The sequence below is a fragment of the Brucella sp. TWI559 genome, assembly GCF_039674265.1.
Taxonomy (GTDB): domain Bacteria; phylum Pseudomonadota; class Alphaproteobacteria; order Rhizobiales; family Rhizobiaceae; genus Brucella; species Brucella chromiisoli.
Genome location: NZ_JBDJNE010000004.1, coordinates 115,344 through 173,014, shown reverse-complemented (window position 1 = coordinate 173,014; position 57,671 = coordinate 115,344). Strand labels below are relative to the sequence as shown.

The window sequence follows — 57,671 nt, the reverse complement described above, 5'->3', positions numbered from 1 at the left end:
TGTTTTTCGATGTCAGTTGCAACGAAATGGTTCGCCGCTTCTGGCGACAGCATCAGATGATCGATGCGAATGCCGTTGTTTTTCTGCCATGCACCAGCCTGATAGTCCCAGAATGTATAGAGCCCCACATCATCGGTTGCCGCACGCACGGCTTCAGTAAAGCCCAGATTTTCAAGTCTGCGCAAAGCCTGGCGTGATTGCGGCTGAAACAGCGCGTCGCCTAACCATTGTTGCGGGTTTTGGGCGTCATAGGGTTCAGGGATCACGTTATAGTCGCCTGCAAGAATCAGCGGCTCTTCCAGCTCAAGCCTGCTCTTCGCCCAGTTTTCGAGGCGCTCCATCCATGAAAGCTTATAGGAAAATTTTTCCGTATCGATCGGATTGCCGTTGGGTAGATACAGCGAAACGACACGAAGAACGCCTTTATCAGTCGAAAAGACGGCTTCGATAAAGCGGGCCTGTTCGTCGCTTTCATCGCCGGGAAGGCCGCGATTGACCTCGTCAGGTGATTTTTTGGAAAGAATGGCAACGCCATTAAAGCCTTTCTGGCCATGCGTCTCGACATGATAGCCAAGCGCTTCAATCTCCAGTCGGGGAAACAGATCGTCCACCGACTTGATCTCCTGAAGACAGGCAATGTCAGGTGATGATTCCTTCAGCCAATGCTGGAGGTTTTCGATGCGCGCTTTGACGCCGTTAATGTTCCATGTCGCGATTTTCATGATCAAATGATTAGGCGCAAGAGACGGCGAGGGCAAGCGCTGCTCCCTCTCCATCACAGAATTTCGCCTTGGCTCGATAATTATTCAAATGCCATTTGTATTGCTGCTTTCGCGTTCCTATCTCCATAAAACCGTAGCTAAACAGGAGATTTGAATGTTCGACGCCAAAAAGCTTCTTGACCAATTTCTGGGGTCGCAAATACCGGGTACGTCAGGAAGTGTTCGTGACAAGGCAGGGCAGGTCACTGATCTCGCAAAGAAAAACCCCTTGGCTACGGGGGCAATTGCCGCGGCAATTTTGGGCACAAAAACCGGGCGCAAGCTTGCCGGTAATGTAGCGACTGCTGGCGGCATTGCAGCGATCGCCGGTCTTGGCTATCTCGCTTACAAAAATTATAAGTCAGGTCAGCAGCCGCAGGCAGCCGGGCAACCAGTGGCAAAAGAACCGGAATTACTTCCGCCACCGCCAGCCGATTCTCCGTTTCATCCGCAATCTCCCACAATGAGCAATAGTTTTGCACTCACACTCATTCAGGCGATGATTGCAGCCGCGAAGGCTGACGGTCATATCAATGATGCAGAGCGTGCCCGCATTATGGAAAAGGTGCAGATTTCTGGGCTCGACAACGAAGCGGAAGCTTTCTTTGAGAAAGAACTTGCCCAACCAGTCGATATTGATGCGCTGGTTGCAGCCGCACAGACCGAAGAACAGAAGGTTGAGCTTTACACCGCTTCCCGCTTGACCATTGATCCCGATAGCCGTGCAGAACGGGGATATCTGGACATGCTTGCCGGGCGCCTTGGTCTGCCGGATGCGCTGGTCGATCACATCGATGCGACCGTTTCATCCGTCAAAGCCTGATAAAGAAAAACCGGCTGCATAGAGCGGCCGGTTTCCCTTTTCAAATTATAGACCTGATCAGATCGCAAAGCTTGTTCCGCAGCCGCAGGATGCGGTGGCATTCGGATTGCGGATCTGAAACGATTGTCCCATCAGATCATCAACAAAGTCGATTTCCGATCCATCCATGTAAGGCACGGAAATGGAATCGATGAGCACCTTGGCACCAAGCTTTTCAATAACGATGTCATCGTCGGATTGATCATCTACAAGATCATATTTGTACGAGAAGCCGGAGCAGCCGCCGCCTTCGACCGAAACGCGAAGCGCAGTCTTGCCCGGTTCAGAACCGATAATTTTTGCGATCCGCTTGGCTGCGGATTCAGAAACGGTAATATCTGTCATCTGCCTTGTTCCGCTTGCAATTGCACTTGCCCAGTTGGAATTTTCGAAATTCACGACCAACGCATACTTGCCTTCATGTTTAGCTGATAGCTATGAACGCGAGGTGTGGAAGTCAATGTCTACCTGAATTTAGCGTAATCATATTACAGTGAGGAATGCATCGCAATGTCCCCGGAAGGAATTGGGTCACTTGACGGAATAGGCTTCGGTTATCGTGAACGAGCACCCTATGCCAGCAATCCGATTTTGAGCCGTGGACGCCTGGTGCCGGAGCCGGAAAGCGCCACACGAACGCCGTTTCAGCGCGATCGTGACCGAATCATACACTCAACCGCATTTCGCCGTCTCAAGCATAAAACGCAGGTCTTTATCGCGCATGAAGGCGATCATTACCGAACCCGCCTGACCCACACAATTGAAGTGGCGCAGATCGCGCGCGCGCTGGCACGTGCTTTGCGGCTGGATGAAGATCTCGCCGAAGCCGTAGCGCTCGTGCATGATTTTGGCCACACGCCTTTTGGACATACCGGCGAAGATGCCCTGAATGAGCGCATGAAGCCCTATAGCGGCTTTGATCACAATGCGCAGTCTTTGCGTATCGTGACCAAGCTTGAGCATCGTTATGCGGATTTTGACGGTTTGAACCTCTCATGGGAAACGCTGGAAGGGCTTGTCAAACACAATGGTCCGCTGATTGGTCCTTTTGCGAGCCATTCGGATGAACCGGTTCCGCTGCCAATTCTTGATTTCAATGCACGATATGATCTTGAATTGTCGCGCTTTGCGAGCCTTGAAGCACAATGCGCGGCAATCGCCGATGATATAGCCTATAATGCGCATGATATTGACGACGGTCTCCGCTCCGGTTTGCTGACGCTTTCAGGTTTAGACGAGGTGCCCCTGACCAGAAGGCTTCTGGATATCGTGAGAACCCGCTATCCGGGGCTTGATCCGGTACGCACAGGCCATGAGCTCGTGCGTCGGCAAATCACCGTCATGGTTGAGGATGTGATCGCTGAGTCGCAGCGCCGCATCGCAAGCGCCAATCCGCAGACGCTTGAAGATGTGCATGCCCAGCCATGTGCCCTTGTTGGCTTCTCGGAGACGATGCGGGATGAAGAAAAAGTCCTCAAGCGCTTCCTGTTCAAAAATCTGTATTTTCATGAAAGCGTCGTGGTGCGCAGACATGCAGCAGATAAAATCGTGCAGGATCTGTTTGATATTTGCTTCAATGATCCATCCATCATGCCTGCCGAGTGGCAATCGGGCTGTGAAACGCTTGATGAGGCGGGCAAGGCACGCCGTATTGCCGACTATCTCGCCGGCATGACTGACAATTATGCCGTGCGCGAACACCGACGATTGTTTGACCATACACCCGATTTAGCTTAATCGGGTCCTCACGAAGTGGGTTGTGGCGCTTAGATGCGTCAAAGTCTCCGCTATTTTTATGACGAGCCAACGCCGGAAACCGCAACAATTGCCGGACGGAAGCCTGACAGGACGAACCATGAATATCTTTGCAGATTTCGACGCACGTATCCAAAAAACGTTGCAAGATATTGATCTGAAAGCGAAAGATGGCGGCGAGCTTGATTTGTCGCGTATCAGCGTTGAACCTCCACGAGATGCGACGCATGGTGATATTGCAACCAATGCGGCCATGGTGCTTTCCAAGGCTGTCGGCCAGAATCCGCGCGAGCTTGCAACTGCAATCGCCGAAGCGCTGAAAGGTGACCCGGACGTTGCGACCGTCGATGTGGCGGGTCCAGGCTTTATCAATCTTCGCCTGAAAGATGTCTATTGGCAGCGCGAATTGGCCGCGATGCTGAATGAAGGAACGGACTTTGGACGTTCGAAGCTCGGCAATGGCACCAAGGTCAATGTCGAATATGTTTCGGCCAACCCGACAGGTCCGATGCATGTTGGCCATTGCCGTGGCGCGGTCGTCGGTGATGTGCTTGCAAATCTGCTTAAATTTGCAGGCTTCGACGTCACCAAGGAATACTACATCAACGATGCGGGCGCGCAGATCGATGTGTTGGCCAATTCTGCAATGCTGCGTTACCGCGAAGCGCTCGGTGAGACGATTGGCGAGATTCCAGCCGGTCTTTATCCGGGTGACTATCTGGTGCCGGTTGGCGAGGCGCTTGCCAAGGAATTTGGCAAGAAACTTCTGGAGATGCCCGAAGAAGAAGCGCTTGTGCTGGTGAAAGAGCGCACGATCAACGCGATGATGGCGATGATCCGTGCCGATCTTGAGGCGCTCAATGTTCATCACGATGTTTTCTATTCGGAACGCAAGCTTCACGCCGATCATGCACGTATTATTCGCGCCGCGATCAATGATCTGACGTTGAAGGGCCATGTCTATAAGGGCAAACTGCCGCCGCCAAAAGGCCAGCTGCCGGAAGAATGGGAAGATCGCGAACAAACCTTGTTCCGCTCGACGGAAGTCGGCGATGATATTGACCGTCCGCTGATGAAGTCCGACGGCTCCTTCACGTATTTTGCGGCTGACGTTGCTTACTTTAAAGACAAATATGATCGTGGTTTCAATGAGATGATCTATGTGCTGGGCGCAGATCATGGCGGCTATGTCAAGCGTCTCGAAGCCGTTGCTCGCGCTGTTTCCGATGGCAAGGCGAAGCTCACTGTGCTGCTTTGTCAGCTTGTAAAGCTGTTCCGCGACGGTGAGCCGGTCCGCATGTCGAAGCGTTCGGGTGAATTCATCACACTGCGCGAGGTGGTGGATGAGGTGGGGCGCGATCCTGTGCGCTTCATGATGCTTTATCGGAAGAACGATGCGCCGCTGGATTTTGATTTTGCGAAGGTGACTGAGCAGTCTAAGGACAACCCGGTCTTTTATGTGCAGTATGCTTCGGCGCGTTGTTATTCGGTTTTCCGGCAGGCCATTGACCAGCTCGGGCTCGCGGATCTGGATCGCGTTTCGCTTGGTGCACATCTTCACAAGCTGACCGATGAGAGCGAAATTGCACTTATCCGCAAGCTTGCAGAATATCCGCGTCTGATCGAATCTGCCGCGACCCATCAGGAGCCGCATCGTCTGGCTTTTTACCTTTATGATCTTGCGAGCGCACTTCATTCGCAATGGAATAAAGGCACAGAAAACTCAGACTTACGTTTTATTAAGGTTAACGATCCAGAATTGTCTCTAGCAAGGCTAGGGTTGGTACAGGTGGTTTCCGATGTGCTGACGTCCGGTTTGACAATAATCGGTGCAGATGCTCCGACGGAAATGCGCTAAGACGGTTTCGTTACCCGCAAGATCAACAAAGGTTTTGTGCGGGGGTGGATAAGTCAAAAAGATGGAAGATCAGCGAATGTACAAGTCGTCGATCTTCCTTCAGGTGCAGAAAACTTCCGTCAACTTTTGCCCACATTGCCTCGCTACAATTTAGTGTATCGAGACGTCTTGTGACGTCCAGGGTTTGAGTTAGGAACACACCATGACGGACAGCAGTGCTAATTCCCGTAATTACGGCGAGCGTCCGCTGCACGAAGACGATCCGCTAATGGAGCTTTCGCGGATCATGGATTTCGGCGCGCCTGCTGATAACAACATTGCGCGAAACAACGATGCGCGCGAGCCGAACTTTGATTCTGATGATGATGCGCTTTCCTTTGATCTCGAACGCGAGTTGTTGGGGGATTTCGGCGACGTTTCAGAGCCTGAAGAATACGCAATACCATTTTCGCAATCGCCATCTTACGACACGCCTCCCTATAAGAGTGCCGAGCCTCAGCGTGCCGAAGACGATCTCGCATTGGCGCTGGATGAAGAGCTTGATCTTGGTCTCGATGCAAACGAGCAGCTTTCACCTGGCGAATCTTATGAGTTCGTGGAGCCCGTTCGTTCAGACGCCAGCGTGGCTTACGTTTCGCAACATGTGGCGCAGGACGATGTGGATTATCGCCCCGCTGCCGATCAACAGTCCGAAGCACCTTATGGCGATGCATATTTGAACGAACCGGAATTGAATGCAGCGTTTGGCGATAATTGGGAAATCCCGTCAGCCGAACCGTTTGAACGCATTGCTGCTGGCGAGCCTGTTCATCAGTCTTTGTCGCTTGAGGACGAGCTTGAAAATTTGCTTTTCAGTGACGAACCACGTTCTACCTTCGAAAACCAGTCAACCTATGGGAATCAGCCAGAGCAGGCTGCATCTTTTGCGCCGCGCTATGAAGACAGCGTTGCAGAAGCACCGTCTTATGCAGAGCCTGCCCGATATACAGAGGCTGAGCCTGTTTTCGATAACTCTCAGCTTGAAGACCCGCAAGCCTATGAGCCTGTAGAACAGGCAACAAGCTTCGCGCCTGAATCTTATGATGCACCGCAAAGCACATCGCAGGAACCTGTCTATCCGCATTACACCCTGAGCAATTTCGCACCGGGTGGCGCAACGGCAGGCGTGCTTTCAGCCGAACCTGTTCGCGCAGCTCATGCTGGCTATGAAGATGAGCCAATTGAACTGGCTGATGACTTCTCATTCGACGAAGATTTCTCACTGGAAAGCGAACAAGGTTTCACGTCTGTTGCTGCCGAAGCAACTGAGGATGAACTGTCTGGCCTTGATGACATTTCGTTCAATGAAGATGATTTTGGATTTGAAGCTTCCGGTGATGTTTCGTCACCGCCTGTGGTCGAAGACGAGAATATCTTCACTGAAGAAGATTTTTTCATCGAAGACGACCTCGATTTGGCGCCGGAAATTGCCGACGAGCCTGTTTATGCGCATGCGACCTATAATGAACAGGAACAGACGACAGCTCCTTCCTTTACCAATTATGCCGATCCGCGTTCCACTTTTGCCGCACCTGCTCCTGAAATCGAAACTTTGAGCGTGGCTGACAGCAAGGTTGAGCAAACCCATTCGCTTGATTTGCCTGACGTGAATTACGGCGAAGAAGATCCAGCCGCTTCACTGACCGATCTTGAAGCCGAGTTCGCCGAAGTGTTCAGCACAATCGATGTTGATGACACTGCGGCAAAAACAGAAGTCCAAAGCGAAGCTGATCGGGCTTTTGAAGATATTTTCCGTGAAAGCGCTTCGTCCTACCTGCCAAATGCCGGCGTAGCGGCTGGGGCCGCCTTGGGTGCCGGAGCAGCGGCCGCGGCTTACGGCCGTTATTCCGCGCCACAGGACACTGTGTCTGAAACAAGCGCAAGCCAGGATGATTTCTATAATCATTGGGCCGCACAGGGCGCGCAGACAATCAAAAGCGAAGATTTGGGCACGCGTGCATCCATGCAGCCTGAAGATGATCTGGGCCGAGCATCTGAAGCTTATCTCAACCGTCCGGTGCGTGGGCGTCGTGGCCTCATTCTTGCAAGTGTTGCCGGCATTGCCGTGCTCATTGGCGGTATTGGCTATCATTTCATTGGTGGCAGTGGATCGGGTGAGCCTGTTGTGATTCGCGCCGATAACCAGCCGATCAAGGTTCAGCCGGAAAATCCGGGCGGTGCGACGGTGCCTAATCAGGATAAGGCCGTTTATGATCGCGTTGCAGGCACATTGCCGAATAGTCCTGAACAGCAGACTTTGATTTCTTCGGGCGAGGAGCCCGTTGATCTCGGCGCGCAGGATAATGATGTTGGCACGAACGATTCTCCAGAGCCAAATCAAAGCGCTGAGGCGCCTGCCAGTTCCGGTCAGGATGCGCCGCTGATCAAGACGCGTGAAGTTCAGACCATGATCGTTCGTCCAGATGGCACGATTGTCCAGCCACAGGAACAAGAACCCGCACCGAAACAGGCTACAGCAACAAATGATTCGTCGCCGATTGCGCCGCCTGCTGAAACGGATGAGATCGCTGCAATTGCAGCAGGCAGCCAGCCACCGCAATCAACGGTGAACACGCCAGCAGCCCAACCGGCACCGACTGTGCAAACACCAGCTGCCCCAGCAGTACGTGCACCCGTTGTGCCGTCCCGTCCGGCTGCACAACCAACGACGATTGTCGGCAATGTTCCTCAGCGTACACCGGCTGCTGCACCTGCTGCGGCGCAGGTCGCGTCTGCTGCGGGCGGGGGCTATTTCATCCAGATCGCCTCACAACCTTCTGCGGAACTTGCACAGAAGTCTTATGCCAATATGGCGCAGCGTTATGGCAGCGTCATCGGTGGTCGTGCAGTGGACATCAAGCGTGCCGACATTCCGAACAAAGGGACGTATTACCGCGTGCGCGTTCAGGCTGGCTCCAAAGAAGAAGCAAATGCACTGTGCGCCCGTTTCAAGAGTGCGGGCGGTAGCTGCTTTGTGACGCAATAAGTGTTGCAAAACATGATTTTTGAAGAGGGCGGCATTGGCCGCCCTTTTTCATATGCTACCATAGAGTAGTTTTTTGGTCTAAATCTCCCCAGACCCCAAGCGCAAACAGATCGAAGGAATGTTGCATGAAAGAGTGCAAGGCGTGGATCGCCGGTGTAGCGGGAACGAAGCTTACGCCCGACGAGGTGGCCTTTTTCCGCAATGAAAGGCCTTGGGGTTTTATTCTCTTTGCACGCAATGTGGAAAGTCTGGAGCAAGTCGCGGACTTAACTGCGCAATTGCGCGATGTGACAGACCGCCCGCAAACACCGATATTTGTCGATCAGGAAGGTGGCCGCGTCCAGCGCCTTCGACCACCGCTTGTTCCGAATTATCCTGCGGCAGCAGAAATTGGTGCGATTTATGATCGCGATGCCGATGCTGGCCTTCGCGCCGCATGGCTGCATGCGCGCCTTCATGCTTTCGATCTTTTGAAAGTCGGCATCAATGCTGATTGTTTGCCGGTTCTCGATGTTCCGATTGAAGGAGCACATGATGTCATCGGGGCACGGGCCTATTCCAAAAACGCGTATAATGTTGCTGCGATGGGCCGCGCTGCTGCCGAAGGATTGCTGGCTGGCGGTGTCTTGCCGGTCATCAAACATATGCCGGGCCATGGCCGCGCCTTCAGCGATACCCATAAGGAACTGGCGCGCGTGGGGGCGCCGCTTTCCGAATTGGTCGCACATGATTTTGTACCGTTCAAGGCGCTGAATGATCTGCCAATGGCTATGACAGCGCATGTGATCTTCGACTGTATCGATCCAAAGTGGCCATCCACTTTGTCGCCAACGGTGATCAATACGATCATTCGCGATGTCATTCAGTTCGACGGACTGGTCATCAGCGACGACATTTCCATGAAAGCTCTGTCGGGCGATCTGGGCGATATTGCCGAAGGCATTACCAATGCGGGCTGTGACATTGTTCTTTATTGTGCGGGTGTGATGGAAGAGCTGGTGAAAGTTGCAGCGCGCGTGCCGGTGCTTGAAGGCAAATCCCGCAATCGTGCCGACCTCGCAGAGGTTTATGCTGGCGACCCCGATCTTTCGGATGAGGAAGAATTGCGCGAAGAGTTTGGGCAAATGTTCGGCGTGGTCGCTTAAACAATGAAGCTTGGTCGATCAGCTTAAGAACAATAGCAGTCAGGAAAAACGGGTGGCTCAATCGGTAACCAACACAAGTGGCAAAGACGGTACCAACGTGCCGATGGATACACTGTGGCAGGGCGAAACCGACCGCGCTGAGAACGAGCCTTCACTGCTGATTGATGTGCAGGGCTTTGAAGGCCCGCTTGACCTGCTGTTGCATCTTGCGCGCAATCAACGGGTTGATCTGTCACGCATTTCCATCTTGGCGCTTGCTGAACAATATCTGCACTTTGTTGAGCAGGTGCAGGCGCTTCAGCTTGAGCTTGCCGCCGATTATCTCGTAATGGCGGCGTGGCTTGCTTATTTGAAATCCAAGTTGCTGATCCCGAAGCAACACGATGACGATGAAGCGACTGGAGAGGAACTGATTGCGTCGCTGCAATTCCGCCTCAAGCGGCTTGAAGCCATGCGGGATGCTGCCGCAAAGCTCGTAAACCGAAATCGTCTGGGCCGCGATGTGTTCGCCCGTGGCATGCCCGAATTGGTCGTGGTTGATCGCTCCAGCCAGTTTTCGGCTTCATTATATGAATTGTTGACAGCCTATGCCTCGCAACGGCAGCGGCAGGCCGTCTCCCATGTCCAGATTGAAAAGCGTACTGTATGGTCTTTGAAGGAAGCGCGGGGTGCGCTCGTGCGTCTGATGGGGGCAAGTGCAGACTGGGTCGCTCTTGATCATTTTCTGATCCATTATGCGCTGACGCCGCAGGAGAGGGCTTCCGCTCTCGCGAGTTCTTTTGCCGCAAGCCTGGAACTGGTGCGTGAAGGCAAACTGGAAGTACGGCAGAATGCACCTTTTGAGCCAATCTATATGCGCGCAGCACATGGATTGCGCGAACTGGATGAGGACGACAATGTCTGAAGCGGAAATCTCAAGGGATGGTGATGACGATAGTCAACATCCGGCTGATACTACAGCGCTTGCGGAAAATGCCCGTGTGGTGGAAGCCATAATCTTTGCATCAGCAGAGCCTGTTTCCGAACGGGCTCTTGCGGAGCGCCTGCCTGCCAATGCCGATATTCCCGCGATCGTGTTGCATCTTCAGAAAATCTATGAAGGGCGTGGTGTTCATCTGGTTCAGGTGGGGGCAGCATGGGCTTTTCGCACGGCACCCGATCTTCGATTTCTTCTGAGCCGGGAGACTGTGCAGCAGCGCAAGCTTTCGCGTGCGGCAATGGAAGTGCTTGCAATCATTGCCTATCATCAGCCGGTAACACGCGCAGAACTTGAAGATATTCGCGGTGTTGAAACCTCCAAGGGCACGCTTGATGTGCTAATGGAAACAGGCTGGATCAAACTCCGTGGTCGTCGCCGGACGCCGGGACGCCCGGTGACTTATGGCACGACCGACGCCTTTCTCGACCAGTTCGGCTTGCCGGAGATTCGGGATTTGCCGGGTTTGGAAGAATTGCGTGGCGCGGGGCTTTTGTCAGCGCGCATACCATCAGGATTTAGTGTTTCCGTTCCCAATATTGACCCGGATGAACTAACCGATGATGAAGAGCCACTCGAAGATATTGATCTTGAAGGGCTGGGATTGCTTGCGCCGCGTGCAGAGTGAAAAGCGCGTTTCCCGAAAGTGGGAACAGGGCATGCATAAAACAAAGATGAAGGCGGTTTGCTTGATTTGAATAAGATACGGCACACTTTCGAAAGTCGAGATTGAGCAAATAAAATCAATCTAACAGCGCTCACCGCCATACTTCCGTTTGAAAGATTTGTTGAAAGCGCTTAAATCATAGTCAGCAATACAGGAATAAGCCGTGATTTCACGGCAATGAGAGGAATAAAATGGGTAGCTTTTCTATCTGGCACTGGCTGATCGTTCTTGCAGTTGTGCTGCTTCTGTTTGGCCGTGGCAAGATTCCTGAACTGATGGGCGACGTTGCCAAGGGTATCAAGAATTTTAAGCAGGGCATGTCTGAAGAAGACGCTGCTAAGGAAGACGCCAAGACCGATACACGTACAATTGATGCCAAGGCGGAAGAAACCGTCAGCGATGTCAAAAAGACGACAAAGTCCTGATCTGTCGTGAAATTGTGCTGTGATTATTCAAATCGCGGCATATTTTCCATAATAATGTGCGGTTTTCCGCCGAAAGACGGGACGCGCGCGATCAAAGCGCGGAGTAGCAAAATATGTTGGATATCGGTTGGTCTGAACTGCTGATTATCGCGATCGTCATGATCGTGGTGGTTGGGCCAAAAGATTTGCCGAAGATGCTCAGAGCTTTTGGCAAAGCGACGGCGCGTATGCGTTCGACAGCGAATGAATTCAAACATCAATTCAATGAGGCTTTGAAAGAAGCTGAACTGGAGGATGTGAAGACTATCGTTGATGAGGCGCGTAAGCTCAATCCACGTTCCAAACTGACGGAAGTGTTTGACCCGATTCGCAGTGCTGGCGAAGATATTCGCGCTGGCCTTCAGTCCACAACATCCATGTCTCCGCCTGAACCTGCAAAAGTGGCCGAGGTTGCAATGCCGGTCGAAGCCACCGGTGCTACGGTTCCCGTTGATGCGCCTGTTGAGGCGGCTGTGATCAAGCCAAAGGCAACGCGTAAGAAGGCTTCGCCTGCAGTTTTGGCTGATAAGCCAGCTAAGACGAAAGCGACAGCGGCAAAGCCTAAGACTAGCACCAAAGCAGAACCCGTTGCAAAGCCTGCTGCGCCGAAGAAGGTATCTGCGGCCAAGCCTGCAGCAAGCAAGCCCACGAAAAAGACGACTGAAAAGACAGGAACCAAAGCGTGAAACGGGATGAGGCCGAAATTGAACAGAGCGCCGCACCTCTGCTCGAACACCTGATTGAACTGCGTCGTCGCCTGATTTGGGCGATTTTGGCGTTCTTTATTGCTTTTATTTTCTGTTTTGCTTTCGCAAAACATCTCTTCAATCTGCTCGTCGTGCCGTATCAGTGGGCAATTGACTGGGCGGGTATGGATCGTTCAAAGGCTGAACTGATCTACACCGCTCCGCAGGAATTCTTCTTTACGCAGGTCAAGGTTGCCATGTTTGGCGGCGTTGTTCTGGCATTCCCGATTATTGCTGCGCAGATTTACAAATTCGTTGCGCCTGGCCTCTACAAGCATGAGCGTATGGCGTTCCTGCCTTTCCTGATTGCTTCGCCGATTCTGTTCCTCATTGGCGGCGCGCTTGTTTATTTCTTCTTCACTCCGATGGTGATGTGGTTCTTCCTGGCGATGCAGCAGACCGGCGGTAACGGGGAAGTGCAAATTTCGCTTCTGCCGAAAGTGTCTGAATATTTGAGCCTCATCATGACGCTCATTTTTGCTTTTGGTCTCGTGTTCCAGTTGCCTGTTATAACCAGCCTTCTGACACGTGCGGGTTTGCTGACTTCGGAAGGGCTAAAAGACAAACGAAAATACGCAATTGTTATCGCCTTTGTGGTTGCTGCGGTGCTCACACCTCCCGATCCTGCCAGCCAGATCGGTCTTGCCATTCCGACGATCCTTCTCTACGAGATTTCCATCATATTGGCCCGGATGATTGAGAAGCAGCGGAGAGAGGCGAAAGAAGACGCTGAGGACAGCGCTTCCTGATCCGGACATATGCTAAACAGAGGCTGCAACCCGGCAGCCTCTCTTGTTGTTAAATTTCAAGAAACGGCTTTTCCCATGCTCGATATCAAATGGATTCGCGAAAACCCTGAAGCTTTCGATGCAGCGCTTGCAAAGCGCGGAGCAGGGGCAGTCTCGTCCGAACTGATCGCGCTGGATGAAAAGCGTCGTGAGCATGTTGGCAAGGTTCAGGCCGCTCAGGAGCGCCGCAATGCTGCTTCCAAGGAAATCGGCAAGGCTATGGCCGAGAAGGATGCAGCAAGGGCTGATAAGCTCAAGGCCGAGGTGGGTGAGCTGAAGGCGTTCCTCACGGAAGCTGAGGAAACAGAACGTCGTTTGGTGAAAGAACTCAATGACGCGCTCTCAAGCCTTCCAAATGTGCCGGCAGATGATGTGCCACTCGGCAAGGATGAGGCGGATAACGTTGAAATCCGCCGTATTGGCAATCAACGCAATTTCTCGTTCACACCAAAAGAGCATTATGAGTTGGGCGAGGCGCTCGGTTACATGGATTTTGAGCGCGCGGCCAAAATTGCCGGTGCCCGTTTTACCGTTTTGAAAGGTCCACTTGCGCGTCTTGAACGTGCTTTGGGCCAGTTTATGCTTGATCTGCACACCACAGAGCACGGCTATCTGGAAACCATGCCGCCACTGATGGTGCGCGACGAGGCTGTTTATGGCACGGGGCAGTTGCCGAAGTTTTCGGAAGACCTGTTTCGCACGACCGATGGCCGCTGGCTTATTCCAACCGCCGAAGTGCCGCTGACCAATCTGGTTGCGGACGAAATTGTTGATCTCAAGTCGCTGCCACAGCGCTATACAGCCTTAACGCCTTGCTTCCGTTCGGAAGCCGGTTCTGCCGGTCGTGATACGCGCGGTATGTTGCGTCAACACCAGTTTCTTAAAGTGGAAATGGTGTCGATCACCGATGCAGAAAGTTCGGCCGCCGAACATGAACGCATGACAGCTTGTGCGGAAGAAGTGTTAAAACGCCTCGGTCTGCCATTCCGCACCGTGGTTCTGTGCACGGGCGATATGGGCTTTGGTGCGCAGAAGACTTACGACATTGAAGTCTGGATGCCGGGCCAGAATGCCTATCGCGAAATCTCCAGCTGCTCGGTATGCGGCGATTTTCAGGGCCGCCGCATGAATGCACGTTATCGGCCGGAAGGGGAGAAGACCACGCGCTTTGTTCATACGCTTAATGGTTCGGGTGTCGCTGTTGGCCGTGCATTGATTGCTGTTATGGAAAATTATCAGCAGGAAGATGGCAGCGTTCATATTCCTGAAGCATTGCAGCCCTATATGGGCGGCCTCACGCGCATCGAAAAAGCCGCGTGAATTTAAACAGTTAATGACCTGAATGAAGGAGAGACGACGTGCGAATTCTGCTGACGAACGATGATGGTATCCATGCTGAAGGCCTCGCAGTTCTGGAGCGTATCGCACGCCAGCTCTCTGATGATGTCTGGGTTGTGGCACCGGAGACTGACCAGAGCGGTCTCGCACACTCGTTGACGCTTTCGGAGCCGCTTCGCCTGCGCCAGATCGATGACCGCCATTTCGCACTGCGTGGCACGCCCACTGATTGCGTGATCATGGGTGTGCGTCATGTTCTCCCGGAAGCACCGGACCTCATCCTGTCCGGTGTCAATTCGGGTGCCAACATGGCCGACGATGTGACTTATTCGGGCACGGTCGCGGGAGCCATGGAAGGCACGCTTCTTGGCGTTAAATCGATAGCACTCTCGCAGGAGTATGAATACGAAGCCGACCGCCGGATTGTTCCGTGGGAAACAGCAGAGGCCCATGCGCCTGCTCTTATCAAAAAGTTGATTGAGGCCGGCTGGCCGGAGGGCGTGCTGCTCAATATTAACTTCCCGAATTGCGATCCCGACGACGTGAAAGGCACATGCGTGACCGGGCAGGGCAAACTCAGCCATGACGCCCGTCTTGATGAGCGCCGAGACGGTCGTGGCTTTCCTTATTTCTGGCTGCAGTTTCGCCGCGCCAAATCTGAAGTTGCTGTCGACAGCGATATAGCTGCTATTCGCAATGATCATATATCTGTAACACCGCTTCAGCTTGATCTGACAGCGCATAAGGTTCGGGCTGATCTGAGCAAGGCACTTGGGGTTGAAGCATGAATCAGGCTGTGTCTGAACGCCCGCAGCTTTCGGACAGGGAAGGATTTGCATCCTTCGTCATGCGTATGCGAGCGCGGGGAATCAATGATCCCCGCCTCTTTGCAGCCATTGAATTAACGCCGCGACAGAGCTTTATGGGGTCGGCGTGGGGACATATGGCATTCAGCCAGCGGACTGTGCCGCTTGATTGCGGAGAGTATATCGAAGGCATCGATGATCAGGCTCGCGTGATTGCGGCTTTGCAACTCGAGTCGGGCCATCGTGTTTTGGAAATCGGCACCGGCTCCGGTTTTACAGCGGCAGTCATGGCGACGCTTTCGGGCCGTGTCACGACTGTTGAGCGTTATCGAAAATTATGTGACCGCGCCTTGCAGCAATTTGTAACGCTCAAGCGTGAAAATATCATGGTTAAACACGCCGATGGACGCCATGGCATGCCCGGCGGGCCGTTTGATCGCATCGTGATATGGCTTGCCTGCGAAGATATTCCGCGTCATTTCGTTGAGCTTCTGGCAACGCACGGTGTGCTTATCGCACCGACCGGGCCTGGCGACGGCCAGCAGGTTATGACGCGCATCGCAAAGGTTGGAAGCCGCTTTGAGCAGGAAAATATTATGCCTGTGCGCTATCAGCCATTTATTGAAGGCCTTTCCTCGGTTTTATGACGACTGCGAAGCTCTGGCGATTTCGCGTCGGAATGGTTTTTCGCGCTTATGGTATTTAATTGGTGAATATTTTTTCGAAGAAAGAGGCCTTCTTAACCAGCGAGTAACATTAACGCGTTTTAATGAGTCCAAGTGAGTTTTAGAGTATGGGCGAGTTGAACATGCGTTTTCCGATATTGCAGCATACGTCCGAACGTCTTCTGCGGAATGCAGCGATCGTTCTGATTGCCGGTTTTGGTGCAGGGTGCAGCGCCGATACAATGCGCTTCACGGATGGTCTTTATACCGGCTCCACGCCTAACCAGCGCGTCGTGCAACAGTCAGCCAGCGATAATTATGCGCCGGTGGCGGCTGCGCAACCTGTTTCAAGCGGGTCGGTTCAGCGCAACAGTTTGCCGCCGGTTTCTTCTGCACCTGTGGCCGCGGCGACAGCACAGACAAAGAATCAGATTAATCAGGCGCAAAATGTTGCTGCCAATAAGGTAAACAGTGCTGGAACGCAGATGGCGAGTGCCGCGGGCACTGCAATCAACACAAATTCCAAAGTTCTTGGGCAGTTGCCGGCCACAGCAAACGGTGTTCCGCTTCCGGCTGCTAACCATGTCACGACGCCTACGGCGCAAGCTCCGGTCGCAGCAGCGAAGACTGTTGCAGCGGGTGGCTATACGGTCAAGTCAGGCGATTCGCTTTATTCGATTGCGCAAAAGCACAATGTTCCGGTCGAGACGCTCAAGCAGGCGAATGGTCTTACCAATGGTGCAATCCGTGTCGGTCAGTCTCTGACAATTCCATCGGCAGCGGGTGGCACAACACAGGTTGCAGCAGTTGCACCCCAGCCGGTAAAATCAGCTACAGAAGCACCTGTGAAAACAGCTTCGATTGCACCGAATGAAGCATCCAATGTGAAGCCTTATACGCCGCCGCAAGCGAGCAATAAGGTGATCGAAGACGCTGAAAAGGATCAGTCAGCAGCACCATCTTCGACGGGCATCTCTCAGATGCGTTGGCCAGTTCGCGGTCGCGTTCTTGCAAGCTTTGGCCAGCGTGAAGGGACGTCTGTCAATGACGGCATCGACATTATGGTGCCGGAAGGCACTGCCGTTAAGGCCGCCGAAAATGGCGTCGTTATCTATGCGGGCGATGGCTTGAAGGAGTTTGGTCAGACGGTTCTGATTCGCCACGACAATGGTCTGGTGACGGTTTATGGCCACAACAGCCAAATTCTCGTGCAGCGCGGACAGAAGGTTCGCCGCGGTGAAGACATTGCAAAATCCGGCATGAGCGGCAACGCGAAATCGCCAAAGCTGCACTTTGAAGTGCGCAAGAATTCTTCGCCGGTCAATCCATCCAAGTATCTGGAATCCTGATAGGAATTTCATTAAAAAGCAACAAAGGCGGGTTTCAAACCCGCCTTTTTTGGGTGTTTAAATTGCTTGACCCAGGCGGCCAGCGAGATCCTGAATATATTGCCACGCAACACGGCCAGATCGGTTGCCGCGTGTGGTTGACCAGGTCAGTGCTTCTGCATGCATCGCCTGCGGATCGTAATCCAGCTTGTAATGTGCGGCATAACCGTCGACCATCGCCAGATAGTCATCCTGACTGCACTTATGGAAACCGAGCCAGAGACCAAATCGGTCCGACAGCGAAACCTTTTCTTCGATCGCTTCCGATGGATTAACGGCAGTCGAGCGCTCATTATCAATCATATCGCGCGGCATCAGATGGCGGCGATTGGACGTTGCATAGAAAATTACATTGTCCGGGCGGCCTTCAACGCCACCTTCAAGCGCTGCTTTCAACGACTTATAGGACGTGTCGTCGTGATCGAACGACAGATCATCGCAAAACAGAATGAAGCGATAGGGCGCTTCCTTGATGATGTTCATCAGGGCAGGGAGACTGTCGATATCTTCGCGGTGAATTTCAACGAGCTTGAGTGGTGGTTTGCCAACCATTTCCGCATTGACGCTGGCTTGCGCTGCTTTGACGAGCGATGACTTGCCCATCCCGCGTGCGCCCCAAAGCAGAACATTGTTCGCAGGGTAACCTTTGGCAAAGCGGCGGGTATTATCGACAAGCTGATCGCGGACAAGATCAACGCCGCGGATGAGCGCGATATCAACGCGGTTGACGCGCTTGACCGGATCAAGGGTCAGCCGCTCCGGTGCCCAGACGAAGCAGTCGGCGACTTCAAGGTCCGGGACGCCCGGCTGTGGCGGTGCTATGCGTTCCAGAGCAGCGATCAGGCGATCGAGTTTCTGGCTGAGTATATTTTCCGTCGTCATTCCATACCCTCAGATGATGAGGCTCAGGGCTTAACATGCCACAGCATGCAGGAAAAGTGTTAGACCTTGACTGAGTAAAGTCATCGTCGGTTGCAATTGGCGCACTAACCATTGTAATGCCATTAAGAATTTGTCTTCGAGACTTCAGAGGAGTTCCTAATGTTCGTAACCCCGGCTTTTGCACAAGCCTCCGGCGGCGCCGCTGGACCAGATATGCTCATGAGCATTCTGCCATTCGTTTTGATCTTCGTGATCATGTATTTCCTCATCATCCGCCCACAGCGTACGCAGATGAAAAAGCGTCAGGAAATGCTGGCTGCTGTTCGTCGCGGTGATACGGTTGTCACCGGTGGTGGTATCGTCGGAAAGGTCCTGAAGGTTCATGACGACGGCGAACTCGACGTTGAAATCGCTGAAGGCGTTAAGATCCGCGTTCTGCGCAGCGCTCTTTCGGAAGTGCGCGTTAAGGGCGAACCAGTCGCCGACAACAAAAACAAATAATTTTATTAGACTGATGGAGTCCCGGTAAGGTTTCCATAACCGGGGCTCTATCATTATCGTGCATGTCCCGGCAGCTGCCGTGGTGCTTTCACATGGCTGGAGAGCAGTTCGCGAAATGCGCTCTGGCACGATCTATACAAGCCGAAACGGATTTGTTGCCCGATGCTTTATTTTTCACGTTGGAAATCGGCTTTGATCTGGTTGGCAATCATTGCCAGCTTCATCATAGCGTCGCCTAATTTTTTCTCGCGTGAAACACTGGCCAATCTGCCCGGATTTTTGCCAACAAAGCAGGTGGCGCTTGGGCTCGACCTTTCTGGTGGTTCTCGCCTCATTCTTCAGGTGCAGAATCCTGGCAGCGGCGATCTTGATCGCACCAAAAACATTATGCGGCAGCGCCTTGAAGAATTGGGCTACGGGAGCCCGGTCGTTGAGGAAGAGGGCCGCAACCGTATTCGCGTAGAAGTTCCGGGCCTTTATGACGCTCAGCTTCTAAAAGATATTCTCAGTATCCGGGGTAATCTTTCGTTTCGTGCGGTTGATGACAGCATGTCACCCGACGATGCGATCCGCGGAGCCCCCCCAGCCGACAGCAAGATTATTTATTCCTATGATGATCCGCCGGTTGGTTATCTTGTAAAAAATGAGCCTGTTTTTACCGGTGAAGATGTCACCGATGCAAAAGCCACGCTTTCCGAAGATGATAATGAGCCCGTCATCACATTGACGCTTGATGAGAAGGGGCGCCGCAATCTCGCAGCTGCGACCGCTCATGCTATCGGTAAAAGCTTCGCAATCGTTGTCGACAATCAGGTTGTTTCTGCACCTGTTGTCAGCGAGCCGCTTGATACGGATGAATTGCAGATATCAGGCGCATTCGATCTGCAATCTGCCAATAATATGTCGGTGGTTTTGCGCTCCGGTGCGTTGCCTAAGCCTGTAACGGTTCTCGAAGAACGCACAATTGCATCTGCGCTTGGCGATGATTATGCGAGCGCCGCTGTTTCCGCAGCGCTTCTTGCAGCGTTTCTTGTCGGCCTGTTCATGATCCTGTCCTATGGCGTGCTTGGCGTGATCGCCATGGTCGCGCTCGCCGTCAATGTGATTATCCTTGTGGCAATCATGTCCTTGATCGGCGCATCGATTTCACTGGCCAGTGTGGCCGGTATCGTGCTGATCATTGGCATGGCGGTTGATGCCAATATTCTGATTTATGAGCGTGTGCGCGAAGATCGCCGCAAAGGCTATTCAGTCGTTCAGGCAATGGAATCTGGTTTTTATCGCGCGCTTTCAACCATTGTTGACGCCAATCTTACGACTATGATTGCGGCTCTGGTGCTGTTCTTGATGGGGTCTGGACCGGTTCATGGCTTTGCACTCACCGTCACAATCGGTATTCTCACGACGCTGTTTACGACGCTGACCTTTACGCGTCTGCTGATCGCCCAGTGGGTTCGGACCGCAAAGCCGAAAGAAATTCCGAAGCGCCGTTTGAAGCTCGTTCCAACCGTTACGCATATTCCGTTTATGCGTCTTCAGTTCGTGACGCTTGGCATCTCGGTTCTTGCATGCGCAATCGTTGTCGCGCTGTTCGTCAATATCGGCATCAACTACGGTATTGATTTCCGTGGTGGCTCGATGGTGGAGTTGCAGGCGCGCAGCGGGGATGCAAATCTGCCTGATATTGAAGAACGCATGAGCGAGCTTAATATTGACAGTGCACGTGTTCTTCCCGCCAAATCGCCACGCTCGGCTCTTGTGATCATCGGCAGTCAGGAAGTTGGCGACGATGCGGAACAGACAGTTGCAGTCAAACTGCGCGGCGAATTTGAGCCGGATTATTCGTTCCAGCGTGTTGAAGTTGTCGGGCCTACTGTTTCCGAGCAACTCTCCCAAGCAGGTCTTTTGGCGCTGTTTTTGTCGTTGGCTGGTATCTTTGTCTATGTCTGGATCCGATTCCGCTGGCAGCTGGCGCTCGGTGCGGTTCTTTCGACGCTCCATGACGTTATCATTCTTGCGGGTGTGTTCATTGTCTTCCGTATGGAATTCAATCTCTGGAGCGTAGCAGCGGTTCTGACGATTATTGGTTATTCGCTCAACGATACGATCGTGATCTATGACCGCGTGCGTGAAAATTTGAAGCGCTACAGCAGTGCGCCACTGCCTGCGATTATTGACGCTTCCATCAATCAAACCCTCTCGCGAACATTACCGACAGCCTTTGTGACTTTCATTGCGCATGTTCCGCTCTATATGTTCGGTGGTGCTGATATTCGCATGTTCGCATTGGCATTGAGTGTAGGGATTATCGTAGCGACTTATTCTTCGATCTTTATTGCAGCGCCTCTGCTCGTGCAGTTCGGCCTGAAGCCGCGTGCAGCCGATGGTGATGATGCAATGGGCGACGATCTTGCGAAGTCGCTCAATCTGGATAACTAAAATGGTAAAAGGCATAGAAATTCGAGAGGCTCACTTTCCGGGCCGTGCACCCATTGATGCATATGGCAATGGCGGTTTTCGCTTTGCAGAGATGTCTCATATTGGCTCGATCCTGTGCTTGCCGTCAGGCATTCATGGCTGGCAACCACACACGCCGCCGGTCCTGTCGTGTGATGATCTCGGTGCTATTCTCGAACAGGCAAATGACATCGAAATTCTTCTGGTAGGCACCGGAATGGATCTGCGCCGTATTCCCGAGGATGTGCGCGCTTTGCTGCGCGAGCATCGTATTTCGTCTGATCCAATGAGCACGGGCGCTGCTGTGCGCACCTATAATGTGCTGCTTGCGGAAGATCGTGCCGTTGCGGCCGCACTCATTGCGGTAGACTGATTTCCATGAACCAGAATGAAGACCATTGCCTGACGCTTCTGCGCGAAGCCGACCGGGATCGTTATCTTTCAGTGCTTTATGCGCCAGAAGACAAACGTGGCGGGTTGGCAGCGCTTTATGCTTTTAACGCGGAAATTGCCCGCATTCGTGATCTGGTGCATGAGCCACTACCCGGTGAAGTGCGTCTGCAATGGTGGCGTGATCTCATCAATGGTGAAGAACGCGGAAGCGCGGATGCGCATCCGGTTGCAGCAGCCCTGATCGACACGATCAATAAATATGATCTGCCGCGCGTGGCTTTCGATAATTATTGCGAAGCGCGCATTTTCGATCTCTACGATGACCCGATGCCAAGCCGGAATGATCTGGAAGGCTATTGCGGCGAAACCGCTTCGGCACTGATCCAGCTTGCTGGGTTTATTCTTGATCGTGATGCTGCTCAACAGCATACCGAAACGATTGGCCATGCGGGTGTTGCACAGGCGGTGTCAGGGCTCTTGCGTCTAATGCCTGTTCATCGTCGTCGTGGGCAGCTTTATGTGCCTGGGGATATGTTGCAGGCGGTTGGCGTGACGCGTGACGCCTTCCTCGGTAATGAAGATAAATCTGCGCATGAGCGCGTGATCACTGTTATGACGGCGCTTGCACGCGAGCATCTGGCAATTTTTGACAAGGCCAAAAAGAACCTGCCTAAAAGTCTCGGCCCGGCATTTCTGCCGATGGCACTTGTTCCTGATTATCTCAAGTCCGTTGAACGGCTTGGTGGTAAAGCTGCCGATCAGGTCGCCGATCTCTCAGCCATACGCAAACAATGGCTGATGTTTCGCGCTAATTTTTAAAAAGAGGCAGTTTTCTGCGTAAGAAAACTGCCTTATCATTTTGATTTATAATCTCTTTCGAAATTATGCGTCGCTATCAAGCCATTGCTTGAAATCGCTGAGTGCGCGTTGAGACAAGGCGCGCTTTTTCGCAATCGTCTTTTCCTTGCCGCGCAGCCGCGTGCCTTCCGGCTTTGGTACGTCGATTGGTGGAAACAGGCCGAAATTCACATTCATTGGCTGGAATGAGCGTTTGCCGGGTTCATCGTCGTCAGCAACGATGTGGCCTCCCGTAATGTGGCCGAGCAGGGCACCAAAAGCGGTGGTCTGCGGTGGCGCAACAGGCGTCTTGCCGAGCTTTTCAGCAGCGGTAAAACGTCCGGCCAGGAGACCAATAGCCGATGATTCGACATAACCTTCACAGCCGGTAATCTGGCCAGCGAAACGCAGATTTTCGCGAGACTTCAACCGCAGCACATTATCAAGCAGCACTGGCGAGTTAAGGTACGTGTTGCGATGCAGACCACCCAGACGCGCAAACTCGGCATTCTCAAGACCGGGAATCATTTTGAAGATGCCGGTCTGGGTGCCGTACTTAAGCTTCGTCTGAAAGCCGACCATATTATAGAGCGTGCCCAGCGCATTATCCTGGCGCAACTGCACAACCGCATAGGCCTTGACCGTCGGATTATGCGCGTTGGTCAGGCCCATCGGCTTCATCGGGCCGTGACGCAGTGTTTCAGCACCACGCTCGGCCATAACTTCGATTGGCAGGCAGCCATCGAAATAGGGCGTGCCTTCCCATTCCTTGAAATCGGTCGTATCGCCTTCAATGAGGGCTGCAACGAAAGCCTCATACTGCTCCTTATCCATGGGGCAGTTGATATAATCCTTGCCGGTGCCGCCGGGACCGACCTTGTCATAGCGCGACTGGAACCAGCACACATCCATATTGATCGAATCAAAGTGAATGATCGGCGCAATGGCATCGAAGAAGGCGAGCGCATCAGCACCTGTCTGTTCCTGAATGGCTTTCGCAAGTGCCGGTGCCGTCAACGGACCGGTTGCTACAATCGTTGTGCCCCATTCTTCCGGGGGCAGGCCGGTGATTTCTTCGCGCTCTATGCTAATCAGCGGGTGCGCTTCGAGTTTCGCTGTCACTGCCTGCGAAAAGCCCTCGCGATCAACTGCGAGTGCGCCACCAGCCGGAACCTGATGCGCGTCGGCGCACGCCATGATCAGCGAACCGGCAAGACGCATTTCGGCGTGAAGCACGCCGACCGCATTGGTTTCAGCATCATCAGAGCGGAAGGAGTTCGAACAGACGAGTTCTGCAAGCTGCTCCGTCTTATGCGCATCTGTGCCGCGAACCGGCCGCATTTCATGCAGAACCACAGGCACGCCGGCCTGCGCAATTTGCCACGCGGCTTCGGAGCCTGCGAGACCGCCACCAACGACATGTACGGGGGAGAGATTGGTATCTTTTGACATGGCAAATCCCTTACCTTCTTTGCCTGTCGCCTTCAATGGGAGAAGAGCCCAGCAGTTCGGAAAGAGTACCACAAAAACAAATGGCATCCGGCGCGGGAGGAGGTGCGACGGATGCCATTATTGTCAGACCGGAATTGGGAGGAGGAGAGACCGGTCTTAGTATCGCAAAGCATGGGAGGAGGAGTGCTTTGCGACAAACCGGGCCTGATGGGAGGAGGATTCAGGCCCAGCAAAATGAATTCTGTTTAGCGAGCCTTGGACTGACGCGCTACATAAGGAATGTCTGCGCGGGAAATGCCAAGGTCGTTGAGTTCGCGAGTCGAAAGCTGGTTGAGCTCATTGACAGTATCGCGGTAACGGCGCCAGTTGTTGTAAGAGCGTACGAGGTTCATGGTATTATTCCTTCATCGTTGAGGAACTGTGGTTCAATTCATCTTTTCTGTGTTCATGATATAACGCATTGTTTTCGTTAGTTGCAGGCCCGAGTTTGCATAGCTGCCTTGCGGGTTCTGCAACACACGCTAAATCGATTAGACTGGTCGGGCACAAATTTGCCTCAAACTGATTTGCGTTGCCTCTTTGCCAGCTGGCGAGTTTCCTATATGTTCCCAATCACTTGAATTAAATTTAGCATCAACAGATAGATCGTTCAGGAGTTGTTTTGTCGTTTTCAGTTTCCGTAGAGCGCCTGATCGAGCGTTGGCAGGATGACGGCCTTATCGACGCCGAAACCGCCTCGCGTCTCAATGTTGATCTTAAAAAACGGGGGCCACGCTTCAGTCTTGGCTCGGTTCTGGCCACACTTGGGGGGCTGCTGCTCGGTGCCGCTGTCATCATGCTGATTGCCGCCAACTGGCAGGACATGCCGCGCATCATGCGGATCGGTCTTGTCTTCGCGCTTATCTGGGCCTGTTATCTCGGTGGAGCATGGCGGCAATTGCGTGGCGACAAAGTGCTCCCGCAGGCCCTTTATATCGTTGGCGCTGCATCATTTGGTGCAGGTATCGCGCTTGTCGGTCAGATGTATCATCTGTCGGGCGATGTGCATTTGGCAGCACTTGTCTGGACCGGTGGCGTCTTAGCCGCTGCCTTGCTGTTGCGCTCGTCCGTTCTGACAGCGTTTGGTGCGGGCGTGGCCTGCTTCTATCTCTCCACCTATGTATATGACAATAATTATGGTGATCTCAGTTACCGCCTGATCGGACCGGTGCTCGTGCTGATTGGCGCTGCTGTGGCGCGCTATACCCGATCCCGTCATGCGGCGCATTTGTGGTGCCTGTTTGTACTTGGCTGGGCGTTACTTCTTTATGTCGAGAATGAAAACCGTATGATTCTCGGCTTGATGCTTCTGTTCGGCATGGCATTCATGCTGGCCGATGCTTTCGCACATGATGCACTTCAGAAGCTGACGCGCTTTGCGCATCCTCTTGCGTCTTACGGTCTGCTGCTCGCATTGCTGGCGCTTGGCATCTTGCAGGTTGACAGAATGTTCTCTTATTCCACGCCCGAGGGCATAGCGCATGATGTTATTTACGGCATCTTCGTTCTCGCACTTTCTATTGGAGCGCTTGCAATATGCGGGCGCGACAATGGCAGTTTGCGTTCTATTGCTTATGCGGCCTTCTCGTTTGAAGTGCTGTATCTGGCCTTTGCGACGGTTGGTTCGATGATCGGCACGTCAGGATTTTTCCTTACAGCCGGTATTCTGGTGCTTCTACTTGCTGCTTTTGTGCGCCGTATGGAAAACAGGTTCGGACGAAAGCGCGGGTCGGAGGTGCAGCAATGAGTGTTATGAAAAGCAAATGGCTTTATGCAGGTGCGGTTGCGGCCGCATTGCTTCAAACAGGCATTTTATATTCGAGTATTGAAAAGCGCGCCTCTGTGCTGCGGTCTGGCCATGAAGTGGTGTTGCAAACCCAGCCAGTCGACCCTCGCGATTTGATGCGTGGCGATTATGTCATCCTCGGCTATGATATTTCGACGATTGCGCTGACGCGTATTCAAGGAAAGCCTCCCCGCGATGCTCGCGATGTCTATGTGGCGCTGAAACCGGATGCTAACGGCATATGGCATTTTTCACGCGCGGCTTTCGTGCCTTTCACGGACCTCGCTTCTGATGAAGTGCAGCTTCATGGGGAATCAAATTATGTGATCCCTGATTATTCCGATGCCACCATCAACCTGCGTTACGGCATAGAACGCTATTATGTGCCCGAAGGTGAGGGGCGTGAGATCGAAGACAGCCAGCGAGATTTAAGCATTACAGCGGTGGTTGCCATCGACGATAACGGCACAGCGGTCATGAAGGCTTTGCGTGATAATGGTGTGCCGCTTTACGAAGAGCCGCTTTATTAATATCGCTGCTTTCGAAAAGGGGCTTGGCTCTTGCGACAGGATCGCTATATAGGGGCAGAAAGCACGAAAGCGCTTCGGCTTGAAAGAGCTGGCAAATCAATGCCGGTAAAAAGGCTTTTTTCCTTTGAACCGGGAAAATTGAATGATATAGAGACGCGCGCTTTCGAGGGCAGTTCAATATCTGAGACGAATTCAGTGCGTTCGGTTGAATGCACTTCGGCTTAGAAGCGGATATGGCGAAATTGGTAGACGCACCAGATTTAGGTTCTGGCGGGAGACCGTGGGGGTTCGAGTCCCTCTATCCGCACCAACTGCTGCAAGGCAACAGAATTTCTCTCCCGCGACAAGGCACATAGGCCGGCAACGGCGGGACAATGACAAGAAGTGAAGGTTTGAACATGCAGGTTACCGAAACGCTCAATGAAGGGCTGAAGCGCGAGATTAAAGTCGTGGTTCCGGCCGGAGATCTCGAAGCCAAGCTCTCTGAGCGGCTCGAAACTGCGCGTGGTCGCGCCAAGATCAACGGTTTCCGTCCAGGCAAGGTGCCAACGGCACACCTGCGCAAGACCTACGGCAAGTCCTTCATGGCCGAGATCGTGAACGAAATCCTCAACGATTCGTCGCGTTCGATTCTTGCGGACCGCAACGAAAAGTCGGCAACGCAGCCCGTCGTTTCGATGTCGGAAGACGAGAAGGAAGCTGAAAAGGTTCTCGACGGCAAGGCCGATTTCGTTTTCTCGCTGACCTACGAAGTTCTGCCAACGATCGAAGTCAAGGACTTCACGAAGATCGCTGTCACCCGTGAAGTCGTCGATATTTCGGAAGAAGAAGTTGACGAACAGGTCAAGCGCGTTGCTGCTTCGACCCGTACCTTTGAAGCAAAGAAGGGTAAGGCCGAAAACGAAGATCGCGTAACGATCGACTATCTCGGCAAGCTCGACGGTAAACCATTTGAAGGCGGCGCAGACACCGATGCGCAGCTCGTTCTTGGTTCGGGACAGTTCATTCCTGGTTTTGAAGAGCAGCTTATTGGCCTCAAGGCTGGCGACGAGAAGGTTATCAACGTAACTTTCCCTGCTGAATACGGTGCGGCGCACCTCGCAGGTAAGGAAGCAACCTTCGACATCACCGTAAAAGGCGTTGAAAAGGCTGGCGAACTCGTTCTCGACGATGAAACCGCTAAGAAGCTCGGTATTGAGTCGCTTGAGCGTCTGCGTCAGGTTGTTCGCGAACAGATCGAAAGCCAGTACGGCCAGATTACCCGTCAGAAGGTAAAGCGTCAGATTCTTGACGCGCTTGATGGCGATTATCAGTTTGAAACCCCGGAAAAGCTTGTTGAAGCCGAATTCAACAACATCTGGCAGCAGATCAACTTCGACCTGCAGCAGGCTGGCCGCACCTTCGAAGACGAAGAAACCACGGAAGAAGCTGCTCGCGAAGAGTATCGCAAGCTTGCTGAACGTCGCGTTCGTCTCGGTCTGGTTCTCTCCGAAATCGGCGAAAAGGCTGGCGTAGAAGTTTCTGAAGAAGAACTGCAGCGCGCTGTCTTTGATCAGGTACGCCGCTACCCAGGTCAGGAAAAGGAAATCTACGAATTCCTGCGCAAGACGCCGGATGCCGTTGCGAACCTCCGCGCGCCAATCTTCGAAGAAAAGGTCGTTGACCATCTGCTCGCAAACATCAACGTGACCGACAAGAAGGTCTCGAAGGAAGAGCTGACCGCAGAAGACGAAGATGCAGCCTCGGAAGCAAAGCCAGCCAAGAAGGCTGCGCCTAAGAAGAAGGTCGCTCCTAAGAAGAAGGCAGAAGAAAAGTCCGACGAGGCTTAATTCTTTTCACGCCCACTTTATCAGAAGGCCGCGCATTGCGCGGCCTTTTTCGTTTCAACTCCTGCAATTGATTGGCCGAAAAGCTTGCATCGTTGAGGGCTTTGTTCTAGCCAGTATGCAATCCGTTTTTAGCTCAATCCGAATATTTGCGAGCCAGCATGTCCCTTATCGATACGCGTATACCTGAACCAAAACGTTTCATTTCTGGTGCAACTGGCGACTGGGAAGTGGTCATCGGCATGGAAGTCCATGCGCAGGTTACGTCCGAGTCGAAGCTGTTCTCCGGTGCCTCCACATCCTTTGGTGCTGATCCGAATGCCAACGTATCTCTGGTTGATGCTGCCATGCCAGGCATGTTGCCGGTGATTAATCTTGAATGCGTCAAACAGGCTGTCCGTACAGGCATTGGTCTGAATGCGCAGATCAATCTCAAGTCGGTTTTTGATCGCAAAAACTATTTCTATCCCGATCTGCCGCAAGGCTATCAGATTTCGCAGTTCAAGCAGCCGATTGTTGGCGAAGGCAAGATCATGATCTCCGTTGGTCCTGACAACAAGGGCCAGTTCGAAGATGTTGAGATCGGCATTGAGCGTCTGCATCTCGAACAGGATGCGGGCAAGTCGCTGCACGATCAGCATCCAACCATGTCCTATGTCGATCTGAACCGTTCCGGTGTGGCGCTGATGGAAATCGTTTCCAAGCCAGACCTGCGTTCGTCTGACGAAGCACGTGCTTATCTGACCAAGCTGCGCACGATTGTCCGTTATCTCGGTACCTGTGACGGCAATATGGACGAAGGCTCGATGCGCGCCGATGTGAACGTCTCCGTTCGTCGTCCGGGCGGTGAATTCGGCACGCGTTGCGAAATCAAGAACGTCAATTCGATCCGCTTTGTTGGTCAGGCGATTGAAGTTGAAGCACGTCGACAGATTGCTATTCTGGAAGACGGTGGTTCAATCGATCAGGAAACCCGCCTGTTTGATCCTGTAAAGGGCGAAACCCGTTCGATGCGCTCAAAAGAAGAAGCGCATGACTATCGCTATTTCCCGGACCCTGACCTTCTACCGCTCGAATTCGATCAGGCTTTCGTTGATGCGCTTGCCGCTGATTTGCCTGAGTTACCCGATGTCAAAAAAGACCGCTTGGTCGAAACGCTCGGCATTTCGGTTTATGACGCTTCGATTCTCGTCTCGGAAAAGGCAATTGCAGACTATTACGAAGCGGTGAGTGAGGGCCGTGACGGCAAGCTGGCTGCAAACTGGGTCATCAATGATCTTCTTGGCGCATTGAACAAGGCTGGCAAGGACATTGAAGAATCGCCTGTTTCGCCAGCGCAGTTGGGCGGCATCATCGATCTGATCAAGGACGGAACAATTTCCGGCAAGATCGCCAAGGAACTCTTTGAGATCGTCTGGAATGAAGGTGGCGACCCGAAGAGCCTCGTTGAAGAACGCGGTATGAAACAGGTCACGGATACCGGTGCGATTGAGAAAGCCGTTGACGATATTATCAGCGCCAACCCGGACAAGGTTGAACAGGCCAAGGCCAAGCCAAGCATGGCGGGTTGGTTCGTTGGTCAGGTGATGAAGGCAACAGGCGGCAAGGCCAACCCGCAGGCCGTCAATGATCTGGTTAAGTCCAAGCTTGGGATTGAAGAATAATGTGGGTTCGCAGCGCCAGTGAGGCCGATCTGAAGGCTGTGCACGAGTTGCTGGTTTCGACTTGGCATGCGACCTTCGATGACGTTCTTGGCCGGGAGACGGTCGACGCCGTTACCGGAAAATGGCACTCGGTTGCAGCACTCAAAGCCAATCTCAAGAAGCCATATTCGGAATTTATCGTTGCAGATAACGGCGAGGGCGGTATCGATGGAATGGCTTTTGCAAGCCAGACCGGAGAAGGCAAAGCCTCGCTGCACCAGCTTTATGTGCGCCCCGAAGCGCAGGTACAGGGCATCGGCACAATGCTTTTGGCAGAAGTCGAAATGGCTTTCCCGGGTGTGAACACGATGCGCCTTGAAGTGATTGAGCGCAATGAAAAGTCGGTTCGTTTCTATGAGCGCAAAGGCTATGCGCGGGTTGGGCGCAGTGAAGATTGGGGTGATCCCAATTGCAAGGAACCGGTGCTGATTATGGAAAAGTCTCTTGAAGGCTGGAGCATGTAGGAACGCGTTGCTGCCGCTTCATACTCTTGTGACAGCGGCAACTTGCCCCTTGCGTTGCGCGTTTGATAGGGCCATAAGCGTTGAAAACCCGGCAGTTTTACTGCCTGTGGCAATAACGGATCTGGATAGGTCATGAAGAAATTTCTTACGCAAGTCTTCACATGGTGGAATGGCCAGACACTTGGCACCCGCTTTCATACCTGGCGCAAAGGCGAACGGGTTGGTGAAGACGAGTTCGGCAATATTTACTATCAGGGTGGTAAAGACTCTGAAGGTCGTACACGCCGCTGGGTCATTTTCAATGGCTATGCGGAAGCAAGCGCTATTCCTCCGGGCTGGCATGGCTGGATGCATCACCGTGTTGATACACCGCCAAGCAAGGAAGATTACAAGCCGCGCGACTGGCAGAAGCCACATTTGCAGAACCTGACAGGTTCACCGCTGGCTTATCGTCCAAAAGGTGCTATCGCGATTCCGGGAACGCAGCCTGCGGAACGCCCGCGCGTGACCGGCGAATACGATGCCTGGACACCGGGCAGCTAAGTTTTATGAAAAGATCGGCGTGTGGTTTACCGCCGGTCTTTTTCTTTAGCGTCACACTGCAAAAGCCCTGAGGATAGATGCTTGCGAAGCATTGTTGCTTGCAGCTGGGCTACGAATCGTCACAATTGACGATTAGAAACGATTGCGGCTCTATATTTAACCAGATTGTACGGATATCCGTTTTGACGAAGCATTCTCCCGGCACGGCTGTTAACGGAAAGAACTGGATAATGAGTGCTGTGAAACTCGCTTTGCTCACAGCTCTCGCTGGTACATTGAGCTTTAATACAGCCTATGCAGAGCGCATTTCCAATCCTGTTGCCGAATTTTCGGGGTTGGACAAGATCACTGGGCGCATCACAACCTTTGATGTTTATATCAATGAGACAGTGCAATTTGGTGCGCTGCAGGTAACGCCCAAGGTTTGCTATTCTCGCACTGAGAATGAGGCACCGCGCACAGATGCCTTTGTCGAAGTTGATGAAATCACACTTGACCGAAAAATCCGCCGGATTTTTACAGGCTGGATGTTTGCGGATAGTCCTGGCTTGAACGCTGTTGAACACCCGATTTATGACGTATGGCTGAAGAACTGCAAGCAGTCTTCTGACGTCCCGCCGCCTGATCAGCGCAAATAATCTTGAGATTCAGAATAAAGCTGTGCCCTGAAGCGCGTCTTCGAGCAGCTTTTCATATTTCTTGCGCCGGACTTCGATCGCACCGAAGCGCTCAAGATGCGCGGTCGTGAACTGGGTATCGAGCAGCACAAAGCCCTGCCGCTTCAGATGTTCCACCAGAAAAGCGAGGCAGACCTTTGATGCGTCACGCTTGCGCGTAAACATGCTCTCGCCAAAGAAAGCGCGTCCCAGCGTAACGCCATAAAGTCCACCCACGAGCTTACCCTCATGCCACGCTTCAACGGTGTGGCAATGACCGGCATCAAAAAGCTGACCATAAGCTTCGCGAATTGGCCCGTTAATCCATGTGCGTGCTCGTTCGCCGGTGCCGCTTGCGCAGCCGTCGATAACTCCCTCGAAATCGCTGTCGAGACAGATTTCAAAAACTGCTTGCCGGATGGTTTTTTGCAGGCTTTTCGGAACGTGAAAGCCATCAAACGGGATGATGCCGCGCTTTTCAGGACGAACCCAGAAAATCTCCGGGTCATCCGCTTCTTCTGCCATCGGAAAAACTCCGGTGGCGTAGGCCCGCAGGAGCAACTCCGGGTCGATTGAATAGTCGTCCGGGGAAGCTCCTGCGGTCACTTTACTTATGCACCTGGTGTTTCAGACTGCTTAGCCAGATATTTTTCCAGCCAATGAATGTCGTAGTCGCCATTGGCGATGTCCTGATTGGAAATCAGGTCCTGGAACAGGGGCAGGGTCGTCTTGACACCATCGACCACGAACTCATCAAGTGCGCGACGCAGACGCATCATGCATTCAACGCGGTTGCGGCCATGAACGATGAGCTTGCCGATGAGGCTGTCATAGTAAGGCGGGATGCGGTAGCCGGAATAGACGCCCGAATCCACACGAATGCCAAGGCCACCCGGCGTATGGTAATGCGTGATCAGACCCGGTGAAGGCGTAAAGTTACGCGGATCTTCCGCATTGATACGGCATTCAATGGCATGACCGGAGAAGCGGACTTCATCCTGCTTGACCGAAAGACCGAGACCTGCTGCCACACGGATCTGCTCGTGTACGAGATCAATGCCGGTGATCGCTTCGGTAACCGGATGCTCCACCTGCAAACGGGTGTTCATTTCGATGAAATAGAACTCGCCGTTTTCATATAGGAACTCAATCGTGCCAGCACCGCGATAGCCCATGTCGGCAACAGCATTGGCGCAGACCATGCCGATCTTGTCACGTGCTTCAGCGTTCAACGCTGGGGAATTGGCTTCTTCCCAAACCTTCTGGTGGCGGCGCTGCAACGAGCAGTCGCGTTCGCCCAGATGGATTGCATTGCCTGCACCATCGCCCATCACCTGAACTTCGATGTGACGCGGCTTTTCGAGGTATTTCTCGATATAGACTGCATCGTCACCAAATGCCGCACCCGCTTCGGTGCGAGCGGTTGAGAGAGCGACTGAGAGGTCTTCCTCGGTGCGTGCAACCTTCATGCCGCGACCACCACCGCCGGCGGATGCCTTGATGATGACCGGATAGCCGATTTCTTTTGCGATGCGCTTGGCTTCGTTTTCGTCGGTTACGCCGCCATCTGAACCCGGAACGACTGGAATGCCAAGGCGCTTAGCCGTGCGCTTGGCTTCAATCTTGTCGCCCATGATACGGATATGCGAAGAGGTTGGTCCGATGAAGGTAATGCCGTGTGCTTCAAGAATTTCAGCAAACTTAGCATTTTCCGACAGGAAGCCGTAGCCCGGATGGATTGCATCCGCGCCTGTGATTTCGCAAGCGGCAACGATTTGATGAATATTCAGATAGCTGTCGCGTGATGGAGGCGGTCCAATGCACACACTTTCGTCCGCAAGGCGAACATGCATCGCATCGGCGTCTGCCGTGGAATGAACTGCGACCGTCTTGATGCCCAGTTCTTTACAAGCCCTGAGCACGCGAAGAGCGATTTCGCCACGATTGGCTATGAGTATCTTTTGAAACATTGCGCTTTGCTGCCCGTTCATTGAATAAGCCGAAATTCTTCTGACCAGATCGTCGTCTTATTCGATGACGACCAGCGGCTCGCCGAATTCGACGGGCTGTGCATCTTCGATCAGAATAGCCTTGACTGTACCGGCGCGCGGAGCGGCGATCTGGTTCATGGTCTTCATGGCTTCGATGATCAGAAGGGTCTGGCCTTCCTTAACCTGTGTGCCAACTTCGATGAAGTTGCGTGCGCCGGGAGCAGGCGCCAGATAGGCGGTGCCGACCATTGGTGAAGGAACAGCGTTCTTGCTGAGTTCTGCCTTGGTTGGCTCTGCGGCAACAACAGCAGCGACAGGCGCTGGGGCCGCGGCGGGTGCTGCCTGCATCACGGTGGCAGCCGCCTGAACCGTTACCTTGCGCGAAACGCGAATACGCAGATCGCCATGCTCGACTTCAATGTCGGTCAGGTCGGTTTCATTGAGAATGTCCGCGAGATCGCGGATTGTTTCTTTGTCGATGACGGATGATTTGCTGGACATATCAGGCCCCTTTACGCTTGCCCGTTGTTTTCTTCTTCTTTGGCAATTGCCGCGAGTGCGCGCAGGCCGAGCAGGTATCCCTCCGCGCCAAAGCCGCAGATAACGCCTTTGGCGACTGCGGAGACATAGGAGTGATGCCGGAAAGCTTCACGCGCATGAATATTAGAAAGATGCACTTCCACAGCCGTAACCTTGGCCGAGCGGATGGCATCGTGAATAGCAACCGAAGTATGACTGTATGCAGCCGGATTGATCAGGACATAGGCGTTTTTCTCGCCTGCTTCCTGGATCCAGCTCACCAGCTCACCTTCATAATTGGTCTGGCGAAAATCGATAGCAAGGCCCCATTGTTCAGATTCGCGTTTGCAGCTCGCTTCGATATCATCGAGCGTTGCCACACCGTAGATGCCCGGCTCGCGCTTCCCCAGAAGGTTGAGATTGGGACCATTCAGAACAAAAACCGTTTTTACCATGTTCATCCGTTGTGGATTACGGGCCTATTACGAAATTTCGACTACACTTCGCATTTCATATAGAGGGCTTAGACGCAAGCTGAAACCCTCTAAATCAATGCTAATGTTTCACCACCGCGTTTTTCCCGCTATTCTTTGTGGAATGAACGCAATATGTGGCAAAAATAGTCATTTATACGCTCTGATTAAGTGATTGCGCGTCCTCGAAAATCAAGAAGACACGATCTCAATCAGGCTAGCTTTTGTTTGCCGAGCGTGCGGCTGCGATTCTTTCGATCAAACCTTCGGCACCAATTGCACCCGGAACAAGTTCGTTTCCGATGATGTAAGACGGCGTTCCGGTGATGTTGAGCTTTTGGGCAAGCTGATAGGTTGCCTGGAAAGCCTTGGTGATGGCTGGATCTTTCATCTTTTCACGAAGCTGTGTTTCATCCGCTCCGAGCTTGACCGCGTCAGCTATCGCAGACACTTCCGTTGCGCGTTCCTGTGCACCGAGAAGAAGCTCATGATATTCGACGTATTTTTCGGGCATCAAAGCTCTGAAAGCTTGTGCCACGACATGTGCACGCATGGAATCCGGGCCGAGAATTGGGAATTCCTTCATCACGAAGCGCACATTCGGATCGTTTTTGAGAATGGCTTCCATGTCGGGCAGGGCACGTTTGCAGTAGCCGCAGTTATAATCGAAAAACTCATAAACAGTGACATCACCGTTTGGATTGCCAAACACAGCATCATGCGCTGGATTGAAGAGCTGGTCTTTGCTGGAAGCCAGGATTTGCTTGACCTGTTCCTGCGCTGCCTCTGCCTGCTTGGTTTCAAGCGCGGTCTGCACTTCGACCATGATTTCAGGGTTCTGCAACAGATAGTTGCGAATAATGTTCTCAATGCCCTGTTGGGTCATTGCGGGGTTAGCCGTCGCGACGACAGGGGCTACCGGCGCGGCCTGATTGGCTGTACTGCCTGCATAAAAACCCAGAGCAAGGGCTGCGGCGCCAACAACGCCACCAGCGATCGAGCCCAAAATCACATTCTTCATAACTTTCACTTTCTTACGTGCTGAAAAGCTGTGCAGGACATCGATGCCAAGCCTAGCTGATATAGCGACTGTGCTGATTATTTTTTAGCCTTTGCGTTGATAATATCCTGCGCACGCAACCAGTCGGGTGTTCCCCGTTTAAGCTGTTTTTGCGCACGGATCGCAAATATCTGCGCCTGTTGTAGGTTCCCGGAATAATAGTTCATGTCCGCGGTCGCAAGGTCTGCGCGTGCCATGTCCCCTGACTGGCCGTAGGCTTGCGCCAGAAACCCATATCCGCCGGGGAATTCCGGGTCCGCAGCGATGCCGGCTTTCAATTCTCTGATGGCCGCAGGCATATTGGCTTTGTTACCCGTGAGCATCAAGGCACGACCATAGCTCATGCGAAGCAATGGCGATTTGCGTGTATCGAGCGAGACTGCGCGCTGGAAAGCCTTGGCAGCAGCTTCTGGATTGTTCGCCTTGATCAGAACTTCTCCCATCATTTCCTGAAAATACGGGTTCTTCGGTTGTTCTTTAATCAGCGCTTCGAATTTTGGTATTGCGGAGCGTGCGGAACCGTTCAGATAAGTTGTAATCGCGTTGCCATACCGGGCGGGTAAGCCGCCGGGATTGGCGCGGAACATGCGCTGCAATGCGCCCATATTATTGGAATAGGCTGCGATCTTGGCGCGCGCCATGTCATGTCGGAGCTGGAGAGCGGGTGAATCGACCTTGTTGAAATTCGGGCTATTCTTCGCAAGCTCCTCAAGATTGGCAATGCGTTCGCGCGGCAGCGGGTGGCTGATGCGATACTGGTCGATCTGCGTGCCGGAAAGCGAAAGCGCAGATGCAAAACGCTGGAACGTATCCAGCATACCCTTCGTGGATTGGCCTGTTGCATTGAGATAATTCACAGCCAGCCGATCTGCGGTGATTTCTTCGGTGCGCTGATAGCTGAGCAGGCTACGCATTGCCATTTCAGAACTGCCCATAGCAATGCCGCCACCAGCACCGGCAGCAGCACTGCTACCGGTTGCTGCACCTGCAACACCGGCCCCAACACCCAAAAGCATACCGATAACGGCCATGGTGCGTGCGCGGCTTAATTGTTCACGCAGCCGGTCCTGATGACCACCTGCAATGTGGCCCGCTTCATGCGCAATCACGCCGATGATTTCATTGGGCGTTTCCGCCTGCATGATTGCACCGGTATTGATAAAAATACGGCGACCATCAACGAAGGCGTTGAAACTCTGCGAATTGACCAGGATGACGCGGACACCGCGTCCGCCAAGTTTTGCTGCTTTGAGAATGGGGGCGGCGTAATCTGCAACCAGCGCTTCAATTTCAGCATCGCGAACAATCGGAACTCCGCCGCCGCGCGATTGCGCCTCTGCAGGCAATATGCCTGTCACAGCCACAGCGAGGGCTGCAAATGCGGCCACTGAGCGGCGCATCATAGTTTGAAAGGAAATCGCTTTGGCTGAGAAAGTTGCAGTCATACTTTCCATATTGCCCCTCATTCTCCTCAAATCTGGCTTATAATTAATAGGGTTTTGGTGCGAATCTTAGCACTTCCATATGTCTCTAAGTATCTTAAATCAAACTTCATCGCTGTTTTTACTATAGCGCTGTTGCTTTACCAATCCGGCGATTATAGGGCGGGGGAGTTGAATTGCATTCACCGCTTTTCTGGAGGCCAAGTTGAATATTCTTTCCAACCGTAGCGCAGTCGAACCGTTTCACGCCATGGATGTTCTGGCGGAAGCCAATCGTCGTCGTGCTGCGGGCCATCCGATGATTTCGATGGCAGTCGGGCAACCGGCAGACCCGGCACCGCAAGCCGTCCGGCTGGCTGCGGAGCGTGCACTGAAAGATGGCCGCATCGGTTATACGGATGCGCTTGGCCTGATTGAACTGCGCGAAGCGATTGCCGGGCATTATGCGCACAACTATGGTGTGTCGGTTTCTCCGGAACGCATTGCGATTACCACAGGGTCGTCAGCAGCCTTTAATCTAGCATTTCTCGTCTATTTCGACCCCGGTGATCGCGTTGCGATCACGCGTCCGGGCTATCCAGCTTATCGCAATATCCTGAAGGCTCTTGGTCTTGAAGTGGTGGAAATTGCCAATGAGGGCGGAGCATCCGGCGCGTTGACGGCAAAGGCGCTTGCCGCAGCCCACGCAGAAAAGCCGTTGAAAGGGGTGCTTTTTGCCAGCCCTGCCAACCCAACGGGCGCGGTGATTGACAAGCCCGAACTCAAAGCAATCATTGAGACCGCGCAGGATCTCGGCATCCGCGTTATTTCTGATGAAATCTATCACCGCCTTTCCTATGAGAAGGAAGATGTGACGGCATTGCAGATGTCAGACGATGTAACGATCATCAATTCGTTCTCCAAATATTATTGCATGACCGGCTGGCGCATCGGCTGGATGGTTCTGCCTGATGCCGATGTACGCGCTATCGAATGTCTGGGGCAGAGCCTTTATATTTCCGCACCGGAGCTTTCGCAGCGCGCAGCAATTGAAGCGTTTAACGCGACCGCTGAGCTTGAACGAGTCAAAGACCGCTATCGTCAGAACCGGAAAATCCTGCTTGAGCACTTGCCGCGCATGGGGCTCAATCTCGCGGCACCGATGGATGGCGCATTCTACGCCTATTGTGATGTGTCGCGCTTTACCAATGACAGTATGCAATTTGCGCGTCGCATGATCGCTGAAACCAACATAGCCGCAACACCCGGACGTGATTTTGATCCGATCGATGGGCACCGGACGATGCGTTTTTCTTATGCAGGCAGCCTTGGAGAAATAGAGGAAGCGGTTCGTCGCCTCGAAGAATGGCTTCCGCAGCAGAAAGTCTGATCGCTACTAAATCGATATTGTAAAACAAAAACCGGCGTCTCCGCCGGTTTTCTTATATTCTACATCAGAATTTTGGCAGGGCTTAGAAAAAGCCCTTTTTCTGCCACCAGCCACCGCGCTTCGGCTTCTGTTCTTCAGCGTCGCTTGATGTAACAACGGGCTCTGAAACCTTCTGCGGTTCTGCAATGGTCGCCACTTCTGCCTCGGCAACAGTTTCCTTGACCGCAGTCTCTTCAACCTCCGGCTTTGCTGCCGCCTTGCGTGGACGACGCTTTGGTTTTTCCGTTTCAACGGCTTCCGCAGGCGCAGGCGCTTCTGCCGGAGTTTCCTCCTCAACAGCCTTCTTGCGCGAGCGTGTCTTGCGGGCAGGCTTGGTTGCTTCATCTGCAACACCATCGTCAGAAGCAACTTCTTCAGACTTCGCAGTCTTGCGACTACGCGGCTTGCGGGCTGGCTTTGCGGGTTTTTCCGTATCTTCAACGCTGGCCGCTTCGGGCGCTTCTACCACATCAACCGTAACGGCTTCTGCAGCAACAGCTTCGCTGGCAACGATGTTCGCCGGTTCTTCTTCAACCTTAGCCGGGATAACCGGTGTGTAGCCGACAAATTCCGGATCAGGTATTTTTTTGACCTGAATATCGTCTTCACGACGGTTCTTGCGTCCACCACGGCGGCCACGACGACGCTTCTTGCGACGATCTTCTTCGCTCTGTGAAGCGCTTTGCTGAGTGCCCGTGTTCTCTTCATCATCTTCGTCAGATGCGTCAGAGTCCGTTTCAGCCTGTCCGTTCTGCTCACCATTTTCGCGATCACGACCACCGCGACGGCGGCGGCGACGGCGACGTTTGCGATCACCTTCTTCGCTGTTTTCTTCGCGCGGCTGCGCTTCGGTCTTGATTTCTTCTTCGCCGTCATCCTCATCAAGCGGGATGTCGGGGTCGTTGAGATCATCTTCGTAGACAATTGGCTGCGCAGGCTGGATTGTCACTGGACGCGTCGACGGCGCACCTTTGTCGATGACAAAATGCTGATGACCAACGCTGTCGTCTGCATCAATGCTGATTTCGGCACCGAAGCGGCCTTCAAGTTCAGCCAACAATTCGCGCTTATGGTTCAGCACATAAAGTGCTGATGCAACCGGGGTGCGGACAGTGATGTCATAGCCCGAGTGACGCAGAAGATAGTCCTCAATGCCACGAATAATATGTAGCGCCATCGACGAGTCGGAGCGAACATGTCCCGTGCCACCACAATGCTGGCAAACCTGCATCGTGCTTTCGAGAACCGATGCGCGGATGCGCTGGCGCGACATTTCCAGAAGGCCGAAATGTGAAATGCGACCGACCTGAATGCGCGCGCGGTCGTCTTTCAGGCAGTCCTTCATCTTCTTTTCGACAGCACGGTTATTGCGCTTTTCTTCCATGTCGATGAAGTCAACAACGATCAGACCGGCAAGGTCGCGCAGACGCAGCTGGCGCGCAACTTCTTCGGCTGCTTCCAGATTTGTCTGGAGGGCAGTGTCTTCAATCGAATGTTCGCGGGTCGAGCGCCCCGAGTTTACGTCGATCGCAACAAGCGCTTCGGTCTGATTGATGATGAGGTAGCCGCCTGATTTCAGCGTCACTTGTGGCAGAAGCATCCGATCAAGTTGTGCTTCCAGACCATAACGTGTGAAAACAGGAACCTGTTCGCGATAAGGTTGAACAACTTTTGCGTGGCTTGGCATAAGCATCCGCATGAAGTCTTTCGCTTCACGATAGCCGGTTTCACCTGCAACGAGGATCTCTGTGATGTCTTTGTTATAAAGGTCACGGATCGAGCGCTTGATCAGACTGCCTTCTTCATAGACGAGGGAAGGTGCCGTCGATTGGAGGGTGAGCGTGCGGACATTTTCCCACATGCGCATCAGATATTCATAGTCGCGCTTCACTTCCGCCTTGGTGCGGTTTGCACCTGCGGTACGCAAAATCACACCCATGCCCTGCGGCACTTCGAGGTCTTTGACGATTTCCTTAAGGCGCTTGCGGTCCTGCGGATTGGTGATCTTGCGCGAAATACCGCCGCCACGCGCGGTGTTCGGCATCAGAACCGAATAACGACCGGCCAGTGAAAGATAAGTCGTGAGAGCTGCGCCTTTATTGCCGCGCTCTTCTTTGACCACCTGAACCAGAATGATCTGGCGACGCTTGATCACTTCCTGAATGTTATATTGACGGCGATTGGTGCGACCATGCGATGGAAGTTCTTCCATTGCATCTTCGGACCCAACCGATTCAACCATGTCTTCTTCATTTTCGACATCGTTGTCGTCATCATCGTCGGCATCAATGGCTTCGGAAATGACATTGCCGTTCTGCTTCATCAGGGCGATGGCAGGTGTTCCGGGAACATAATTTGCAAAGGCCGGCCCGACGGGCTCTGCCGCAGGCAGACCGTTATTGGCGTTGCTGGAATACGAATCACCATTCTGATCATCGCGACGTCCGCGACGGCGATGACGACGCGAGCGATCATTGGCTTTCGCCTTTGGCTCGTCTTCGTCTTCTTCTGCACGCGCGGCTTTTGCTTCCGCTTCCAGCAGTGCCAGACGATCAGCAACCGGAATCTGATAATAATCAGGATGGATTTCAGAAAATGCCAGGAAGCCATGGCGATTGCCGCCATATTCCACGAATGCAGCCTGAAGCGAGGGTTCGACGCGGGTAACGCGCGCGAGATAAATATTCCCTTTTAACTGCTTCTTATGCTCCGACTCAAAGTCGAATTCTTCAATTTTGTTGCCACGCGTTACGATAACGCGCGTCTCCTCCGGGTGGGAGGCATCTATAAGCATTTTGTTGGACATTAGTGTCTTTCCTGCCGGCGCGAAGACGCAAGCCGCGTGCGCCGGACGAAACCCTGAAGGCTGTCGTCCTGGCTGGGCTGTATCTGCCGGATGATATTGGGTTCGTCGGAATAAAAGCTGCTGTTGCTGCGCGCGATGGCCTCGTGGCGATCACGGTCTTCAGGCTTGCAATGGTCAGTCTTGCTTGACCCATAGCTGTTCCGAACGAAACGACCTCATATATGACCCGAAAAAGCCGGGCCGACCTCTTTGCTCTTCTGGAGCACTGGCGACAGCGCGTACCCATGCGCAGTCGGCCGATTAAAAAACGGAGATGGCAGGGGAGCCGTATTCCGTTGAATTCTGTGCGGGTTAATGGGTGGCGAACTTATTACACCACTGTTTTCGCTGACTTTCCTCGCGCTCCGTTTTGAAAACCGGCAAACGAATCTGGCAGCGATGCCATAACCTAGCTTTAGCTTTTATGGCCTCGTTTGAACGATGACAAGTACGAATATCAGTTGACAGCCTCATCGCAATTTTGACGAAAGGTAGTTATAGAGCTGAAATTGGTTGATTGAGTCCCCGAAATGCGGGTTGAAAAGCCTTCATTAACCACAATTTTGTAGGGGTAGATTTGGAAGGCTTCGGGCTCAAAATCATTCCATAAAGTTTGGATAGCGATTACGGATGCAATGTCTGAACCAAAATTTTGATGATCAAAAAAAGTCGGCCATACGAATTGCTTTCATGGCTTTCTCGATCATTTGTGCGGTCTTTTTTCAAATGGCCACAGCGAAAGCGGCGCCGGATGCACCGCTGATGGCGCTGACCTATCGCATGGCGGGCGATGATTTGCGCATGCGGATTGTGATTAATTTTGATCGCCAGCCGAAATTTTCCACATTGTTGCTCGCCAATCCGCATCGTTTGGTTTTTGATTTGCCGGAAACACGTTTCGGTTTTGATGACAAAAGCCTTGAGGCGAGGGGAATTGTTTCACGCGTGCGTTATGGTCTGGTCAGTGAAAACCGGTCCCGGCTCATTCTGACATTGCGCGGTCCTTTCAACGTCGAAAATGTTCAGGTTCTCCCGAATGAGACGACGCCCGGCTATCGTCTGATTGCTGATATTGTTGCATCGTCGGATCGTGAATTCGCGGAAAAACTTGCGGCCCAGTATGACGTCACCGGTTCCACGGAACGTAAGCACGCCGCCAGTGCCACGGCACTTCCCCTCAGAAGTGATAGCAAGCGCCCGTTTGTTGTGATGATTGATCCCGGTCACGGGGGTATCGACAGCGGCGCTGAAAGCCTCAGTGGTATCAAGGAAAAAGATCTGACACTCGCTTTTGCGAAAGAATTACGGGACCGACTGGCCAAAGAGAAGAACATCAAAGCTTTGATGACGCGAGATGACGACAGGTTTCTGCGTCTTTCTGAGCGTGTGCGTCTGGCGCGCCAGCATGATGCGGATCTTTTCATTTCGATCCATGCGGATACGATCAATCAGGGCGATATTCGCGGCGCAACGGTCTATACGATCTCCGATAAGGCGTCGGATTTCGTTGCGCGTGCCATGGCCGAGCGAGAAAACAAATCCGATAGCATCGGAGGTGCTACTCCTGAAGCACAGCCTGAAGTGGCCGATATCTTGCTTGATTTGACGCGGCGCGAAACGCATACATTTTCGCTCAGTTTTGCCGAGAAAGTCATTGGTGCGCTGCAAGGCGAGGTCAACCTTATCAACAATCCGCATCGTTTTGCAGGCTTTCAGGTTCTGCGGGCGCCGGATGTGCCGTCTGTTCTGATTGAAATTGGCTATTTGTCGAATGCGGAAGACGAAAAACTGATCAGCAATCCTGAATGGCGTCGGAAGCTTGCGGACCGCATTGCGGTGGCTATCAGAGCATTTGAAATTCAAAAACGTCCTGATATTTTGTCAAAAGGCTGAAATAGTGTAGTTTTCAGTAGGATTTAATATCTGGCGTTGCTTATAAGATGCATGGTTGCAACAGCTTTACGTATTTTTGTCACCCTTTTCGTATTGTGGGGGTTTAATTGGTAAAAACTTGGAAACGATCTTGCCTTTGACGCATTTGGTGGTCACTAACCCATCTGTTGGTTGAAGCGTTTTTGATCGGCGGGCAGCATTAAAGATGCTCCCTTGTTTTTACTGATAATCTGAAGGCGGGATTCCGGATAAATGGTAAGGCTTATCGGATATTTCTTTGGAATTGGAACGGTTCTGGCTCTGATTGTTGCCGGAGGCGTTGCAGTTTATATTGGAAGTCTCACCAAGGATTTGCCTGATTACGAGGTGCTCGCAAAATACGAGCCGCCAGTAATGACACGCGTCCATGCATCGGACGGTAGCCTTATGGCCGAATATGCGCGCGAGCGCCGCATGTATTTGCCTATTCAGGCTATTCCGAACCGCGTCAAGGCTGCTTTTATCTCAGCTGAAGACAAGACCTTCTATGAGCATCATGGTCTCGATTTTGGTGGTCTTACCCGTGCGGTTCTCACCAACTTGAAGAATATAGGTTCTGGTCGCCGCCCGGTCGGTGCTTCGACCATTACGCAGCAGGTCGCAAAGAACTTCCTTCTTTCGTCAAATCAGACCTATGACCGCAAGATCAAGGAAGCCATTCTTGCGATGCGCATTGAGCAGGCCTATTCCAAGGACCGCATTCTTGAGCTTTACCTTAATGAAATTTTCTTCGGTCTTGGCTCCTATGGTATCGCCAGTGCAGCTCTGACCTATTTCGATAAGTCCGTTGGCGAGTTGAGCATTGCCGATGCCGCTTATCTGGCAGCCCTTCCTAAAGGTCCGAACAATTACCATCCGTTCCGTTACCCTGAACGCGCGATTGAACGCCGCAACTGGGTGATCGACCGTATGGCTGAAAACGGCTACATCACCACCCAGGAAGCTGAGGAAGCCAAAAAAGAACCGCTTGGCGTGAAGACCCGCACAGCAACCCATTACCTGTTTGCGTCTGAATATTTCAGTGAAGAGGTGCGCCGCCAGATCATTCAGAAATATGGCGTTGATGCACTTTATGAAGGCGGACTGTCTGTCCGGACGACGCTCAATCCTACCTTACAGGTCGAAGCCCGGAAGTCGCTTCAGTCAGCATTGCTTCGCTATGATGAAGCGCGTGGATGGCGCGGTCCCGTGAAACATGTCGAAATCGGCAGTGATTGGGCCACAGCCTTCGGTGATATGCAGTCCTATGAAGATGTGCCCGAATGGCAGCTTGCTGTTGTGCTCAATGTTTCTGCGGCCGGTGCCGATATTGGTCTTCAGCCTGCCGTTGAAGGTTCAGGCTCGCGCAGCAAGGAACGCAAACGCGCATTTATTTCAGCCGATGACATGAAATGGGCAATGCGTGTTACCAACATTGATGGCAAGCGCGGAAGTGCAAAATCGCCAGAAGGCGTGTTGAAAGCTGGCGACATTATTTATGTGTCGAAAGTCGGTGAGGGCGATTCCCGTTTCCGTTTGCAGCAGCCTCCGAAGCTGCAAGGGGCATTGGTTGCAATGGACCCGCATACGGGCCGTGTTCTGGCGATGGTGGGCGGATTTTCCTACGGTCAGTCTGAATTCAACCGTGCCACGCAGGCCTATCGCCAGCCTGGTTCGTCCTTTAAGCCATTCGTTTATGCAGCAGCCCTTGATAATGGCTACACACCGGCCTCCGTTGTTCTCGACGGTCCGCTGGAGGTCAATCAGGGTGGCTCACTTGGCGTATGGGCTCCCAAAAACTATTCCGGCAAGTTCTCCGGTCCCTCGACGCTTCGTTATGGTATCGAACAGTCGCGTAACGTCATGACCGTGCGCCTTGCACAGGACATGGGCATGAAGACGGTAGCCGAATATGCGGAGCGCTTCGGTATTTACGACAAGATGCTGCCCGTCCTTTCTATGGCGCTTGGTGCCGGTGAAACGACAGTTCTGCGCATGGTTACAGCTTATTCTGTCATCGCCAATGGCGGAAAAAGCATCACGCCGTCAATGATCGACCGCATTCAGGATCGCTACGGCAAGACGGTGTTCAAACATGATGCGCGCAAGTGCGAAGGTTGTAATGCTCAACAATGGTCTAATCAGGACGAGCCGACATTGATCGATGATCGCGATCAGGTGCTTGATCCGATGACCGCCTATCAGATTACATCGATGATGGAAGGTGTTGTGCAGCGCGGTACGGCCCAGATTCTTAAGAGCCTTGACCGTCCGCTCGCCGGTAAGACTGGCACGACCAATGACGAAAAAGATGCATGGTTTGTTGGCTTTACGCCTGATCTCGTTGTCGGTGTATTCATGGGATACGACACACCAACGCCGCTTGGCCGGGGTGGTACCGGTGGTGGTTTGGCTGCTCCTGTGTTCAAGGATTTCATGACGCAGGCTCTGGCTGGCACGCCGAAAGTGGATTTCCGTGTACCGGAAGGCATGACGCTGATTGCTATCAATCGGAAGACTGGTATGCGTACAAATCAGGGCGATCCGAATCTGATCATGGAAGCATTCAAGCCGGGTACCGGTCCTTCTGATACCTATTCCGTGATCGGCATGGACCAGTATCGTGAAGGCTCGCCAGTTCAGCCGCAGTCACCGCAGGCAACCCGCGCCATCAATTCTGGATCGGGCGGACTTTACTGACCTCTGCCTCTTTACACTGTGCCGCGTGCTAATTATGGTCCGCGGCGCCTGAACAGCTTTGCATGTTCAGTTCAGGGTGTGAGACTGGCTCTTTAAGAGTTTTGTTTTCTCCACAAATTGCAGAATAATTGAAGGAACGATTTGCCCATGCGCGCGGAAATCGAGACGCTGGTTGACGAAATCCAGCAGGCGATAAGCCTGCTGAGGAGGCATCTTTGACTGGGATCAGGCAATCAAACGTCTGGGCTATCTGAATCAGAGAGCTGAAGATCCAACGCTTTGGAATGATGCACAGGAAGCCCAGAAGTTGATGCGTGAGCGCCAGCAGCTGGAAGATAGCATCAATGGCATTAATGGTCTCAGGCAGACCCTGAACGACAGCATTGAACTCATCGCCATGGGCGAAGAAGAAGATGACAAGTCGATCATCGCGGATGCCGAAAATACGATTCGTGAACTGAAACAGGAGGTCGATCGCCGCCAGATCGATATGCTGCTTTCGGGCGAAGCCGATGCAAATGATACCTATCTTGAAGTGCATGCCGGTGCAGGCGGTACGGAAAGTCAGGATTGGGCGTCGATGCTTTTGCGCATGTATACCCGCTGGGCTGAACGCAGCGGACGCAAAGTCGAGGTAATGGAAGTTCATTACGGCGAAGAAGCTGGCATTAAGTCTGCGACGATTCTTATCAAGGGCCATAATTCCTATGGCATGGCGAAGACGGAATCGGGTGTTCATCGTCTGGTTCGCATTTCGCCTTACGATTCGAATGCGCGTCGCCATACGTCATTTGCGAGTATCTGGGTCTATCCGGTCATCGATGACAATATCGATGTTCAAGTGACGGAAGCCGATGTTCGCATTGATACGTATCGCGCGTCGGGTGCGGGCGGTCAGCACGTCAACACAACAGATTCGGCTGTGCGTATTACGCATATTGCGTCGGGTATCGTTGTGCAGTGTCAGGCCGAGCGTTCACAGCATAAGAACCGTGAAAAAGCCTGGTCGATGCTGCGCGCGCGTCTTTACGAGGAAGAGCTGAAGAAGCGTGAAGAAGCCGCAGATGCTGCCAATTCCAGCAAAACGGATATTGGTTGGGGCCATCAGATTCGGTCTTATGTGTTGCAGCCCTATCAGCTCGTCAAGGATCTGCGCACCGGCGTTGAAAGCACCAATCCACAGGAAGTGCTGGATGGTGCCGTCACACCATTTATGGAAGCAGCCCTTGCGCATCGCATCAATGGCGGTGCTGAACTCATCGAGGACATTGATTGAGTTTGGTCGGATAAAATTTAAAAAACCGGCCTTGTGCCGGTTTTTTTGTGTCTTTCAGGAATTCTTGGACCCAGCGCGTGGCTTATATGCGCGGGGCCCCGTGATAATAGGATCAATCGTTTTAATCATAAGCGCGTCTTCAGGTGTGAAAAGTTCGGGCCGGGTGGAGACGCCAGGAGGTGCCTCTGAAGGCATTTCGGGCAATGGCTGCATCGTGGTCGGCCTCTTCAAGATCGCTGCAACCTTGCTATTTGGTTTATCAAGGCCTTGTTCATTGTCAGGAGCCTTTTCAAATCCGCTATAGATGCTTGCTCCAATGCCCGCACACACAACCATAACGCCAAGCAATGCTATATGCGCTCTTTTTATGGAAACAGACGGCGCGATAGGATCACTGTGACCTTTTTCGCGCTTTGCTTTCTCTGTCTTGTTCCATTTTTGCGCCATGCCTGCTGTCTTCGCATCCTCAATTGTTGATTCGACTTCACGCTATCATGGTAAACGAACCTTATGCGAGGCTTTCACACTCAAAGCGCTTGCGCTGCTTCAAGCACAGCCTGAGCATGGCCATCGACTTTTACTTTTTCCCATATTTTGGCGATACGGCCATCGGCATCAATCAAAAACGTCGTCCGTTCAACGCCCATATACTTCCGGCCATACATGCTTTTCTCAAGCCATACGCCGTATGCTTCAAGCGCAGTCTTGCCTTCATCTGCTGCCAGATCGACACGCAGCGCATGCTTTTTGCGAAATTTCGCATGCTTTTCCGCACTGTCTGGCGAGACGCCAATGATACGGGCGCCAATTTTCTCGAACTCCGGCTTTAGCTGTGAGAAGGCGATGGCTTCTTTCGTGCAGCCCGAAGTGTCATCCTTTGGATAGAAATAAAGAACGACCGGTTTGCCCTTCAGCGATGAAAGAGTGATCGTATCGCTGTTGTCTGAAGGCAATGTGAAATCGGGTGCCTGATCTCCAACTTGGGGACGAGCCATATCTGCGCCTTTCTTTTATGGATAAACGGGGAAACTGCCTGTTACATTTACATTTAAAGCTATCGCATTCAGGGTGAGCTTGTGCAACTGTCCAGACCTGTCGAACCATGCCACGCAACATCTGACACGAGGGTGTTAAGCAAAGCGATCAACGGTTTGGCTAATATGCATAAATGGAATAAAAACAGATAGATATGGAGTTTTTATAATCCGCATTGCAGGGGTGAGCATTTGCAGAAATTACGGGTTCGGCTCAAATATTGACAGATAAACCGCGCAAAATTCGCTTTACGAAGCGGGAGATGAAGAGAATCGAACGCCTCGCCATTGAAGGCGATGAGGGCGGCGTGCTCCCGTCATGGCGTCCCCGACGTTCGTTTTTGCGGTGGTGTTCGCACGCCGTTTTATCGTTGTGCATCCTTATGGTTCTGGTTGGTGGCGTGGGGTTTGTGATCCTGCGTGGTGGCGTGAACAGCGACCTTCTGCGCGACGAGGCGCAAAAGGGCCTTAGTCTTCTGCTCGGAAAAGATGCATCTGCAACGATCGGCAGTGCCGGATTATCGCTTGATCAGAACAGTCTCGTTGCAATGGAGGCGAATAACGTCTCGATCAATGATCCGCGACAGGGCATTGAAATCAAAAATATCAAATCGGTGCGACTGGGCTTGGCACCATTGCCGCTGCTGACGGGCAAGATTCGTGTTGCCGAACTTGAGATCGATGGCGCAGCCTTCGATTTACCAGAGCAAGAGGGGGCAGGATTCTGGAAATCGCTCCCCTATGACAAGCGGGGTTATATTGATTTCGACGCCGTTTCGGGCGAGCTTTTTTCCACTATGCGCCGCAATCTTGAATTGCTGCAGAACCAGAACACTCGGGCTATCGGGCTGCTCAACACCACAATCCGTTTTAAAACCGGTGATCAGCAGCAAAGCATTGACGTGAAAAAGCTTCGGCTTGTCGAGGATTCGGGAAAAATCTCGGTGAGCGGCAGTGTCGTATGGCATAATCAGATAATTTCGGTTGATGGCAGCATAGATCGCAAAGGCCATGAGAATGATCTGGATGGCTTTCAGATCAAGATCAGCAATTTGCCGGTTGATCTGGGTTCACCGGAGGAAGTTGCAGCCATTATCGATGGCAACAGAGCCAATCCTGCGCATTTCGATTTAAAAGCCACGGCGAGCCTTGCTTTGTCTGGCAAGGTTGCCAATGGGGATGTGCCTGAGCACGTGACCGCGCAACTCATCGCTGATGACATCAATATAGAGGTTGGTCGCGTTTCGGATGTGCGCGGAAATGCGGTGCTGCTGATAGAGCATTCTGTTGGCAGCGGAAAAATTGAAATCAAGCCGTCGCGCTTGCAGTTGGGTGGTTTAACTGCGGCCTTTAATGGTGCTTTCGGACCGGAACCGGACGAAACAAATAAAAGCGGCGGTCCTGATTATCGATTTGAAGTGGTGACCAGTTCCGCCACCAGCATGCCAGCAGAATCAAATGATCCGCAATTGGCTTTCGGCGTGAGGATCGCCGGCCATTTTCTGGCTAATCAACAGCGTCTTCAATTCTCTAATCTCGATATTAAGACGAATAATGGCGAACTTTATGGACAGGGCAGCATGGGGTTTGGCGATGGTTCGCCAGAAATGATCTTCATGCTGCGCATTCCTGAAATGCCGGTTGCGGACGCAAAACATCTCTGGCCGATCGATGTTGCCGATGGTGCACGTGAATGGGTTCTCAAAAACCTCTTTGGCGGCACGTTGAAAGACAGCCGCATTGATATTTCGCTTGCAGGGGGGCGCTTTAATGGCCCCGGTTTGCCGCCGCCATTGACAGGCGAAGAGATCAAGGCCGATTTCAATGTGGCCGATACGCGCTTTGATGTGATCGGAGAACTGCCGCCGGTGCGCGATGTTGCAGGAAGCATTTCAGTGCGTGGCGCGCATACAACAATCAAGCTGGCAAAGGGCGTTGCCTATACTCCGGATAATCGCAAAGCGATGGTTTCAGACGGAATGCTGATTATTCCGTGGGGGCCGCAACGGCCAGTAATCGCTACACTTGATTTGCTCGTTTCGGGCGAAGCTGCGGCGATTGCCGAGATTGCCGGTAAAAAGCCCATTGATGTTCTCAAAAACGTTCCTTTTAAGCCGGAAGATGCGACAGGTGATGTGAAAGCCCATGTTAAGGTCGGCTTTGCTGTTTCCAAAGGAGCGCCACCCGGCACGCTGACATGGGATGCTGATATTGGATTTACGAATCTTGCCATTTCCAAGCCGGTCGGAGGCTCTACCGTTACCAATGCAAATGGCAGCATCAAGGTCAATCAATCCGTTGCTCTTATCTCAGCCGATGCCAAGCTTGACGGGGTACCTGCAAAAATATCGATGACCGAGCCTGTGGACCGCTCTGGCCCTGCTAAACGCGAACAGAATATCAGGCTTGAGCTTGACGATAATGCGCGTGGCAAGGTGTTGCCCGGATTGAAAGACCTGTTTACTGGACCGATTTCCGTTGATCTTGGCATGGAAGAAAATGGCAAGCGGCATGTTGCAGCCGATCTGAACAAGACGCAGATCAATTTGCCGTGGCTTGGCTGGCGCAAGGGGAGCGGGGTTCCGGCCAAGGCGACTTTCGATTTGGTTAGAAGCGGTGACGCAGATAGCAAGATCGATATTCGCAATCTGGTTTTGACCGGCGATGCCTTCGGCGCGAAGGGCAATCTGTCAATTGTCGGCGGTGATTTGCAGTCTGCTGACTTCGACGACATACGTCTCACGCGTTCAGATCGCATGAGCGTGAAAGCGACGAAAGGAACGGGCGGCTATCGTGTAACGGTGCGCGGATCGCAGTTTGATGCCCGGTCGATCATCAAGCAAGTGTCGGACCTTCAGAAAAAGACTGAAGCCTCGGGTGGCAAAAGCCCCCGCGTGATTGTGAGTGCGCAGATTGATGAGGTCACTGGCTTCAACGATGAGAAGCTGCGCAATGTCGCCGTTTCTTACGAGAATGCAGGAAGTAAGATTTCCGGCGTTTCGGTCAATGCGATCACCTCTTCTGGCGAAACCTTTGTCGCAACGAATAATGATCAGGGTGACGCACGATCAGTATCGTTACAATCAAATGATGCCGGTGCGGTTTTGCGGTTCTTTGATTTTTATGACAAAATGCGCGGTGGCAAGATCACTGTCGGCCTCGCGGGACAGGGCAATGGACCTCTAAGCGGTCAGATTGACGCTCGTAATTTTGCAATCATCAATGAGCCCCGATTGGCAAAGATTGTTACGAGCTCTCCAAATACGGGCGGCGCCAGTCTTAGCCAGGCTGCTAAACGTGATATTGACGTGTCGCGGGTTGATATTGAGCGCGGTTTTTCTCTGATTGAAAAGGGCGAAGGCTATATGAAGCTTTCGAAAGGCGTCGTCCGTGGTCCGTCAGTCGGAACGACTTTTCAGGGAACGCTGTATGATCCGCGCGGCAATATGTCGATCACCGGCACATTCATGCCTGCTTATGGCGTAAACCGCATTTTTGGTGAAGTGCCGATTTTCGGAGCGCTTTTGGGCAATGGACGGGATCGTGGTCTTTTGGGTATTACTTTTAAGCTTGAAGGCAGTGCCAAGCAGCCGCAGGTGATCGTTAATCCGATCTCAATCATCGCGCCGGGTATTTTCCGTTCCATTTTTGAGTTCTGATCACAACAAGAAAAGCCGGGCAAAACCCGGCTTTTCTTCATCTTTAGTTTGGATTACGCAGGGCGAATAAGCACATGGCGCTTCTTGCCGAGTGACACCTTGATGACGCCTTGCTCATTGAGCGCTGTTGCATTGATGCTCAAACGTGGATCAGTGACCGTTTCATCATTGATGCGCACAGCACCACCTTCGATGTGACGGCGGGCTTCACCATTGGTGGTGCAAAGTTCTGCAAGCACCATCAAAGCCAGCACGCCGATACCGTCATTGAGTGTCGCCTTATGAACGCCGACGGTTGGAAGATTCTGCGACAGTTCGCCATCTTCAAAAGTCTTGCGGGCGGTTTCTGCCGCTTCTTCCGCAGCATCGCGCCCATGCAGGATTGCGGTGATCTCGGTCGCAAGTATCTTCTTCGCTTCGTTGATTTCCGAGCCGCCAAGTGCAGCAAGCTTTGCAATTTCATCCATTGGCAATGTCGTATAGAGCTTCAAGAAGCGTTCTACGTCAGCATCTTCCGTGTTGCGCCAATACTGCCAGAAGTCGTAGGCGCTGAGCATATCGGCGTTCAGCCAGATCGCGCCACCCAACGATTTGCCCATTTTCTGGCCCGATGCCGTGGTGAGCAAAGGTGAGGTGAGGGCATAAAGCTGCGGCGTTCCCATACGGTGACCGAGATCGATCCCGTTGATAATATTGCCCCACTGATCCGAGCCACCCATTTGCAAACGGATGTCGTAGCGCTTGTTGAGCTCTACAAAATCATAGGCTTGCAGGATCATATAATTGAATTCGAGGAACGAAAGCGACTGCTCGCGATCAAGGCGCATCTTGACCGAATCAAACGACAACATGCGATTGACCGAGAAGTGGCGGCCAACATCACGCAGGAATTCAAGGTAGTTGATGTCGCGCAGCCAGTCGGCATTGTTGACCATCAGCGCATCGGTTGGGCCATCACCGAAGCTCAGGTAATTTGCGAAGACGCGTTTGATACTTGCGATATTCTCAGCAATTGTATCTTCCGTCATCAGTTTGCGCGCTTCATCCTTGAAGGATGGATCGCCCACCATGCCAGTGCCGCCGCCCATCAGAGCTACAGGGCGGTGTCCGGTCTGTTGCAGCCAGTGCAGCATCATGATCTGGATCAGACCGCCGGCGTGAAGGCTTGGCGCTGTCGGATCAAAGCCAATATAAGCCGTCACAGTTTCCTTGGCCAACAATTCGTCTAGGCCTGTTTCATCAGACATTTGATGAATGAAGCCGCGCTCGGAAAGCGTGCGAAGAAAATCGGATTTAAAACCGGACATGCCCTTTTCCTGACTGGTTAGGCGAGAATGGAAATAACAGTAATCAAGTGCTTACCGCCTTATGATATTTTGCCTTTAACATCATTCAAGCGGGAATAACAAGGAAACTCCGGTATGGGCGATTTGAAACGCGCAATAGGGTTGATGAGCGGTACTTCCATGGATGGTATCGACATTGCGCTTTTGACCACCGATGGCGAAAACTGGGTTGAGCGGGGGCCATCCAGTGCGGTGTCTTATTCGGACGGGTTTCGGGCACGTTTGAAGGCCGCGCTTGTTGATGCGCGAGGCATCACGGATCGCCATGAGCGGCCCGGTGTTCTTAAACAGCTTGAACATGACCAGACATTACTTCATGCGGTCGCAATACAGGATTTTTTATACGCACATTCGTTCAGTCCAGAAGACATTGACGTGATCGGATTTCATGGCCAAACCGTGTTGCATCGTCCGCGTGAGGCGCTGACTGTCCAGATCGGAGATGGACCGCTTCTGGCGGCAGAAACCGGCATTCCTGTTGTCTATGACATGCGTGCCGAAGATATGCAGCACGGCGGCGAAGGTGCACCGCTTATTCCTGCCTATCATGCAGCGCTTGCCACCAATCTTCCGTTTGGTCTCGAAGGCCCGGTTGTTTTCGTCAATATTGGCGGCATATCCAACCTCACCTATGTTGGCGAAGATGGTTCACTGATGGCCTATGACAGTGGACCGGGCAATATGCTGATTGACCAATGGATGGAGTTGCACGAACAGGGCAGATTTGACTCCGGCGGTATTACAGCCATGAGCGGCACCGTGGATAAGATCTTGGCTCTGAGATATCTTGATCACGCCTTTTTCAAGGGGAACCATCGCCGGTCACTGGACCGTTGCGATTTTGCTGTACCAGCGAAAGATGAGGCAAGCGTTGCAACAGGTGCGCGCACACTTAGCTATGTGAGTGCCGCCGCCATTCTGCGCTCGGCTTCGCATCTGCCTGCAAAGCCACGGACCTATGTGGTCAGTGGTGGCGGACGCAAGAATGCAGCCATTATGGCGGAGCTGACCGCACTTGCAGAGCGCGAAGGCGCATGTGTGCTGGATGCGGATAAAGCCGGTTTTGATGGGGATGCGATGGAAGCGGAAGCATGGGCCTATCTGGCCGTGCGTTCCATGCGTGGGCTGCCCCTGACATACCCAAACACAACAGGTTGCGATAAGCCTGTTTCAGGCGGTGTTCTTGCGCTTCCACCAAAAATAAAAGCCCGGTGAAAACAATCACCGGGCTTTAACAAGAGTCAGATTTTATTTGTTTAACGTAGACGCTTCTGACGAATTTCAACCAGTTCGCCAGCAAGTCGGCGTTCCAGATATTCCGAGCATTCGTCGATCAGTTCATCACCCATGCCGGAGAAGAAGTGGTTTGCACCCGGCATCGTGTTCTGCGTGATGTTGATACCCTTCTGTGTCTTGAGCTTATCAACCAATCCCTGCACATCCTTTGGCGGCGCAACCTTGTCCTGATCGCCATGAATGATCAGGCCGGACGATGGGCAAGGTGCAAGGAACGAGAAGTCATAGGTATTCGGCTGTGGTGCAACCGAAATAAAGCCTTCGATTTCCGGGCGACGCATCAGAAGCTGCATACCGATCCATGCGCCGAACGAATAACCGGCAACCCAGCAATTTTTGGAATCAGGGTGCAGAGCCTGCACCCAATCAAGCGCGCTGGCAGCATCTGACAATTCGCCCGCGCCATGATCGAACTCGCCCTGACTGCGGCCAATGCCACGGAAATTGAAGCGAAGCGTTGTAAAACCACGCTGCTGGAACATGTAGAACAGATCATAGACGATCTTGTTGTTCATTGTTCCGCCAAACTGCGGATGCGGATGCAGGATGAGAGCGATAGGCGCATTCTTTTCGCGCGAAGGCTGATAGCGGCCTTCAAGGCGTCCGGCAGGGCCGTTGAAAATGACTTCTGGCATGTGTACTCCGCTGGTGATCGGAAGATCGGCTTTAAAATGGCGAACTTGACGTGAGTGTGCGCCGCTTCTAAAACCGATTGGAAATTTCGTTAGACTGGACCAAAGTTCAGTACCTGATGTGGCTTAATAGGCTTTTCTGGATTGAAAATTCAAGAAAATTGCGCTTGAGGCCACTTTATGATGTTGCTTAGGAGATAGTATCGGTGATCGGAACCGGCAAGAGGCTCTATCTGGATTATAATGCCAGTGCGCCTTTGCTCGATGAAGCACGCAATGCGGTTATCGAAGCATTGGGCATTGTGGGCAACCCATCCTCCGTTCACCGTGAGGGGCGCATGGCGCGTGGGCTGGTCGAATCGGCACGTCGCAGTGTGGCAGCCCTCGTGCATGCCAGGCCTGACCACGTCTTTTTTACATCTGGCGCCACCGAAGCCGCATCCACACTTCTAACACCAGTCTATATGATGGGGCGTTCGCCGGTACGCCTGTCCCATCTTTATGTCAGTGCGACCGAGCATCCTTGTGTGCTGGCCGGCGGGCAATTTGCACCGGAAAACATCACGATTCTTCCTGTTGATGAATATGGTTGCCTTCGTCTTGATGCTCTGGAGCTGGCTTTGAGAGCGCACGATAAGAGCGCGGGCTTGCCACTTGTCGCTGTTCAGGCCGCGAATAATGAAACTGGCGTCATTCAGCCAATACGCGAAATTGCGGCAGCGGTAAAAGCCGCAGGCGGCATCTTTGTCGTTGATGCGGTACAGGCCGCAGGACGCATTAAGATCGATATGACAGAGGGTTGGGGCGATTATCTGATAATCTCCTCACACAAGATCGGTGGTCCCAAGGGCGTTGGTGCCGTGATCGCAATCTCTGATCTTATGATGCCGAAGGCGCTTGTTCGTGGCGGTGGTCAGGAAAAAGGTCATCGTGCGGGTACGGAAGCGCTGCCGTTGATTGCAGGCTTTGGTGCCGCCGCAGATATTGCGCATGCACGCCTGAACGGCAATGGCTGGTCGTTTGAAGCGCGGGACAGGCTTGAAGCGGGGCTTATGGAGATCGCACCAAGTGCCACGATCCACGGCAAATCCGTTGATAGGCTGCCCAACACAACATTCTTCTCGCTCGACGGGCAAAAGGCTGAAACCGTTCAAATCGCATTCGACCTTGGCGGCATAGCGCTCTCGGCAGGCTCAGCCTGTTCTTCGGGGAAGGTCGGTCCCAGCCATGTGCTGGCTGCTATGGGCCATGAAGACGGTCCGGGAGCGATCCGTGTTTCGCTTGAGCCCAATGCGCCTATCGAATCTGTTGATCAGTTTCTTGACGTTTTGGGAAAAATCGTCGCCCGTCATGAACGCTCAAAGGCCAGTTAAGTGCGTAATCGGGCCTATCTCTGTAAATTATTCTTGAATTTTACCGGCAAATTTAAAGCTGGGCTTGAAATTTAGTTTAGAGAGGTTTTAAAGAAGCGTCACGCACACTATATTGTGGCGAGGATAGTGACTATCATCGCCCTGACGTTTGCAACTGTCGGACCTTGAATTCGACGAGGATGGAGAACGCCAATGCCTGCAGTGCAGGAGACCATTGATCAGGTTCGCGGCTTGGACGTGGACCAGTATAAGTACGGATTTGAGACGGAAATCGAATCCGAAAAAGCCCCTAAAGGCCTCAACGAAGATATCATTCGCTTTATTTCGGCCAAGAAAGACGAGCCGGAATGGATGTTGGAGTGGCGTCTGAAGGCCTATGAACGCTGGCTCACTATGGAAGAGCCGGAATGGGCGCGTGTCGATTATCCAAAGATCGATTTTCAGGACGCCTATTACTATTCCGCTCCGAAGAATCAGTCGGGTCCGCTTTCACTTGATGAAGTCGATCCCGAACTGCTGCGTACATATGAAAAGCTTGGTATTCCACTGCGCGAGCAGGAAATTCTCGCTGGTGTGCGTAAGCAGGGCGAGCCGAGTGAAATTGATGGCAATCCATCGGACAATGTTTATGCATCGGGCCGTGTGGCCGTTGATGCGGTCTTCGACAGTGTTTCGGTTGTCACGACTTTCAAGGCAGAGCTTGCGAAAGCAGGCGTGATCTTCTGCTCGATTTCGGAAGCCATTCGCGAGCATCCTGAACTGGTTCAGAAGTATCTCGCTTCAGTTGTTCCTGTTTCGGATAACTATTATGCGACGCTGAATTCGGCTGTCTTCACCGATGGCTCGTTCGTCTATGTGCCAAAGGGCGTTCGTTGCCCGATGGAGCTTTCGACCTATTTCCGTATCAATGAAAAAAATACGGGCCAGTTTGAACGCACGCTGATCATCGCGGAAGAAGGCGCTTATGTGTCTTATCTCGAAGGGTGCACGGCACCACAGCGCGACGAAAACCAGCTCCACGCAGCCGTTGTTGAACTGATCGCGCTTGAAAATGCTGAGATTAAGTATTCGACTGTTCAGAACTGGTATCCGGGCGATAGCAGCGGCAAGGGCGGTATCTACAATTTTGTGACCAAGCGTGGCGATTGCCGTGGTGATAATTCCAAGATTTCGTGGACGCAGGTTGAAACAGGCTCCGCTGTAACGTGGAAATATCCGTCCTGCATTCTGCGCGGTGACAATTCGCGCGGTGAGTTCTATTCGATTGCCGTGTCCAACGGTTATCAGCAGATCGACAGCGGCACCAAGATGATTCATCTTGGCAAGAACACGTCGAGCCGCATCATTTCCAAGGGTATTTCGGCCGGAAATTCCAGCAACACCTATCGCGGAC

49 protein-coding genes and 1 tRNA gene (2 of these 50 cut by a window edge) are annotated in these 57,671 nt (G+C 52.8%); 35 read left to right on the top strand and 15 right to left on the bottom strand.

Annotated features, from left to right (window positions below):
* Positions 1-722: the 5' portion of an exodeoxyribonuclease III gene (gene xth / locus ABE530_RS07925; protein ID WP_499694241.1), read on the bottom strand. It extends 61 nt beyond the left edge of the window; only the first 722 of its 783 coding nucleotides appear in the window; the start codon lies at positions 720-722; the stop codon falls past the left edge of the window.
* Positions 723-876: 154 nt separating this feature from the next.
* Between xth and ABE530_RS07920 the strand changes: the two genes are divergently transcribed.
* The gene (locus tag ABE530_RS07920) at positions 877-1,584 is read left to right on the top strand and encodes a tellurite resistance TerB family protein (protein ID WP_265983617.1); all 708 of its coding nucleotides are present in this window, start codon (positions 877-879) and stop codon (positions 1,582-1,584) included.
* A 57-nt stretch (positions 1,585-1,641) separates the two neighbouring features.
* Here the strand turns inward: ABE530_RS07920 and erpA are convergent, their stop codons facing one another.
* Positions 1,642-1,968 carry an iron-sulfur cluster insertion protein ErpA gene (gene erpA / locus ABE530_RS07915; protein ID WP_007874671.1) on the bottom strand — a complete coding sequence of 109 codons (327 nt, stop codon included), beginning with the start codon at positions 1,966-1,968 and terminating at the stop codon, positions 1,642-1,644.
* Positions 1,969-2,133: 165 nt separating this feature from the next.
* On the opposite strand from erpA, the gene ABE530_RS07910 reads away from it, so the two are divergent.
* The 13 genes from ABE530_RS07910 to dipM all read left to right on the top strand — a co-directional run bounded on the left by ABE530_RS07910 (position 2,134) and on the right by dipM (position 17,205).
* Positions 2,134-3,360 (top strand): deoxyguanosinetriphosphate triphosphohydrolase, encoded by a 1,227-nt coding sequence (locus ABE530_RS07910; protein ID WP_499694177.1) that lies wholly within the window; start codon positions 2,134-2,136, stop codon positions 3,358-3,360.
* Positions 3,361-3,478: 118 nt separating this feature from the next.
* On the top strand, positions 3,479-5,236 hold the full coding sequence (gene argS, locus ABE530_RS07905) for an arginine--tRNA ligase (protein WP_499694176.1): 1,758 nt from the start codon (positions 3,479-3,481) through the stop codon (positions 5,234-5,236).
* Between the two features lie 202 nt (positions 5,237-5,438).
* Complete coding sequence (locus ABE530_RS07900; RefSeq protein ID WP_499694175.1) at positions 5,439-8,261, top strand: SPOR domain-containing protein; 2,823 nt, start codon at positions 5,439-5,441, stop codon at positions 8,259-8,261.
* Positions 8,262-8,386: 125 nt separating this feature from the next.
* On the top strand, positions 8,387-9,406 hold the full coding sequence (gene nagZ, locus ABE530_RS07895) for a beta-N-acetylhexosaminidase (RefSeq protein WP_499694174.1): 1,020 nt from the start codon (positions 8,387-8,389) through the stop codon (positions 9,404-9,406).
* A gap of 103 nt (positions 9,407-9,509) precedes the next feature.
* The gene (locus ABE530_RS07890; RefSeq protein WP_499694240.1) at positions 9,510-10,310 is read left to right on the top strand and encodes a segregation and condensation protein A; all 801 of its coding nucleotides are present in this window, start codon (positions 9,510-9,512) and stop codon (positions 10,308-10,310) included.
* The gene (scpB, locus tag ABE530_RS07885) at positions 10,303-11,010 is read left to right on the top strand and encodes an SMC-Scp complex subunit ScpB (RefSeq protein WP_499694173.1); all 708 of its coding nucleotides are present in this window, start codon (positions 10,303-10,305) and stop codon (positions 11,008-11,010) included. Before ABE530_RS07890 ends, scpB begins: the two co-directional genes overlap by 8 nt.
* Before the next feature lie 230 nt (positions 11,011-11,240).
* Entirely contained in the window at positions 11,241-11,474 is a 234-nt protein-coding gene (locus ABE530_RS07880; protein WP_265983627.1) for a twin-arginine translocase TatA/TatE family subunit, read from the top strand.
* Between the two features lie 113 nt (positions 11,475-11,587).
* Positions 11,588-12,199: a Sec-independent protein translocase protein TatB gene (tatB, locus tag ABE530_RS07875; RefSeq protein ID WP_499694172.1), complete on the top strand. Its 612-nt coding sequence runs from the start codon at positions 11,588-11,590 to the stop codon at positions 12,197-12,199.
* Positions 12,196-13,008 (top strand): twin-arginine translocase subunit TatC, encoded by an 813-nt coding sequence (gene tatC / locus ABE530_RS07870; RefSeq protein WP_499694171.1) that lies wholly within the window; start codon positions 12,196-12,198, stop codon positions 13,006-13,008. Before tatB ends, tatC begins: the two co-directional genes overlap by 4 nt.
* A gap of 75 nt (positions 13,009-13,083) precedes the next feature.
* Positions 13,084-14,367: a serine--tRNA ligase gene (gene serS / locus ABE530_RS07865; RefSeq protein WP_499694170.1), complete on the top strand. Its 1,284-nt coding sequence runs from the start codon at positions 13,084-13,086 to the stop codon at positions 14,365-14,367.
* A gap of 38 nt (positions 14,368-14,405) precedes the next feature.
* Positions 14,406-15,173, top strand: coding sequence for a 5'/3'-nucleotidase SurE (gene surE / locus ABE530_RS07860; protein WP_265983634.1), 768 nt, complete (start codon positions 14,406-14,408; stop codon positions 15,171-15,173).
* The gene (locus tag ABE530_RS07855; RefSeq protein ID WP_499694169.1) at positions 15,170-15,838 is read left to right on the top strand and encodes a protein-L-isoaspartate(D-aspartate) O-methyltransferase; all 669 of its coding nucleotides are present in this window, start codon (positions 15,170-15,172) and stop codon (positions 15,836-15,838) included. The genes surE and ABE530_RS07855 overlap by 4 nt, the downstream gene beginning before the upstream one ends.
* A 146-nt stretch (positions 15,839-15,984) precedes the next feature.
* Positions 15,985-17,205: a cell division endopeptidase DipM gene (gene dipM / locus ABE530_RS07850; protein ID WP_499694168.1), complete on the top strand. Its 1,221-nt coding sequence runs from the start codon at positions 15,985-15,987 to the stop codon at positions 17,203-17,205.
* Between the two features lie 57 nt (positions 17,206-17,262).
* Here the strand turns inward: dipM and ABE530_RS07845 are convergent, their stop codons facing one another.
* The gene (locus ABE530_RS07845; protein ID WP_265983638.1) at positions 17,263-18,126 is read right to left on the bottom strand and encodes an ATP-binding protein; all 864 of its coding nucleotides are present in this window, start codon (positions 18,124-18,126) and stop codon (positions 17,263-17,265) included.
* A gap of 159 nt (positions 18,127-18,285) precedes the next feature.
* Between ABE530_RS07845 and yajC the strand changes: the two genes are divergently transcribed.
* The 4 genes from yajC (at position 18,286) to ABE530_RS07825 (ending at position 22,296) form a co-directional block, all read left to right on the top strand.
* A complete protein-coding gene (gene yajC, locus ABE530_RS07840; protein WP_265983640.1) occupies positions 18,286-18,627 on the top strand; it encodes a preprotein translocase subunit YajC in 342 nt (113 codons plus the stop codon).
* A 162-nt stretch (positions 18,628-18,789) separates the two neighbouring features.
* On the top strand, positions 18,790-21,066 hold the full coding sequence (gene secDF / locus ABE530_RS07835; RefSeq protein ID WP_499694167.1) for a protein translocase subunit SecDF: 2,277 nt from the start codon (positions 18,790-18,792) through the stop codon (positions 21,064-21,066).
* 1 nt (position 21,067) lies between these two features.
* On the top strand, positions 21,068-21,457 hold the full coding sequence (locus ABE530_RS07830) for an Mth938-like domain-containing protein (protein WP_265983644.1): 390 nt from the start codon (positions 21,068-21,070) through the stop codon (positions 21,455-21,457).
* Positions 21,458-21,462: 5 nt separating this feature from the next.
* Positions 21,463-22,296 (top strand): phytoene/squalene synthase family protein, encoded by an 834-nt coding sequence (locus ABE530_RS07825; protein WP_499694166.1) that lies wholly within the window; start codon positions 21,463-21,465, stop codon positions 22,294-22,296.
* 63 nt (positions 22,297-22,359) lie between these two features.
* Here the strand turns inward: ABE530_RS07825 and trmFO are convergent, their stop codons facing one another.
* On the bottom strand, positions 22,360-23,766 hold the full coding sequence (gene trmFO / locus ABE530_RS07820; protein WP_265983648.1) for a methylenetetrahydrofolate--tRNA-(uracil(54)-C(5))-methyltransferase (FADH(2)-oxidizing) TrmFO: 1,407 nt from the start codon (positions 23,764-23,766) through the stop codon (positions 22,360-22,362).
* A gap of 245 nt (positions 23,767-24,011) precedes the next feature.
* Positions 24,012-24,158: a DUF1127 domain-containing protein gene (locus tag ABE530_RS07815; RefSeq protein WP_265983650.1), complete on the bottom strand. Its 147-nt coding sequence runs from the start codon at positions 24,156-24,158 to the stop codon at positions 24,012-24,014.
* Between the two features lie 269 nt (positions 24,159-24,427).
* On the opposite strand from ABE530_RS07815, the gene ABE530_RS07810 reads away from it, so the two are divergent.
* From ABE530_RS07810 to ABE530_RS07775, 8 genes are all read left to right on the top strand, one after another.
* Complete coding sequence (locus ABE530_RS07810; RefSeq protein ID WP_499694165.1) at positions 24,428-25,552, top strand: DUF2157 domain-containing protein; 1,125 nt, start codon at positions 24,428-24,430, stop codon at positions 25,550-25,552.
* Complete coding sequence (locus ABE530_RS07805; RefSeq protein WP_499694164.1) at positions 25,549-26,121, top strand: GDYXXLXY domain-containing protein; 573 nt, start codon at positions 25,549-25,551, stop codon at positions 26,119-26,121. Before ABE530_RS07810 ends, ABE530_RS07805 begins: the two co-directional genes overlap by 4 nt.
* Before the next feature lie 227 nt (positions 26,122-26,348).
* Positions 26,349-26,431, top strand: a tRNA-Leu gene (locus ABE530_RS07800).
* Between the two features lie 88 nt (positions 26,432-26,519).
* Positions 26,520-27,950 (top strand): trigger factor, encoded by a 1,431-nt coding sequence (tig, locus tag ABE530_RS07795; RefSeq protein ID WP_499694239.1) that lies wholly within the window; start codon positions 26,520-26,522, stop codon positions 27,948-27,950.
* Between the two features lie 158 nt (positions 27,951-28,108).
* Positions 28,109-29,611, top strand: a complete 1,503-nt coding sequence (gene gatB / locus ABE530_RS07790) for an Asp-tRNA(Asn)/Glu-tRNA(Gln) amidotransferase subunit GatB (protein ID WP_499694163.1) — start codon at positions 28,109-28,111, stop codon at positions 29,609-29,611.
* On the top strand, positions 29,611-30,114 hold the full coding sequence (locus ABE530_RS07785) for a GNAT family N-acetyltransferase (protein ID WP_265983733.1): 504 nt from the start codon (positions 29,611-29,613) through the stop codon (positions 30,112-30,114). Before gatB ends, ABE530_RS07785 begins: the two co-directional genes overlap by 1 nt.
* Positions 30,115-30,246: 132 nt before the next feature.
* Positions 30,247-30,657 (top strand): NADH:ubiquinone oxidoreductase subunit NDUFA12, encoded by a 411-nt coding sequence (locus ABE530_RS07780; protein ID WP_265983735.1) that lies wholly within the window; start codon positions 30,247-30,249, stop codon positions 30,655-30,657.
* Positions 30,658-30,839: 182 nt separating this feature from the next.
* Positions 30,840-31,295 (top strand): DUF2155 domain-containing protein, encoded by a 456-nt coding sequence (locus ABE530_RS07775; protein ID WP_499694162.1) that lies wholly within the window; start codon positions 30,840-30,842, stop codon positions 31,293-31,295.
* Between the two features lie 9 nt (positions 31,296-31,304).
* On the opposite strand, the gene aat is transcribed toward ABE530_RS07775, so the two are convergent.
* The 6 genes from aat to ABE530_RS07745 all read right to left on the bottom strand — a co-directional run bounded on the left by aat (position 31,305) and on the right by ABE530_RS07745 (position 36,810).
* Complete coding sequence (gene aat / locus ABE530_RS07770; protein WP_499694238.1) at positions 31,305-31,874, bottom strand: leucyl/phenylalanyl-tRNA--protein transferase; 570 nt, start codon at positions 31,872-31,874, stop codon at positions 31,305-31,307.
* Positions 31,875-31,924: 50 nt separating this feature from the next.
* A complete protein-coding gene (accC, locus tag ABE530_RS07765; RefSeq protein ID WP_265983739.1) occupies positions 31,925-33,283 on the bottom strand; it encodes an acetyl-CoA carboxylase biotin carboxylase subunit in 1,359 nt (452 codons plus the stop codon).
* 57 nt (positions 33,284-33,340) lie between these two features.
* On the bottom strand, positions 33,341-33,805 hold the full coding sequence (gene accB, locus ABE530_RS07760) for an acetyl-CoA carboxylase biotin carboxyl carrier protein (RefSeq protein WP_396996641.1): 465 nt from the start codon (positions 33,803-33,805) through the stop codon (positions 33,341-33,343).
* An 11-nt stretch (positions 33,806-33,816) separates the two neighbouring features.
* Positions 33,817-34,278, bottom strand: coding sequence for a type II 3-dehydroquinate dehydratase (gene aroQ, locus ABE530_RS07755; RefSeq protein ID WP_265983741.1), 462 nt, complete (start codon positions 34,276-34,278; stop codon positions 33,817-33,819).
* Between the two features lie 235 nt (positions 34,279-34,513).
* Positions 34,514-35,317 carry a DsbA family protein gene (locus ABE530_RS07750; protein ID WP_499694161.1) on the bottom strand — a complete coding sequence of 268 codons (804 nt, stop codon included), beginning with the start codon at positions 35,315-35,317 and terminating at the stop codon, positions 34,514-34,516.
* 77 nt (positions 35,318-35,394) lie between these two features.
* A complete protein-coding gene (locus ABE530_RS07745) occupies positions 35,395-36,810 on the bottom strand; it encodes a M48 family metalloprotease (protein WP_499694160.1) in 1,416 nt (471 codons plus the stop codon).
* Positions 36,811-37,003: 193 nt separating this feature from the next.
* Here ABE530_RS07745 and ABE530_RS07740 point away from each other — a divergent pair, with 193 nt between their 5' ends.
* Positions 37,004-38,167 carry a pyridoxal phosphate-dependent aminotransferase gene (locus ABE530_RS07740; protein WP_499694159.1) on the top strand — a complete coding sequence of 388 codons (1,164 nt, stop codon included), beginning with the start codon at positions 37,004-37,006 and terminating at the stop codon, positions 38,165-38,167.
* 82 nt (positions 38,168-38,249) lie between these two features.
* On the opposite strand, the gene ABE530_RS07735 is transcribed toward ABE530_RS07740, so the two are convergent.
* Positions 38,250-41,012 (bottom strand): Rne/Rng family ribonuclease, encoded by a 2,763-nt coding sequence (locus ABE530_RS07735; protein WP_499694158.1) that lies wholly within the window; start codon positions 41,010-41,012, stop codon positions 38,250-38,252.
* 2 nt (positions 41,013-41,014) lie between these two features.
* Here ABE530_RS07735 and ABE530_RS07730 point away from each other — a divergent pair, with 2 nt between their 5' ends.
* From ABE530_RS07730 to prfB, 4 genes are all read left to right on the top strand, one after another.
* Positions 41,015-41,200: a hypothetical protein gene (locus tag ABE530_RS07730; RefSeq protein ID WP_265983748.1), complete on the top strand. Its 186-nt coding sequence runs from the start codon at positions 41,015-41,017 to the stop codon at positions 41,198-41,200.
* Positions 41,201-41,777: 577 nt separating this feature from the next.
* Positions 41,778-42,944: an N-acetylmuramoyl-L-alanine amidase gene (locus ABE530_RS07725; protein ID WP_499694157.1), complete on the top strand. Its 1,167-nt coding sequence runs from the start codon at positions 41,778-41,780 to the stop codon at positions 42,942-42,944.
* A 252-nt stretch (positions 42,945-43,196) separates the two neighbouring features.
* On the top strand, positions 43,197-45,662 hold the full coding sequence (locus ABE530_RS07720) for a penicillin-binding protein 1A (protein WP_265983751.1): 2,466 nt from the start codon (positions 43,197-43,199) through the stop codon (positions 45,660-45,662).
* A gap of 147 nt (positions 45,663-45,809) precedes the next feature.
* Positions 45,810-46,938 (top strand): peptide chain release factor 2 gene (gene prfB / locus ABE530_RS07715; RefSeq protein WP_499694156.1). Its coding sequence is split into 2 segments (ribosomal slippage): positions 45,810-45,878 and positions 45,880-46,938, totalling 1,128 coding nucleotides; the frame shifts between segments, so codons are not numbered across the junction.
* 527 nt (positions 46,939-47,465) lie between these two features.
* Here prfB and bcp read toward each other — a convergent pair.
* A complete protein-coding gene (bcp, locus tag ABE530_RS07710; protein WP_265983753.1) occupies positions 47,466-47,933 on the bottom strand; it encodes a thioredoxin-dependent thiol peroxidase in 468 nt (155 codons plus the stop codon).
* A 302-nt stretch (positions 47,934-48,235) separates the two neighbouring features.
* Between bcp and ABE530_RS07705 the strand changes: the two genes are divergently transcribed.
* The gene (locus ABE530_RS07705) at positions 48,236-51,631 is read left to right on the top strand and encodes an RNA-binding protein (protein WP_499694155.1); all 3,396 of its coding nucleotides are present in this window, start codon (positions 48,236-48,238) and stop codon (positions 51,629-51,631) included.
* 53 nt (positions 51,632-51,684) lie between these two features.
* Here ABE530_RS07705 and tyrS read toward each other — a convergent pair whose 3' ends face one another.
* Positions 51,685-52,938, bottom strand: coding sequence for a tyrosine--tRNA ligase (gene tyrS / locus ABE530_RS07700; protein WP_265983755.1), 1,254 nt, complete (start codon positions 52,936-52,938; stop codon positions 51,685-51,687).
* A gap of 114 nt (positions 52,939-53,052) precedes the next feature.
* Between tyrS and ABE530_RS07695 the strand changes: the two genes are divergently transcribed.
* The gene (locus ABE530_RS07695) at positions 53,053-54,192 is read left to right on the top strand and encodes an anhydro-N-acetylmuramic acid kinase (protein ID WP_499694154.1); all 1,140 of its coding nucleotides are present in this window, start codon (positions 53,053-53,055) and stop codon (positions 54,190-54,192) included.
* A 41-nt stretch (positions 54,193-54,233) separates the two neighbouring features.
* Here the strand turns inward: ABE530_RS07695 and ABE530_RS07690 are convergent, their stop codons facing one another.
* Complete coding sequence (locus ABE530_RS07690) at positions 54,234-54,908, bottom strand: alpha/beta hydrolase (RefSeq protein ID WP_265983757.1); 675 nt, start codon at positions 54,906-54,908, stop codon at positions 54,234-54,236.
* 203 nt (positions 54,909-55,111) lie between these two features.
* Between ABE530_RS07690 and ABE530_RS07685 the strand changes: the two genes are divergently transcribed.
* Both ABE530_RS07685 and sufB read left to right on the top strand, forming a co-directional pair.
* Positions 55,112-56,278, top strand: a complete 1,167-nt coding sequence (locus ABE530_RS07685) for a cysteine desulfurase family protein (protein WP_499694153.1) — start codon at positions 55,112-55,114, stop codon at positions 56,276-56,278.
* Positions 56,279-56,470: 192 nt separating this feature from the next.
* Positions 56,471-57,671 carry the 5' portion of a Fe-S cluster assembly protein SufB gene (gene sufB / locus ABE530_RS07680; protein ID WP_265983759.1) on the top strand. The gene runs 323 nt beyond the window's last position, so 1,201 of the gene's 1,524 nt are visible here — the first part of the coding sequence; its start codon is at positions 56,471-56,473; its stop codon lies beyond the right edge, outside the window.

Coding starts and splice junctions, on each gene's coding strand:
- ABE530_RS07725 (WP_499694157.1), top strand. CDS start 41,778: ATGGCCACAGCGAAAGCGGCGCCGGATGCACCGCTGATGGCGCTGACC.
- ABE530_RS07720 (WP_265983751.1), top strand. CDS start 43,197: ATGGTAAGGCTTATCGGATATTTCTTTGGAATTGGAACGGTTCTGGCT.
- trmFO (WP_265983648.1), bottom strand. CDS start 23,766: ATGTCAAAAGATACCAATCTCTCCCCCGTACATGTCGTTGGTGGCGGT.
- ABE530_RS07920 (WP_265983617.1), top strand. CDS start 877: ATGTTCGACGCCAAAAAGCTTCTTGACCAATTTCTGGGGTCGCAAATA.
- ABE530_RS07880 (WP_265983627.1), top strand. CDS start 11,241: ATGGGTAGCTTTTCTATCTGGCACTGGCTGATCGTTCTTGCAGTTGTG.
- aroQ (WP_265983741.1), bottom strand. CDS start 34,278: ATGGTAAAAACGGTTTTTGTTCTGAATGGTCCCAATCTCAACCTTCTG.
- serS (WP_499694170.1), top strand. CDS start 13,084: ATGCTCGATATCAAATGGATTCGCGAAAACCCTGAAGCTTTCGATGCA.
- ABE530_RS07705 (WP_499694155.1), top strand. CDS start 48,236: ATGAAGAGAATCGAACGCCTCGCCATTGAAGGCGATGAGGGCGGCGTG.
- argS (WP_499694176.1), top strand. CDS start 3,479: ATGAATATCTTTGCAGATTTCGACGCACGTATCCAAAAAACGTTGCAA.
- ABE530_RS07845 (WP_265983638.1), bottom strand. CDS start 18,126: ATGACGACGGAAAATATACTCAGCCAGAAACTCGATCGCCTGATCGCT.
- tyrS (WP_265983755.1), bottom strand. CDS start 52,938: ATGTCCGGTTTTAAATCCGATTTTCTTCGCACGCTTTCCGAGCGCGGC.
- bcp (WP_265983753.1), bottom strand. CDS start 47,933: ATGGCTCGTCCCCAAGTTGGAGATCAGGCACCCGATTTCACATTGCCT.
- ABE530_RS07750 (WP_499694161.1), bottom strand. CDS start 35,317: ATGAAGAATGTGATTTTGGGCTCGATCGCTGGTGGCGTTGTTGGCGCC.
- yajC (WP_265983640.1), top strand. CDS start 18,286: ATGTTCGTAACCCCGGCTTTTGCACAAGCCTCCGGCGGCGCCGCTGGA.
- ABE530_RS07690 (WP_265983757.1), bottom strand. CDS start 54,908: ATGCCAGAAGTCATTTTCAACGGCCCTGCCGGACGCCTTGAAGGCCGC.
- dipM (WP_499694168.1), top strand. CDS start 15,985: ATGGGCGAGTTGAACATGCGTTTTCCGATATTGCAGCATACGTCCGAA.
- ABE530_RS07780 (WP_265983735.1), top strand. CDS start 30,247: ATGAAGAAATTTCTTACGCAAGTCTTCACATGGTGGAATGGCCAGACA.
- ABE530_RS07825 (WP_499694166.1), top strand. CDS start 21,463: ATGAACCAGAATGAAGACCATTGCCTGACGCTTCTGCGCGAAGCCGAC.
- accB (WP_396996641.1), bottom strand. CDS start 33,805: ATGTCCAGCAAATCATCCGTCATCGACAAAGAAACAATCCGCGATCTC.
- ABE530_RS07805 (WP_499694164.1), top strand. CDS start 25,549: ATGAGTGTTATGAAAAGCAAATGGCTTTATGCAGGTGCGGTTGCGGCC.
- tig (WP_499694239.1), top strand. CDS start 26,520: ATGCAGGTTACCGAAACGCTCAATGAAGGGCTGAAGCGCGAGATTAAA.
- ABE530_RS07785 (WP_265983733.1), top strand. CDS start 29,611: ATGTGGGTTCGCAGCGCCAGTGAGGCCGATCTGAAGGCTGTGCACGAG.
- nagZ (WP_499694174.1), top strand. CDS start 8,387: ATGAAAGAGTGCAAGGCGTGGATCGCCGGTGTAGCGGGAACGAAGCTT.
- ABE530_RS07900 (WP_499694175.1), top strand. CDS start 5,439: ATGACGGACAGCAGTGCTAATTCCCGTAATTACGGCGAGCGTCCGCTG.
- scpB (WP_499694173.1), top strand. CDS start 10,303: ATGTCTGAAGCGGAAATCTCAAGGGATGGTGATGACGATAGTCAACAT.
- ABE530_RS07695 (WP_499694154.1), top strand. CDS start 53,053: ATGGGCGATTTGAAACGCGCAATAGGGTTGATGAGCGGTACTTCCATG.
- tatB (WP_499694172.1), top strand. CDS start 11,588: ATGTTGGATATCGGTTGGTCTGAACTGCTGATTATCGCGATCGTCATG.
- ABE530_RS07910 (WP_499694177.1), top strand. CDS start 2,134: ATGTCCCCGGAAGGAATTGGGTCACTTGACGGAATAGGCTTCGGTTAT.
- gatB (WP_499694163.1), top strand. CDS start 28,109: ATGTCCCTTATCGATACGCGTATACCTGAACCAAAACGTTTCATTTCT.
- ABE530_RS07735 (WP_499694158.1), bottom strand. CDS start 41,012: ATGTCCAACAAAATGCTTATAGATGCCTCCCACCCGGAGGAGACGCGC.
- ABE530_RS07855 (WP_499694169.1), top strand. CDS start 15,170: ATGAATCAGGCTGTGTCTGAACGCCCGCAGCTTTCGGACAGGGAAGGA.
- ABE530_RS07815 (WP_265983650.1), bottom strand. CDS start 24,158: ATGAACCTCGTACGCTCTTACAACAACTGGCGCCGTTACCGCGATACT.
- ABE530_RS07745 (WP_499694160.1), bottom strand. CDS start 36,810: ATGGAAAGTATGACTGCAACTTTCTCAGCCAAAGCGATTTCCTTTCAA.
- accC (WP_265983739.1), bottom strand. CDS start 33,283: ATGTTTCAAAAGATACTCATAGCCAATCGTGGCGAAATCGCTCTTCGC.
- ABE530_RS07890 (WP_499694240.1), top strand. CDS start 9,510: ATGGATACACTGTGGCAGGGCGAAACCGACCGCGCTGAGAACGAGCCT.
- secDF (WP_499694167.1), top strand. CDS start 18,790: ATGCTTTATTTTTCACGTTGGAAATCGGCTTTGATCTGGTTGGCAATC.
- ABE530_RS07830 (WP_265983644.1), top strand. CDS start 21,068: ATGGTAAAAGGCATAGAAATTCGAGAGGCTCACTTTCCGGGCCGTGCA.
- erpA (WP_007874671.1), bottom strand. CDS start 1,968: ATGACAGATATTACCGTTTCTGAATCCGCAGCCAAGCGGATCGCAAAA.